At 35.3% G+C, this 57,671-nt stretch carries 54 protein-coding genes and 1 pseudogene (1 of these 55 running past the window's edge); 20 read left to right on the forward strand and 35 right to left on the reverse strand.

Features of this window, described 5'->3' with window-relative positions; translation table 11 throughout:
* Window positions 1-190 precede the first annotated feature (190 nt).
* On the reverse strand, window positions 191-1,015 hold the full coding sequence (murI, locus tag H3T96_RS11740; RefSeq protein ID WP_144092844.1) for a glutamate racemase: 825 nt from the start codon (window positions 1,013-1,015) through the stop codon (window positions 191-193).
* A gap of 213 nt (window positions 1,016-1,228) precedes the next feature.
* Here murI and metK point away from each other — a divergent pair, with 213 nt between their 5' ends.
* From metK to H3T96_RS11760, 4 genes are all read left to right on the forward strand, one after another.
* A complete protein-coding gene (gene metK, locus H3T96_RS11745; protein WP_086327472.1) occupies window positions 1,229-2,380 on the forward strand; it encodes a methionine adenosyltransferase in 1,152 nt (383 codons plus the stop codon).
* Window positions 2,364-2,867: a SprT family zinc-dependent metalloprotease gene (locus tag H3T96_RS11750; RefSeq protein WP_144092846.1), complete on the forward strand. Its 504-nt coding sequence runs from the start codon at window positions 2,364-2,366 to the stop codon at window positions 2,865-2,867. Before metK ends, H3T96_RS11750 begins: the two co-directional genes overlap by 17 nt.
* A 258-nt stretch (window positions 2,868-3,125) precedes the next feature.
* Window positions 3,126-3,500 (forward strand): hypothetical protein, encoded by a 375-nt coding sequence (locus H3T96_RS11755; protein ID WP_086327637.1) that lies wholly within the window; start codon window positions 3,126-3,128, stop codon window positions 3,498-3,500.
* Window positions 3,494-4,336 (forward strand): 23S rRNA (adenine(2030)-N(6))-methyltransferase RlmJ, encoded by an 843-nt coding sequence (locus tag H3T96_RS11760; protein WP_144092848.1) that lies wholly within the window; start codon window positions 3,494-3,496, stop codon window positions 4,334-4,336. Before H3T96_RS11755 ends, H3T96_RS11760 begins: the two co-directional genes overlap by 7 nt.
* Before the next feature lie 111 nt (window positions 4,337-4,447).
* Here H3T96_RS11760 and H3T96_RS11765 read toward each other — a convergent pair whose 3' ends face one another.
* The 23 genes and pseudogenes from H3T96_RS11765 to pgk form a co-directional block, all read right to left on the reverse strand.
* Window positions 4,448-4,816 carry a diacylglycerol kinase gene (locus H3T96_RS11765; RefSeq protein ID WP_086308308.1) on the reverse strand — a complete coding sequence of 123 codons (369 nt, stop codon included), beginning with the start codon at window positions 4,814-4,816 and terminating at the stop codon, window positions 4,448-4,450.
* A 20-nt stretch (window positions 4,817-4,836) separates the two neighbouring features.
* Window positions 4,837-5,796, reverse strand: a complete 960-nt coding sequence (accA, locus tag H3T96_RS11770) for an acetyl-CoA carboxylase carboxyl transferase subunit alpha (protein WP_144092850.1) — start codon at window positions 5,794-5,796, stop codon at window positions 4,837-4,839.
* Between the two features lie 249 nt (window positions 5,797-6,045).
* A complete protein-coding gene (gene dnaE / locus H3T96_RS11775; protein ID WP_144092852.1) occupies window positions 6,046-9,528 on the reverse strand; it encodes a DNA polymerase III subunit alpha in 3,483 nt (1,160 codons plus the stop codon).
* Window positions 9,529-9,736: 208 nt separating this feature from the next.
* Window positions 9,737-9,877 (reverse strand): annotated as a pseudogene (gene gldA / locus H3T96_RS11780) (glycerol dehydrogenase); the annotation flags it as partial.
* Between the two features lie 108 nt (window positions 9,878-9,985).
* Entirely contained in the window at window positions 9,986-11,230 is a 1,245-nt protein-coding gene (fabF, locus tag H3T96_RS11785; RefSeq protein WP_086326663.1) for a beta-ketoacyl-ACP synthase II, read from the reverse strand.
* 146 nt (window positions 11,231-11,376) lie between these two features.
* Window positions 11,377-11,610, reverse strand: a complete 234-nt coding sequence (gene acpP / locus H3T96_RS11790; protein ID WP_034948180.1) for an acyl carrier protein — start codon at window positions 11,608-11,610, stop codon at window positions 11,377-11,379.
* A gap of 150 nt (window positions 11,611-11,760) precedes the next feature.
* Window positions 11,761-12,495 (reverse strand): 3-oxoacyl-ACP reductase FabG, encoded by a 735-nt coding sequence (gene fabG / locus H3T96_RS11795; protein WP_086326664.1) that lies wholly within the window; start codon window positions 12,493-12,495, stop codon window positions 11,761-11,763.
* Window positions 12,496-12,514: 19 nt separating this feature from the next.
* Entirely contained in the window at window positions 12,515-13,450 is a 936-nt protein-coding gene (gene fabD, locus H3T96_RS11800) for an ACP S-malonyltransferase (protein WP_086326665.1), read from the reverse strand.
* A gap of 35 nt (window positions 13,451-13,485) precedes the next feature.
* Entirely contained in the window at window positions 13,486-14,439 is a 954-nt protein-coding gene (locus tag H3T96_RS11805; RefSeq protein WP_086326666.1) for a beta-ketoacyl-ACP synthase III, read from the reverse strand.
* Window positions 14,440-14,443: 4 nt separating this feature from the next.
* Window positions 14,444-15,490, reverse strand: coding sequence for a phosphate acyltransferase PlsX (gene plsX / locus H3T96_RS11810; protein WP_144092856.1), 1,047 nt, complete (start codon window positions 15,488-15,490; stop codon window positions 14,444-14,446).
* A gap of 33 nt (window positions 15,491-15,523) precedes the next feature.
* A complete protein-coding gene (rpmF, locus tag H3T96_RS11815; protein WP_025316508.1) occupies window positions 15,524-15,691 on the reverse strand; it encodes a 50S ribosomal protein L32 in 168 nt (55 codons plus the stop codon).
* A gap of 4 nt (window positions 15,692-15,695) precedes the next feature.
* Window positions 15,696-16,205 (reverse strand): 23S rRNA accumulation protein YceD, encoded by a 510-nt coding sequence (gene yceD / locus H3T96_RS11820; RefSeq protein ID WP_086326668.1) that lies wholly within the window; start codon window positions 16,203-16,205, stop codon window positions 15,696-15,698.
* A gap of 341 nt (window positions 16,206-16,546) precedes the next feature.
* Entirely contained in the window at window positions 16,547-17,470 is a 924-nt protein-coding gene (locus tag H3T96_RS11825) for a YgcG family protein (RefSeq protein ID WP_144092858.1), read from the reverse strand.
* Window positions 17,471-17,478: 8 nt separating this feature from the next.
* Entirely contained in the window at window positions 17,479-18,075 is a 597-nt protein-coding gene (locus H3T96_RS11830) for a LemA family protein (protein WP_086327624.1), read from the reverse strand.
* A gap of 431 nt (window positions 18,076-18,506) precedes the next feature.
* On the reverse strand, window positions 18,507-18,818 hold the full coding sequence (locus H3T96_RS11835) for an antibiotic biosynthesis monooxygenase (RefSeq protein ID WP_144092860.1): 312 nt from the start codon (window positions 18,816-18,818) through the stop codon (window positions 18,507-18,509).
* Window positions 18,819-18,901: 83 nt separating this feature from the next.
* Window positions 18,902-23,122, reverse strand: coding sequence for a DNA-directed RNA polymerase subunit beta' (rpoC, locus tag H3T96_RS11840; RefSeq protein WP_086326415.1), 4,221 nt, complete (start codon window positions 23,120-23,122; stop codon window positions 18,902-18,904).
* Window positions 23,123-23,212: 90 nt separating this feature from the next.
* Window positions 23,213-27,241 carry a DNA-directed RNA polymerase subunit beta gene (gene rpoB, locus H3T96_RS11845; RefSeq protein WP_086308312.1) on the reverse strand — a complete coding sequence of 1,343 codons (4,029 nt, stop codon included), beginning with the start codon at window positions 27,239-27,241 and terminating at the stop codon, window positions 23,213-23,215.
* A 248-nt stretch (window positions 27,242-27,489) separates the two neighbouring features.
* Window positions 27,490-27,858: a 50S ribosomal protein L7/L12 gene (rplL, locus tag H3T96_RS11850; RefSeq protein WP_025316515.1), complete on the reverse strand. Its 369-nt coding sequence runs from the start codon at window positions 27,856-27,858 to the stop codon at window positions 27,490-27,492.
* Window positions 27,859-27,919: 61 nt separating this feature from the next.
* Window positions 27,920-28,417: a 50S ribosomal protein L10 gene (gene rplJ, locus H3T96_RS11855; protein WP_025316516.1), complete on the reverse strand. Its 498-nt coding sequence runs from the start codon at window positions 28,415-28,417 to the stop codon at window positions 27,920-27,922.
* A 230-nt stretch (window positions 28,418-28,647) separates the two neighbouring features.
* Window positions 28,648-29,349, reverse strand: a complete 702-nt coding sequence (rplA, locus tag H3T96_RS11860) for a 50S ribosomal protein L1 (protein WP_039127414.1) — start codon at window positions 29,347-29,349, stop codon at window positions 28,648-28,650.
* Between the two features lie 3 nt (window positions 29,350-29,352).
* Complete coding sequence (rplK, locus tag H3T96_RS11865; protein ID WP_025316518.1) at window positions 29,353-29,781, reverse strand: 50S ribosomal protein L11; 429 nt, start codon at window positions 29,779-29,781, stop codon at window positions 29,353-29,355.
* Window positions 29,782-29,963: 182 nt separating this feature from the next.
* The gene (fbaA, locus tag H3T96_RS11870) at window positions 29,964-31,043 is read right to left on the reverse strand and encodes a class II fructose-bisphosphate aldolase (protein WP_039127407.1); all 1,080 of its coding nucleotides are present in this window, start codon (window positions 31,041-31,043) and stop codon (window positions 29,964-29,966) included.
* A 90-nt stretch (window positions 31,044-31,133) separates the two neighbouring features.
* Complete coding sequence (gene pgk / locus H3T96_RS11875) at window positions 31,134-32,297, reverse strand: phosphoglycerate kinase (RefSeq protein WP_025316520.1); 1,164 nt, start codon at window positions 32,295-32,297, stop codon at window positions 31,134-31,136.
* Window positions 32,298-32,525: 228 nt separating this feature from the next.
* Between pgk and rpsT the strand changes: the two genes are divergently transcribed.
* From rpsT to dtd, 4 genes are all read left to right on the forward strand, one after another.
* Entirely contained in the window at window positions 32,526-32,789 is a 264-nt protein-coding gene (rpsT, locus tag H3T96_RS11880; RefSeq protein WP_025316521.1) for a 30S ribosomal protein S20, read from the forward strand.
* 110 nt (window positions 32,790-32,899) lie between these two features.
* Entirely contained in the window at window positions 32,900-33,514 is a 615-nt protein-coding gene (locus H3T96_RS11885) for an SPOR domain-containing protein (protein WP_144092862.1), read from the forward strand.
* Between the two features lie 10 nt (window positions 33,515-33,524).
* Window positions 33,525-34,364, forward strand: a complete 840-nt coding sequence (locus H3T96_RS11890) for a virulence factor BrkB family protein (RefSeq protein WP_144092864.1) — start codon at window positions 33,525-33,527, stop codon at window positions 34,362-34,364.
* Window positions 34,365-34,371: 7 nt separating this feature from the next.
* A complete protein-coding gene (gene dtd, locus H3T96_RS11895) occupies window positions 34,372-34,806 on the forward strand; it encodes a D-aminoacyl-tRNA deacylase (RefSeq protein ID WP_039127398.1) in 435 nt (144 codons plus the stop codon).
* A 62-nt stretch (window positions 34,807-34,868) separates the two neighbouring features.
* Here the strand turns inward: dtd and H3T96_RS11900 are convergent, their stop codons facing one another.
* Window positions 34,869-36,230, reverse strand: a complete 1,362-nt coding sequence (locus H3T96_RS11900; protein ID WP_144092866.1) for a histidine-type phosphatase — start codon at window positions 36,228-36,230, stop codon at window positions 34,869-34,871.
* A gap of 242 nt (window positions 36,231-36,472) precedes the next feature.
* On the opposite strand from H3T96_RS11900, the gene dauA reads away from it, so the two are divergent.
* Both dauA and H3T96_RS11910 read left to right on the forward strand, forming a co-directional pair.
* A complete protein-coding gene (gene dauA / locus H3T96_RS11905; protein WP_144092868.1) occupies window positions 36,473-38,146 on the forward strand; it encodes a C4-dicarboxylic acid transporter DauA in 1,674 nt (557 codons plus the stop codon).
* Between the two features lie 192 nt (window positions 38,147-38,338).
* Entirely contained in the window at window positions 38,339-38,881 is a 543-nt protein-coding gene (locus tag H3T96_RS11910) for an HdeD family acid-resistance protein (protein ID WP_039127391.1), read from the forward strand.
* Window positions 38,882-39,005: 124 nt separating this feature from the next.
* Here H3T96_RS11910 and rsgA read toward each other — a convergent pair whose 3' ends face one another.
* Window positions 39,006-40,034 carry a small ribosomal subunit biogenesis GTPase RsgA gene (rsgA, locus tag H3T96_RS11915; RefSeq protein WP_144092870.1) on the reverse strand — a complete coding sequence of 343 codons (1,029 nt, stop codon included), beginning with the start codon at window positions 40,032-40,034 and terminating at the stop codon, window positions 39,006-39,008.
* A gap of 79 nt (window positions 40,035-40,113) precedes the next feature.
* On the opposite strand from rsgA, the gene orn reads away from it, so the two are divergent.
* The 5 genes from orn (at window position 40,114) to H3T96_RS11940 (ending at window position 46,016) form a co-directional block, all read left to right on the forward strand.
* Window positions 40,114-40,677, forward strand: coding sequence for an oligoribonuclease (gene orn / locus H3T96_RS11920; protein ID WP_039127389.1), 564 nt, complete (start codon window positions 40,114-40,116; stop codon window positions 40,675-40,677).
* A 5-nt stretch (window positions 40,678-40,682) separates the two neighbouring features.
* Complete coding sequence (waaA, locus tag H3T96_RS11925) at window positions 40,683-41,954, forward strand: lipid IV(A) 3-deoxy-D-manno-octulosonic acid transferase (RefSeq protein WP_144092872.1); 1,272 nt, start codon at window positions 40,683-40,685, stop codon at window positions 41,952-41,954.
* 9 nt (window positions 41,955-41,963) lie between these two features.
* Window positions 41,964-42,935: a ferrochelatase gene (hemH, locus tag H3T96_RS11930; protein ID WP_144092874.1), complete on the forward strand. Its 972-nt coding sequence runs from the start codon at window positions 41,964-41,966 to the stop codon at window positions 42,933-42,935.
* 185 nt (window positions 42,936-43,120) lie between these two features.
* Window positions 43,121-44,452 (forward strand): CoA-disulfide reductase, encoded by a 1,332-nt coding sequence (locus H3T96_RS11935; RefSeq protein WP_144092876.1) that lies wholly within the window; start codon window positions 43,121-43,123, stop codon window positions 44,450-44,452.
* Window positions 44,453-44,594: 142 nt separating this feature from the next.
* The gene (locus H3T96_RS11940) at window positions 44,595-46,016 is read left to right on the forward strand and encodes a cation:dicarboxylate symporter family transporter (RefSeq protein WP_144092878.1); all 1,422 of its coding nucleotides are present in this window, start codon (window positions 44,595-44,597) and stop codon (window positions 46,014-46,016) included.
* A gap of 67 nt (window positions 46,017-46,083) precedes the next feature.
* Here the strand turns inward: H3T96_RS11940 and galU are convergent, their stop codons facing one another.
* The 5 genes from galU to H3T96_RS11965 form a co-directional block, all read right to left on the reverse strand.
* On the reverse strand, window positions 46,084-46,998 hold the full coding sequence (gene galU / locus H3T96_RS11945; protein WP_039127377.1) for a UTP--glucose-1-phosphate uridylyltransferase GalU: 915 nt from the start codon (window positions 46,996-46,998) through the stop codon (window positions 46,084-46,086).
* A gap of 381 nt (window positions 46,999-47,379) precedes the next feature.
* Window positions 47,380-47,880, reverse strand: a complete 501-nt coding sequence (locus tag H3T96_RS11950; RefSeq protein WP_144092880.1) for a hypothetical protein — start codon at window positions 47,878-47,880, stop codon at window positions 47,380-47,382.
* 48 nt (window positions 47,881-47,928) lie between these two features.
* A complete protein-coding gene (locus H3T96_RS11955) occupies window positions 47,929-48,078 on the reverse strand; it encodes an entericidin A/B family lipoprotein (protein ID WP_081301693.1) in 150 nt (49 codons plus the stop codon).
* Window positions 48,079-48,103: 25 nt separating this feature from the next.
* Window positions 48,104-49,297 carry an amino acid aminotransferase gene (locus H3T96_RS11960; protein ID WP_144092882.1) on the reverse strand — a complete coding sequence of 398 codons (1,194 nt, stop codon included), beginning with the start codon at window positions 49,295-49,297 and terminating at the stop codon, window positions 48,104-48,106.
* A 266-nt stretch (window positions 49,298-49,563) separates the two neighbouring features.
* Window positions 49,564-49,947, reverse strand: a complete 384-nt coding sequence (locus tag H3T96_RS11965; RefSeq protein WP_039127369.1) for a RidA family protein — start codon at window positions 49,945-49,947, stop codon at window positions 49,564-49,566.
* A 190-nt stretch (window positions 49,948-50,137) separates the two neighbouring features.
* Between H3T96_RS11965 and ffh the strand changes: the two genes are divergently transcribed.
* Window positions 50,138-51,505: a signal recognition particle protein gene (gene ffh / locus H3T96_RS11970; RefSeq protein WP_086308323.1), complete on the forward strand. Its 1,368-nt coding sequence runs from the start codon at window positions 50,138-50,140 to the stop codon at window positions 51,503-51,505.
* Window positions 51,506-51,594: 89 nt separating this feature from the next.
* Here ffh and H3T96_RS11975 read toward each other — a convergent pair whose 3' ends face one another.
* Window positions 51,595-52,467: an EamA family transporter gene (locus H3T96_RS11975; protein WP_086326320.1), complete on the reverse strand. Its 873-nt coding sequence runs from the start codon at window positions 52,465-52,467 to the stop codon at window positions 51,595-51,597.
* A 126-nt stretch (window positions 52,468-52,593) separates the two neighbouring features.
* Entirely contained in the window at window positions 52,594-53,580 is a 987-nt protein-coding gene (gene ispB, locus H3T96_RS11980) for an octaprenyl diphosphate synthase (RefSeq protein WP_039127359.1), read from the reverse strand.
* A 154-nt stretch (window positions 53,581-53,734) separates the two neighbouring features.
* Between ispB and H3T96_RS11985 the strand changes: the two genes are divergently transcribed.
* On the forward strand, window positions 53,735-54,526 hold the full coding sequence (locus H3T96_RS11985; protein WP_172398444.1) for a TonB family protein: 792 nt from the start codon (window positions 53,735-53,737) through the stop codon (window positions 54,524-54,526).
* Window positions 54,527-54,608: 82 nt separating this feature from the next.
* Here the strand turns inward: H3T96_RS11985 and pepP are convergent, their stop codons facing one another.
* Window positions 54,609-55,919, reverse strand: a complete 1,311-nt coding sequence (gene pepP, locus H3T96_RS11990; RefSeq protein ID WP_144092918.1) for a Xaa-Pro aminopeptidase — start codon at window positions 55,917-55,919, stop codon at window positions 54,609-54,611.
* 40 nt (window positions 55,920-55,959) lie between these two features.
* On the reverse strand, window positions 55,960-56,502 hold the full coding sequence (locus H3T96_RS11995; RefSeq protein WP_086326318.1) for a UPF0149 family protein: 543 nt from the start codon (window positions 56,500-56,502) through the stop codon (window positions 55,960-55,962).
* A 123-nt stretch (window positions 56,503-56,625) separates the two neighbouring features.
* Here H3T96_RS11995 and H3T96_RS12000 point away from each other — a divergent pair, with 123 nt between their 5' ends.
* The 3 genes from H3T96_RS12000 to ptsI form a co-directional block, all read left to right on the forward strand.
* Entirely contained in the window at window positions 56,626-56,979 is a 354-nt protein-coding gene (locus H3T96_RS12000) for a hypothetical protein (RefSeq protein WP_144092884.1), read from the forward strand.
* Between the two features lie 139 nt (window positions 56,980-57,118).
* Complete coding sequence (gene ptsH, locus H3T96_RS12005) at window positions 57,119-57,376, forward strand: phosphocarrier protein Hpr (RefSeq protein WP_025316545.1); 258 nt, start codon at window positions 57,119-57,121, stop codon at window positions 57,374-57,376.
* A 51-nt stretch (window positions 57,377-57,427) separates the two neighbouring features.
* Window positions 57,428-57,671 carry the start of a phosphoenolpyruvate-protein phosphotransferase PtsI gene (gene ptsI, locus H3T96_RS12010; protein WP_086326316.1) on the forward strand. It continues 1,484 nt past the right edge of the window, so only the first 244 of its 1,728 coding nucleotides appear in the window; it begins with the start codon at window positions 57,428-57,430; the stop codon falls past the right edge of the window.

Below are 57,671 nucleotides of genomic sequence, written 5' to 3' on the forward strand. Positions count from 1 at the left end.
TCTCAAGGGATGCGTATACTACGCTACACCTTTTTATTCGTCAAGATCTTTTTTCAAAATTTTTGACCTTGCTCACTCACACTATTTTCGTCTGCTTGTCGCTGACGCCGTGTCAGTGGATGCGCATTATAGGCATTTCATTTTTTTTGGCAAGTGAAAAAGCTTAAATATTTAATCGTTCGAATAACCTTTAAACATCCAAAACATTAATGCATTGATATTTATAGAGATTATATTTAGATAATTTTTTAATCAATTCTTCAACAGACTGATTGTAGGCCGTACTTAATATGATATTTTTTTTCTCACATGAAAGTATTCTGTTTGCGTCATATTTATCTTTTAATAAATTATATACTCTTGTTGCAATTGCATAACCTGAATCAATAAAGTTTACTTGAGGAAAAATCATCTGCAATTCTTCTTTAATAAAAGGATAATGAGTACATCCAAGAACAATTGTGTCAGGAATAGTTTGTAAACTGAGCCATGGATGCATCAACTCTTTTAAATGTTGCATATCAACAGTAATACCTTGTAATTTATTTTCTGCTATAAGTGCTAATTCAGATAGACCTAATAATTTAACTGAACAATGATTAGCAAATTGTTTAATTAAATTTGTTGTATAAGCCCTTTCAATAGTTGCTTTTGTTGCTAATAATCCTATGCACTTATTTTTTGTTAGTAAACTTGCAGGTTTAATAGCAGGTACTACACCCACTATAGGAAAAAGAAATTTGGCACGCAAGCTAGGTAGGCAAATTGTACTAGCAGTATTGCATGCAATAACCGCTAAATCAATTTGTTGAAACTTAGTAATGGTTTTTATAACAGAATTAACTCTATTAACTAAAAACTCTGGAGATTTATCTCCATAAGGAAACATTTCATTATCAAACGCATAAATATACTGCGCATTAGGCATTTTATTGTAAATTTCATTATAAACAGATAATCCACCAATGCCAGAATCAAATACTAACACCACAGGAGATTGTTTTATAATATTCATATTAAATTAAACTTTATTAGATAAGAAACAGAAAACGCACAATATCGTAAATTGAATAGAAATTAATGCAAGTAATTTTATCTGTATCAAAATTTCTTCAATATTTTATAGTTATTAAGATAGACGTCTAGATGGTAAAACTGCTAAAATAGATTCCCAGAAATTAGGTATTATATTTCGATTACTAAACACAATTAAGTTAAAAGGTATTCTATGTCAGAATTTTTATTTACATCTGAATCTGTTTCAGAAGGTCATCCAGATAAAATTGCCGATCAAATATCTGATGCCGTACTTGATGCAATCTTAAAGCAAGATCCAAAGGCTCGCGTTGCTTGCGAGACGTATGTAAAAACAGGTATGGCATTAGTTGGCGGTGAAATTACGACTTCTGCTTGGGTAGATATAGAAGAATTAACAAGAAAAACAATTAATGATATTGGTTATACCAGTTCAGAAATGGGATTTGATGCGAATTCTTGTGCTGTATTAAATGCAATTGGTAAACAATCTCCCGATATTAATCAAGGTGTAGATAGAGAAGATCCATTGGAACAAGGTGCCGGTGACCAAGGTATTATGTTTGGTTATGCAACTAATGAAATGCCTAATCTAATGCCTGCTGCAATCAGCTATGCTCATGATTTGATGCGCCGCCAAGCTGAAGTAAGAAAAAATGGTACGCTTCCATGGTTAAGACCTGATGCAAAAAGCCAAGTCACATTAATTTATCAAAATGGACAAATAAAAGGGGTCGATACAATCGTTTTATCAACTCAACATTCAGATGGCATTGAACAAAAAGTTATACAAGAGGCTGTAATGGAGGAAATCATTAAACCGACATTGCCTGCCGAATGGTTAACCTCAAGAACTAAATATTTTATTAATCCAACTGGGCGTTTTGTTATTGGGGGTCCAATGGGAGATTGTGGATTAACTGGTCGAAAAATCATTGTAGATACTTATGGTGGTGCAGCCCGTCACGGTGGTGGAGCTTTTTCAGGAAAAGATCCTTCAAAGGTTGATCGCTCAGCGGCTTATGCAGCAAGATATGTTGCTAAAAATCTTGTGGCAGCAGGGCTTGCTGATAAATGTGAATTGCAAATTTCTTATGCAATTGGTATTGCTAACCCTACTTCTGTTTATGTTAATACTTTTGGTACTGAGAAAGTTGGACACGATAAAATTGTCTCGTTAATCAAAGAATTTTTTGATCTAAGACCTTATGGGCTAATTCAAATGCTTGATCTGATTCAACCAATTTATCAAAAAACTGCAACCTACGGTCATTTTGGTCGAGATATATTTCCTTGGGAAAAAACCGATAAAGCAGCACTACTTCGCGATGCAGCAGGATTATAAACGCATACCAATTTATTTACATAATCAGGTAATGGCTTGTTTAAGGAGATACTTACTTCAAGCCAATCGCCTGCTACACACTGAATATAAAGAACCCAAAATTAGTTATAAATCAAAAGGCAGTATAGCAGGCAGTGCAGTATTAAATTATTGGGAAATTCAACTTAACATCACAATGCTTTGTGAAAATGGGGAAAATTTTATTGAGGAGGTTGTTCCTCATGAATTAGCTCATCTTATTACCTTTCAAATCTATGGAAAAGTAAAACCTCATGGTAAAGAATGGCAATATATCATGTCAGAAATAATGAAGAAGCCCCCTAAAGTTACCCATAATTTTAATTTTAAACGTTACGAGTATGTATATATATGTGATTGCCAAGAACATTATTTATCACCAATAAGACATAATAAAATTAAAAAGAATAAAACTAGTTATCAATGTCGTAAATGCGGTACTATACTTAAACTTAAAAATATTATTTAATTATTAAAATAAATTATGCCTAAATTTGATACACACTTTTACAAAAGCTCTATGTTTATTGTGATTCTGAGCATTTTTCTATATATTACAGGTAACTTTTGGCTTCCGTTATACAATAAATTAACTGTTAGCTTAGTTGAACATTTACAGTCATTATTCTTATTATTTATGTGTTGTTACACATATCATTATGCTAAAAGCGTTAAGAATCATACAAACCTTTTTAAATTCTGGATTTGGACAATATTTTGGTGGTTTATGCTTTTTGGTCGAGGCATTAGCTGGGGACGTGATTTTTTCCCTGATGTTCCTCGTTTTTATTATAAAATTATTGCCAGTATTATCATTGCAATCCCATTATTAACTATATTTTTGCCAACTATTCGTCAAGAAATAGTTCGTCGATATAAATATGAGACAATTCCCGTTTGGCATTTATTTTTTGCATTTCTTTTTTTAGGTATTGCTGACGTTGCTGAACATAGACGTTTAGGATATGAATTTTTAGTTTTAGAACGTACTCGAAAAGATCTAATTGAAGAGTTGATGGAAATACCATGTCTTTTAAGTTTAGCATTAACAACTTTCTATATGCAGAAAAATGAACAAAAAAGGTTAAATAAGTCATGTTAAGCTATCGGCATAGCTATCACGCAGGAAATCATGCAGATGTATTAAAACATATTGTATTAACATTATGCATCAACGCATTAAAAGAAAAAGAAAAACCTTTTTTATATTTAGACACACATTCTGGTGCTGGTAGATATTTGTTGAAAAGTGAGCATTCGGAAAAAACTGGAGAATATTTATCAGGGATTAATCTGCTATGGCAACAACCTAATATACCGGAATTGCTTAACACTTATCTATCTGTAATAAAAAGATATAATCCTTTTAGTGAATTAAAATATTATCCAGGATCACCTTTAATTGCTAAACAATTATTACGACAACAAGACAAGCTTAATTTAACAGAATTACATCCTACAGATTATCCATTATTACGTCAGGAATTTAGTAAAGATAAAAGAGCAAAAGTGTTACGTGAAGATGGTTTTGCACAATTAAAATCTAAGCTACCACATCAGTTTCGTCGTGGGATTATTTTAATTGATCCATCTTATGAAATTAAAGACGATTATCAAATAATACCTAAAGCATTATTTGAAGCTTATAAACGTTTTGCAACGGGTGTTTATCTAATTTGGTATCCAGTTGTATCACGAACACAAACTCAAAAAATGATCGATAGTATTATTAAATTAGGAATTAGACGAATTTCACAATTTGAATTAGCAATAAAACCAGATAATAATCAAAAAGGTATGACTGCTTCAGGAATGTTAGTGATTAATCCACCATGGAAATTACATGCACAAATGCAAACAATATTACCATGGCTAAAAAATACCTTAGATGTTGAGAAAACTGGTAGTTTTATTGCACAAGAGCTGGTTTCGGAATAATATCAATTTTATTAAAAATGCGAGTAACGATCTCGCATTTTTAATATGAATGTCTATAGTAAATTTACTTTTTGTCTAGATGTTTTAGGAAAACATCACATTTAAGTAATATTAAGAGAAAAAATGGCAAGAAAATAGATAAATCCATAAAATAATAGTCAATAACAGTGACATGAATACTGCTGCAGAACCGTAGTCCTTTGCTCTTCCAGATAATTCGTGTCTCTCACTACCGATTCGATCGACAACGCATTCAATAGCACTGTTAAGCAATTCTACAATCATAACAAAACCTATTGAGCCAAGTAATAGAATTCGCTCATAGATGGTAAAATCTATTAACATAACTATAACATAAGCTACCAACAACAAAATCAGCTCTTGTCGAAATGCCGTTTCATAGATAATTGCAGATTTAAAACCTTTTAAAGAATACTTTGTGGCATTAACAATGCGCTGTAATCCTGTCGATTTTTCCATTATAAATTCCAAATTAAAAATTATCTCACATAACCATAGTTCATTAATCGTTGAAACCTTCTTTCAAGTAAAGCCGATAAATCCATACTTTCAAGTTCATCAAGATCACTAATCAATTGTTTTTTTAATGATGCAGCTACTTTAGCATAATCACGATGAGCTCCACCTAGTGGCTCTGGTACAATTGCATCAATAAGATTTAGTTTAAGTAATTTATCAGCGGTCATGTTCATTGCTTCAGCCGCTACAGATGCTTTATCAGCACTTTTCCATAAAATAGATGCACAACCTTCAGGCGAAATAACCGAATAAGTACTATATTGCATCATATTAACTTTATCTGATACGCCAATAGCAAGTGCACCTCCAGACCCACCTTCACCAATAACGGTACAAATTGTAGGTACTTTAAGACGTGACATTTCTCGCAAATTTCTGGCAATAGCCTCAGCTTGGCCGCGTTCTTCTGCTCCAATACCAGGATATGCACCAGGAGTATCAATAAAAGTAATAATAGGTAATTTAAAACGCTCCGCTAATTGCATTAGCCTTAATGCTTTACGATAACCTTCTGGAGCAGGCATACCAAAGTTACGATATATTTTCTGTTTGGTTTCTCGTCCCTTTTGATGTCCGATAACCATAACTGCACGTTCCTCAATACGAGCAATACCACCAACTATTGCTTTATCATCGGCATATGCACGATCACCGGCCAATTCATCAAAATCAGTGAAAATTTCTTTTATGTAATCTAATGTATAGGGTCTATTGGGGTGTCTAGCTAATTGTGCTACATCCCAAGGCGATAGGTTTGCAAATATTTTTTTTGTTAACTCGCGGCTTTTTCGATTTAATTGTTTAATCTCTTTATCTAAATTTAGATCTAATTCAACTTGTTGCGAATCAATATTCTTTAAGGAATTAATTTTTGCTTCTAATTCCGCTATCGGCTTTTCAAATTCCAAAAAATTGTTCATAACGCTTATGATTGCCTCTTATTTTATTTGTATTTCCTAAAAAATACATCATTAACTAAAGTATACTGACTATTTCTTAAGATAAAATTAAGTCAATTCTACTATGTAATACTTATTGAAGTCACCAACATTTATATCAATTTACTTCAATTATCCAAAAATAAAGTCACTAGTTTTTAATAATAGTGACTTTAATTGATCTGATCTTTTAAATCAATAACTCTTAATTGATAGGTAATTATTTAGTTATTATTTGTCAAACTCAAATTCAATACGATCGTTACCAAGTAATGTTTTTAATTCAACAATTAAGGCATCTTCTGGTATTATTCTCCATGTAGTACCAAATTGAATACGCACTACAGAATCATCGCGATGATAATATAAATTAACAGGTACACTTCCATGACGATAAGGTTCAAAAATTTGTTGTAATCGTTGTAGTATTGAACGATTAGCTTCAATTTCAGTTAATGTAACAGCAAGACCTTTTACATATTTTGCTCGAGCATCTTTTAAATCTACAATATCTCGTACTGACATTTTGAGTCCACCGTTAAAATCATCGTGACTAACTTGTCCTGACACAATGAGAATTTTATCTTTTACGAGTAGATGCCCGAATTTTTCCAAAGAATCGGCAAACAGCATTCCATCAATACGACCTGAACGATCATCTAGAGTAAACAAACCAATCTTATTACCTTTTTTAGTTATCCTAACTCTAGCATCAGCAACTATACCTGCAAAAGTTGCAAGTTTTCCCCAACCAGTAGGAGAAGCCTCGCTTATTCGTAACCCTCCGGAATAACGATTCAATTCCTTTAAATACTGAGTTACTGGATGGCCTGTTAAATATAGTCCTAATGCTTCTCGCTCACCATCTAATAACACTTGAGCAGGTAATTCGGGAACTGCAGCATAAGCATGTTCAACTTGCTCTGGCTCCTCGGCTAAAACACCGAACATATCTTCTTGTCCGATATCTTGGGCTTTGGCATATTGATCTGCGGCTTGCATCGCATCATTAATACTATGTAAAATCGCTGCTCGGTGTGGTCCTAATTTGTCAAAAGCTCCAGCCATAGTGAGCTTTTCAAGTATCCGGCGATTGATTTTCTTCATGTCTGTTCTGGCACAAAGTTCAAAGATATTTTTAAAATATCCACCACTGTTACGAGCTTCAACAATAGCTTCAATTGGCCCTTCACCAACCCCTTTTATAGCACCTATACCGTAAACAATCTCACCCTTATCATTCACATGAAAATGGTAAAGACCACTATTAATATCAGGAGGATTAACTTTTAATCCCATTCTTAAACATTCATCAACTAAACCAACGATTTTGTCAGTATTATCCATATCAGCAGTCATCACTGCTGCCATAAATTCAGCCGGATAGTGTGTTTTTAACCACAATGTTTGATAAGAAACAAGTGCATAAGCAGCAGAGTGAGATTTATTAAATCCATAACCAGCAAACTTTTCAACTAAATCGAATATACGCATCGCAAGTTCGCCATCAACACCTTGTTTTTCTGCTCCTTCTTTGAACACTGAGCGCTGTTTTGCCATTTCTTCAGGTTTTTTCTTACCCATAGCTCGACGCAATAAATCGGCTCCACCTAACGTGTAACCAGATAAGGTTTGAGCGATCTGCATAACTTGTTCTTGATATAAAATAATACCATAGGTTGGATCTAATATTGGTTTTAATGACTCATGTTGGTATTTTATATCGGGATAAGAAACATCTTCTCGACCGTGTTTACGATCGATAAAATTATCTACCATGCCAGATTGTAGTGGACCAGGACGAAACAGTGCTACTAACGCTATCATATCCTCAAAGCAGTCTGGTTTTAAACGCCGAATCAAATCTTTCATTCCTCTAGATTCCAGCTGGAATACAGCTGTTGTTTCGGCTTTTAACAACAGTTCAAAAGAATCTTTATCATCAAGTTCTATGCGATTGATATCAACTGGCGGCTGACCATTTCTCAACTGACGTTCATTAATCATTTTAATTGCCCAATTAATAATGGTTAATGTACGTAGTCCTAAAAAGTCAAACTTTACCAGTCCAGCATATTCAACATCATTTTTATCAAACTGAGTTACTGGATGATTTCCTTCTGGATCACAATAAATTGGTGCGAAATCTGTAATCTTAGTCGGTGAAATTACCACCCCACCAGCATGTTTACCCGCATTTCGTGTGACCCCTTCTAATTGACGCGCAATGTCAATTAATGATTTAATCTCTTCATTATTATCGTATAAATCTTGGAGTTGAGGTTCAACTTCAAAAGCTTTTGCCAGAGTCATTCCGGGATCAAGTGGAATTAATTTAGAAATACGATCAACAAATCCATAAGGATGTCCTAGTACTCGACCGACATCACGTATTACCGCTTTAGCTGCCATCGTACCAAAAGTGATAATTTGTGAAACAGCATCCCGACCATACATATCAGCAACATGGTCGATAACCAGATCGCGTTTTTCCATACAAAAGTCGACATCAAAGTCAGGCATTGAAACACGTTCGGGATTCAAGAAACGTTCAAACAGCAAATCAAAAGCTAACGGATCTAAATCAGTAATTTTTAAAGCATAAGCAACGAGAGAGCCCGCACCAGATCCACGTCCAGGTCCGACAGGAATATCATTATCTTTTGACCATTGTATAAACTCCATAACTATCAAGAAATAGCCAGGAAAACCCATCTGATTAATGACATTTAATTCTGTTTCCAAGCGTTCATCATATTCCGATCTTCTTTGTTTTCTTGTTTCAGGATCGGGAAATAAAAATTCAAGTCTTTCTTCTAAACCGATTTTTGATTTATAGACTAAAAAATCTTCGGTTGACATATCTCCAGTTGGAAATTTAGGTAAAAAGTATTCACCAAGTCGAATTGTAACATTACATCGTTTTGCTATTTCAACGCTATTTGCCAAAGCTTCAGGAATATCCGAAAATAGGTCACACATCTCTTGTTCACTACGAAGATACTGTTGAGAAGAGTAGTTTTTAGGGCGATTAGGATCTTCAAGTGTATTGCCATCATGAATGGCCACACGAATTTCATGAGCTTCAAAATCTGAGGATTTTAAAAATCTAACATCATTGGTAGCAACAACAGGTAATTGATGTTGTTCGGCAAGTTTTACGGCAGTATGAATGAATAATTCTTCATTAGTACGGCCCGTTCGTACCAGTTCAAAATAAAAATGATTAGGAAAATTTTCAAAATAAAAATTAATTCCATTATCAACTATTGCCTGATTATTACGAGTAATGCCAATACCAATATCACTTTCTCTTCCAGCTAAAACAATTAATCCTGCTCTATGCTCAACCAGCCATTGTTGATCCACTACAGGCATATCACCAATATAGCCTCGCTGATAAGCTTTAGAAATTAATAAAGTAAGATTTTGATATCCCTCATTTGTTGCAGCTAATAATGTTAACTGATAGATATCATCTGATAGTTGAGGATTTTTAATAACTAAATCGGCACCAATAATAGGTTTAATTCCTTTGGACATTGCAGAACCATAAAATTTAACCAGTCCGCAAAGATTTGTAAAATCAGTGATCGCAAAAGCTGGCATCTGCAATTTGCTCACTTCACTAACTAATGTACCGACTTTAGCAATTCCATCAATCATGGAAAAATCGCTATGTAAATGAAGATGAATAAATTTGGGTTCTGCCATAATTACCGGAAATAAAAATGATATAAAAAATGGTTAGCATTATAACACAAGCAAGATGAATATTCTTATTCTGTTTACCAGCACAAATTTATATAAGGTCGCAACAATAGAAACTATTGTACATAATATCAACGAGAGCTTTTTAACTTTAGATAACATAATCTGAATAGAATTTTTAATGTTTTTTACGACGAAATCTTTCTGCATTTGCTGCTTTTATCAAGTCATCATCATTAACATCAATTAAACCTATTTCTGCTAGGGTTGTTGGTAATCCAACCGATTCACAAAATGTATAAACAGTGTCAATCATATCTGGATCACTGTCTATCAACATTAACATAGCTAAGGCTACCTATCGTTTCTTCTAATGCAGTAAAACCATTATTAAGCAGTAATATAGAAAGGAATTTCTCACTCCCATCACTTTTTATAGTGATGGGAAAGCAAAATAGAATTAGATTTTTTTAAATAACACTGAACCATTGGTTCCACCGAAACCAAACGAATTACAAAGTGCATATTCTAAATTCTTAACTTGACGAGCGGTATGAGGTACATAATCAAGATCACAACCTTCATCTGGGTTATCCAAATTAATAGTTGGTGGAATAGCTTGATCATGTAATGCCTGCACAGTAAAAATTGACTCAACAGCACCCGCTGCACCAAGTAAATGACCAATCATTGACTTAGTTGAGCTAACCATTACTTTATTAGCATTTTCTTTAAAAATACTTTTAACCGCTTGCGTTTCAGCTTTATCACCAGCTGGTGTAGATGTACCATGAGCATTAATATATCCCACTTGTTCAGGAGTTATTCCTGCATCACGAAGTGCGCATTTCATAGCTAATGCTGCACCATTGCCATCTGGTGGTGGTGAGGTCATGTGATATGCATCACTACTCATACCAAATCCAACTAATTCAGCGTAGATTTTAGCGCCACGTTTTTTAGCATGTTCATATTCTTCTAAGAACATAATACCCGCACCATCACCAAGCACAAAACCATCTCGATCTTTGTCCCATGGTCGACTTGCACCTTTAGGATTATCATTATTTGTAGATAATGCACGAGCTGCGCCAAACCCGCCAATACCAAGAGGAGTACTTCCTTTTTCTGCGCCACCAGCTAACATTGCATCAGCATCACCATAAGCAATCATACGCGCAGCATTCCCTATATTATGAACACCTGAAGAACAAGCTGTAGCAATAGCAATACTTGGTCCTTTTAATCCATAAATAATAGATAGATGTCCTGCAATCATATTAACAATTGTAGATGGTACAAAAAACGGACTAATTTTCCTAGGTCCACCATTGACTAATGCGCTATGATTTTCTTCAATTAATCCAAGTCCACCAATACCCGAACCAATAGCACAACCAATACGTTCTGCATTTTCTTCCGTTATTTCAATACCAGCATCTTGCATTGCTTGTATACCTGCGGCAATACCATATTGGATAAAATAATCCATTTTACGCGCATCTTTACGTGAAATATTATAATCTTCGCCATCAAAGTTCTTAACCATAGCGGCGAAGTGCGTTGCGAAAGGGGCAGTATCAAAGTGTTCTATGAGTTCAACACCGCTTTGGCCTGCTAAAAGTGCTTGCCAAGTGGATTCAACTGTATTACCGACTGGAGATATCATGCCCATTCCTGTGACAACAACTCTGCGTTTAGACACATTGTCCTCCAGAAAAGGATTGAAATGAAATTTGAATCATTGAAAATTTATTTTAAGTTTTAGTTCAATATTCTCACATTAAAAAATTAAAGATAAGAATACGAACTAGGCGATCACTTGACCGCCTATTAAAAAAACCTGCAACCTTACTGATTTGCAGTAATATAATCAATTGCTGATTGTACAGTTGTAATTTTTTCAGCTTCTTCATCTGGAATTTCAGTATCAAATTCTTCTTCCAAAGCCATAACTAGCTCAACTGTATCAAGAGAGTCAGCACCAAGATCTTCAACGAAAGAAGACTCATTTTTAACTTCTTCCTCTTTCACACCAAGTTGCTCAACAATAATTTTCTTAACTCGCTCTTCAATAGTACTCATACTCTTTTTTTTCCTATAAAAATCGCCAAAAGTGGCGGTGAATGTAAGTTTATAAAATGTTGAAAAAGATGCAAATCATTTTTCAACCCAATTGCTTATTTCTTAAGCTAAATGTTAAAATATTGGCTTATTTTACACTATTCTAATCAATTACACCATATACATGCCACCATTGACATGCAAAGTTTCACCAGTAATATAAGATGCTTCATCTGATGCTAAAAATGCTACAGCACTTGCAATTTCAGCTGGTTCACCTAAACGCCCTACAGGAACTTGTGCCACTGTTAACGCTTTTTGTTCATCAGTTAAAGCTGCTGTCATATCTGTTGCAATAAAACCCGGAGCAACAACATTAACAGTAATACCTCGTGAAGCTACCTCACGGGCAAGTGATTTACTAAAACCAATTAGTCCTGCTTTAGCTGCGGCATAATTAGACTGACCAGCATTACCCATAGCACCAACTACTGAACCAATAGTTATAATTCTGCCATAACGCTTTTTCATCATTGTACGCATTAATGCTTTAGATAGACGAAAAACAGAAGTTAAGTTTGTATCTAAAATATCCTGCCATTCATCATCTTTCATTCGCATTAACAAATTATCACGAGTAATGCCGGCATTATTAACCAAAATATCAATATCACCAAATTCAGCTTTGATTGTACTAATTACCGATTCAATTGATGCTTCATCAGTAACATTTAAGGCTAATCCTTTACCATTTTGACCTAAGTATTGGCTAATAGCCTCAGCACCATTTTCTGTTGTCGCTGTTCCAATGACTGTTGCGCCACAAGCAACAAGTTTTTCTGCAATTGCTTTACCTATGCCACGGCTAGCGCCAGTGACTAAAGCAATTTTTCCTGATAGGTTCATATTTACCTCTTTTTATCTTTTATTTAGTAATTTCCAATGCGGCATCTAATGAAGCTTTATCATTGACAGCACAACCAGACAGCGTGTCGACAATACGTTTAGTTAGACCTGTTAATACTTTCCCAGGCCCCATTTCCACTAACAATGTTACACCTTGATTAGCCATTTCTTCAACTGTTTCAGTCCAGCGTACTGGGCTATAAAGCTGAGCAATTAAAGCTCTTTTAATATTATCAGCGGCAGATTCAACTTTGACATCAACGTTGTTAATTACGGCAAATTTTGGTGCATTAAACGTGATGCTATTTAGGGTTGATGCTAATTTATCCGCCGCAGGCTTCATTAAAGCACAGTGTGAAGGTACGCTCACTGCAAGAGGTAATGCCCGTTTAGCTCCCGCCTCTTTACATAAAACACCTGCTCGCTCAACCGCTTCTTTATTACCTGCAATAACAACTTGACCAGGAGAATTAAAATTCACCGGTGCAACAACTTGACCTTGCGCCGCTTGTTCGCATGCAAGACGAATCGAGTCATTATCTAATCCAATAATTGCATACATAGCTCCAGTACCATTTGGTACGGCTTCTTGCATTAATTTTCCCCGCAACTCAACAAGTTTAATCGCATCTTTAAAATCGATCACACCCGCACAAACTAAAGCTGAATACTCACCTAAACTGTGTCCTGCCATAAAATCAGGTTCAGAACCATTTTCGCTTTGCCATACTCTATATATAGCTACAGATGAGGCAAGTAAAGCTGGTTGCGTTTGCCATGTTTTATTTAATTCTTCTGCTGGGCCAGTTTGTATTAAGGCCCATAAATCATAACCGAGTACTTCAGAAGCTTCAGCAAAAGTTGATTTCACAATTGGATAATTATCAGCAAGATCTTTTAACATGCCGACAGTTTGTGAACCTTGCCCTGGAAATACCATTGCAAATTTGGTCATTATTAAATCCTTGATCATTAAAAATAGAGCATAAATTAAAATCTAATTAGTGCAGAACCCCAAACAAAGCCACCACCAAAAGCTTCTAACAGAATTAGTTGACCTCGTTGAATTCGCCCATCTCGCACACCTGTATCTAAAGCACAAGGAACAGAAGCAGCGGAAGTATTACCCTGTTTATCTAATGTGACAATAACTTTACTCATATCCATATCTAAACGTTTAGCTGTTGCTGAAATAATTCTTAAATTAGCTTGATGTGGCACCAACCAATCTAGATCTGCTTTATTAAATGAGTTTTCCATTAAAAGCTCATCAACTAAATTTGAAAGTTCCTTAACAGCAACTTTAAACACGTCGTTACCATGCATAGTCATATAAACGGGATCATTCATATTTCGACGATCAACATATGGATATTTCAACAAGTCACCATAACGCCCATCAGCATGAAGATGTGAAGCAATAATACCAGGTTCATCTGATGCCCCAACAACAACCGCGCCTGCACCATCACCAAAAATTATAATAGTACCACGGTCATTTGGATCAACACCTCGCGTTAACATATCTGAACCAACGACTAATGCATATTTAACAGCGCCACTTTTAATGTATTTATCTGCGATATCAAGCGCATAAACAAATCCTGAGCAAGCTGCCGACACATCAAACGCAACGACATCATCAATATCTAGTTTAGCTTGTAATTCTGTTGCAGAACTTGGAAAAGCATTGGCTGAAGTTGCTGTTGCAACAATAATCATGCCAATATCATTTTTGTTGATATTTGCCATATCTATTGCATTTATAGCTGCTTCATAAGCCATACTTGTAACGGTTTCGTTTGGTTCAGCAATGCGTCTTTCCTTGATACCTGTCCGCGTTGTAATCCATTCATCGCTAGTATCGACCATTTTTTCAAGATCAGTATTAGTTCTTATCTGTTTTGGAAGATAACTCCCTGTTCCTAAAATCTTTGTATACATCTAATTATTCGCTCTTGGGTAATGCGGAAGAAAGGCTCATTGCAATCTTCTCTGGTATATTTGTTTGTATTGCCAAAATAGCTTGTTCAATTGCTGCAAAAAATGATTTTTGATTGGCACTACCGTGACTTTTAATCACAATACTTCGGAGTCCAAGCAAACAAGCTCCATTATAACGCCCAGGATCTAAATAACCAAAATTTTTTGTAATCATCCTTTGTAGCCATTTGCTTAATAATTTTATGAAAAATGAATGGCGACCTAAAGATAATTTAAATGAAGACATAAAAATTTTAATTAATCCTTCAACAGTTTTCAGTGTCACATTACCGACAAAACCATCACATACTAATACATCTGTTTTACCAGTTAAAAGTTCATTACCTTCCAAATAACCAATATAATTAATTTGATCATTAGATTTTAAGATCTCTGCTGCTGCTCGGATTTTATCTAGACCTTTAATATCTTCTTCACCAATATTAAGTAATGCAACACGTGGATGTTCTATCTTAAGTACGGTTTTTGCTAAGATTTCGCCCATTATTGCAAATTGTACCAACATATCACTATCACACTGCGCATTGGCACCAAGATCTAATACTACGGTATTTTGATTATTTAAAGCGGGAATTGTAGCCACTAAAGCAGGACGATCAATTCCTGTTAATGAGTGTAATAACAGCTTTGATAGTCCCATTAATGCTCCTGTATTACCTGCGCTCACACATGCTTGAGCTTTGTTATCTTTAACAAATTCAAGTGCTATTCGCATTGATGAGCCTTGGCTATGACGAATTGCATAAGAAGGTTTTATGTCATTAGCAATTACTGAACTTGATTCGATCAAATTTAATCTACCATTTGATTGATATTGAGTGACAAGTTCGGAATTTTCTTTAGACAAAGAGAAACTGATTTCTGTTGGATCGCCGACCAGAAACAAAGAAAGGTTTGGATAACAATTTAGTGCTTGTATTGCTGCAGGTACAACAATACGAGGACCGAAGTCCCCGCTCATAGCATCTAACGCAATGGTTAGATTATCCAAAATGTCACCTGAGGATTTCTAATTAAATAGTTATTATTTAGAAATCACTTTACGACCGCGATAATAACCATCAGCGGTTACGTGATGACGTAAATGAGTTTTACCTGATTCATCAACTGAGATATTAGCAACAGTTAATGCATCATGAGAACGACGCATACCACGTTTTGCACGAGTTTTACGATTCTGTTGAACAGCCATGGATTTACCCCTTATTCTTTAAACTAACTAAAATTGCAAATGGATTTGGTTTTTCATTCTCAGCAGGAATTTCACCAAATACCATATCTGCCTCAGACACTTCGCAGTGTTTACTATCATGTACCGGCGCAATTGGCAACGAAAGAATAATTTCGTCCTCAAGTAACGCTAATATATCTACTTCGCCGAACTCGTTCATCAGAACAGGCTCATAATGTTCCGGTAGAGTCTCTGCTTGAGCATCGCTCTTAACAGGACTGAATTTATTCATCACATGAACTTCAGTGATAAAAGGTTTAAAACAACGTTGACAAATCAACTCTAACGTCATTTTTGCATCAATTGTGATAACACAAAGTCTTTGCTCATCAAAATCAAAAGATAAGCTGCATGTGATATCACTTTTTGGACAATCAACCCTAGTTATAGCTTGAATAGGATAATATCCAACATAATCAAGCCGTTTTTGCGCTGCTTTAATTGGGTCAATTGTTAATGGCAATTTATTTAGCATAAGATGTGTGTATCTGCCTTAAAATTTTATTCAGTATAGTTAAAAACTACACAATGCCGTAAGGCGCGCATATTACCTTTAAATCATGATTTCGTCAATGGGCGTAAACAAGATAATTTGTTTTAGTTATTGATTATTACCTTAATATTTATTCCGATTATATAATTTCGTTCATGTCAAAAACATAATCGCTAAATTTGATTTTTATATTAAATATCAAATTTACATTAACTATTATTTATCAGAAAAATAGAATATAGGAAAGAAAAACTTGATTACTTTTAACGATAAATAATAAGAATTAATTAAAAAATAGAGCAAATAAAATATCTCATTTATTATTACCAACTTCCAGAAGCACCACCACCGCCACTGCGTCCACCGCCTCCACCACCAAAACCGCCGAATGAACCTCCACCAAAACCACCACCTTTACCACCACCTTTACCACCACCGAAACCACCTCCTCGACCTCGACCACTACTACTCATAGTTAAAATTCCACTTAAAATTGTACTAGCCACAAACGCTAAAAATATTAATGGCAAGACAATATGTAATGAATAACCATTGAACAAAGTAAAACCGCCAACGGATATCCCATTTAACAAACCAGTGCCTAAACTTCTGGCGGCTCTACGTTTAGTGGAACTAATCAAAAATAAGCTCACAACACCGAAACATATCAAAAAGGAGGCTAACCCATAGTTAAATAAATTAGCACCAAATTCACTAGCAAGTACCGTTTTGAGATCAGTATCATTATTAGTTTCTGGTACTTGTTGAGGTTCATTCAATTTACTAATTAAAACTGAAAGCGCATCATGTATACCTTGATAATAGTCATTTTTCTTAAATTGTGGCGCTAATTGTTCACGAATAATATGGCTGGCAATTAAGTCAGTAATAGTTCCTTCAAACCCATAACCCACTTCAATTCGCATCAACTTATCATCTTTAACAATTAATAATAAAATGCCATTATCTTTCTCTTTTTTACCTATTTTCCACTGAATAAACACCCGATCGGCATACTGCTCAATCGTTTCATTATCAAGTTTATTAATCATCAATACAGCAATCTGCGCACCATCAGTTCGCGTCTTTTCAAAACCAATCAAGGTTGATTCCAAATCATCTATTTGCGAAGATTCTAAAGTATCTGATGTATCAATAACACGATGATCAAATGTTGGAATTTCAGTTAATGCATAGCTTACAATACTAAAAAACAGTAAACAAAAGAGCAGATAATATTTTTTCATTATGCTTATTACCCAAAATTGACAGATGGAGCATTAGATATCTGTTGTTCATTTTCAACAGTAAATTGTTGTTTTGGTTGTTGCCCTATTATGTCAGCAACCCATTTAGTCGGTAATTTGCGAATATAACTATTAAAACTCTGGACGGTTTGGATGTATCTTCCCCTCGCCACAGTAATACGATTTTCCGTACCTTCAAGTTGGCTCATTAAATCTTGATAAAGGGTATTAGCTTTAAGATCAGGATAGTTTTCACTCACTGCTATTAATCGACTTAACGCAGAACTTAATTCAGATTGTGCTTGTTGGAATTTAGAAAATAAAGCAGGATCACTAAGTTGATCTGCATTAATTTGAACTGAACCGACTTTAGCTCTAGCATCGGTGACTTGAGTTAATACGTCTTTTTCATGAGAAGCATAACCTTTTACGGTATTGACTAAATTAGGAACCAAATCAGCTCGACGTTTATATTGATTAACAACTTCAGACCATGAAGCGGCTACAGCTTCATCTTGGTTTTGAATATTGTTATAGTCTTTAAAAAAGATAAAAGCCCCAATAATAAGTAATATAATAATAATTAATAAAGATTTTGATTTCATTGTAAGTCCTTATAAATAATTGAATTAATCGATAACTCAACAAATTATAAACAGTAAATAAAATAACCTATTTGAAAACTATATATCCTGCCGTTTTACTTAGTATTAAAACTTGCTTTTAAAACCACAAACAAATACAGCCTAATATGGAAAAATAATAAGGGTAGCGAAAAATTGTAAAGAAAAGACTTCAAGAAAAAGTAATTTTGCGTTAACTATTTAAGTAAATCATATAATGATATTTACTAACTAAATCTATATTACTTAGCATAGCTTATAAATATTATATCTTTTTTTATCAAATTTGCGAAGTATAATCCTAATTACTTATAAAATATACATCGCAATATCATTTATTATTACTTACAAAATTTATTAACAAAAATTCAGATAAATTGGTTAACTTATTTTATCTTTTATAATTATTTTGATTATAGAATTATTTCAAAACACTCTAATTGTGCTGGTTCAAAATAAATATCTTTATTATTTGATCGATTGTTAGTGTTACGATGGGTATGTTGAAAATATTCGGAATTAACCCAAGCGTCAAAATCTGCTTTAGATTCCCACTCAGTATACGATGAGAATAGCGTATATTCTTCCTCACTTTTTCCACGTAATAAGTAAAAACGATTAAATCCTTTCATGTCTTTTAAATGACTATCTCGGTTACGCCATATTTCAATAAATGTATCTTCACTCCCACATTTAATCTTAAAACGATTCATTACTATATACATCCAAATCTCCTTTTGTATTTCAAGTAGTTGACAAAAAAATAGCACGCATATGCGTGCTATTTATATTCTAGCCTTTTTACAGGCTATTGTTGTTGTTCTTCTGCTGAGTTAAGTAATTCAGCTAAGTTAGCTGTTGCTTCTTCAGCCGAAATTGTTGTTTGAATATCATCCGTCGATGGCATTGCTCGTTTACGCATACGCTCTTTATGGTAAGCATAACCTGTACCTGCTGGAATTAATCGACCAACAATTACGTTTTCTTTTAAGCCACGTAATTCGTCATTTTTACCAGCAACTGCTGCTTCGGTTAATACGCGTGTTGTTTCTTGGAACGACGCCGCAGATATAAACGATTCAGTAGTTAGTGATGCTTTAGTAATACCAAGCAGATCATGTAAGTAAACAATAGGTTCTTTACCTTGCGCTTCAAGTTCACGGTTAATAATCTTCAAGCGTGAAACCTCAAGTTGTTCTCCATCAAGTAGACGAGAACTACCTGGATGAATAACCGTTGCTTTACGTAACATTTGACGAACGATGACTTCAATGTGTTTATCGTTGATTTTTACACCTTGTAAACGATAAACTTCTTGAACTTCGTTAACAATGTAACGTGTTACTGCATTTACACCACGTAGACGTAAAATATCGTGCGCCGATTCAGGACCATCAGAAATCACATCACCGCGACCAACTTGTTCCCCTTCAAATACGTTAAGTTGACGCCATTTAGGGATCATCTCTTCGTATGGTTCACTACCATCTAATGGTGTGATAATTAAGCGACGTTTACCTTTAGTTTCTTTACCGAATGAGATAATACCATCAATTTCAGCAAGTATAGCTGGTTCTTTCGGTTTACGAGCTTCAAACAAGTCAGCAACACGTGGTAAACCACCTGTGATATCTTTGGTACCAACAGATGCCTGTGGAATACGAGCAAGTGTGTCACCAATATTGATTTCAGCACCATCTTCTAATTGAACTAAAGCTTTACCTGGTAAGAAGTATTGCGCAAGCATTTCTGTACCAGCGACATAAATATCATCGCCTTTAGCATCCACAATTTTGATTGCTGGACGCAAATCTTTACCTACACCAGTACGCTCAGCTACATCTAATATCGCGATAGATGATAAACCGGTTAACTCATCCGTTTGACGAGTAATGGTTTGACCATCAACCATATCAACAAAACGTACAAAACCTTTTGCTTCAGAGATAACTGGCATAGTATGCGGATCCCAGTTAGCAATCGTTTCACCAGCTTCAACCGCAGAACCATTACCTTTAGCTAGAATCGAACCGTAAGGAACTTTGTAGGTTTCTTTCATTCGACCTAATTCATCAATAATTGTTAATTCAGCATTACGTGAAGTAATTACTAATTTCTTATCTGGGTTAGTTACAAACTTCGCATTTGTTAATTTAATGCTACCCTTGTTTTTAACTTGAACGCTTGATTCTGCTGCTGCTCGCGAAGCAGCACCACCGATGTGGAATGTACGCATGGTTAACTGTGTACCCGGTTCACCGATTGACTGAGCCGCGATAACACCAATTGCTTCACCCTTGTTAACTAAGTGACCACGAGCTAGGTCACGACCATAACATTTTGCACACACACCGAAATCAGTATCACATGAAACCACAGAACGTACTTTCACGCTATCAACAGATTCAGCTTCTAACAAATCACAGTAGCTTTCATCAAGTAGTGTATTACGAGGAATTAAAATATCCGCGCTACCTGGTTTTAATACATCTTCAGCTGTTACACGACCTAGTACACGTTCACGTAGTGGCTCTTTAACATCACCACCCTCAATTACTGGTGTCATTACTACACCTTCTAACGTGCCACAATCATCTTCAATAACAACTAGGTCTTGAGCTACGTCAACTAAACGACGAGTTAAGTAACCTGAGTTCGCAGTTTTCAAGGCAGTATCAGCAAGACCTTTACGCGCACCATGGGTAGAAATAAAGTACTGAAGTACGTTTAATCCTTCACGGAAGTTTGCAGTAATTGGTGTTTCAATAATTGAACCATCTGGTTTTGCCATCAAACCACGCATACCCGCTAACTGACGAATCTGTGCTGCGGAACCACGAGCACCAGAGTCAGCCATCATATAGATACTATTGAAAGAAGATTGAACCTCTTCTTCACCATCACGGTTGATGACTTTTTCAGTTGATAAGTTATCCATCATTGCTTTAGCAACACGCTCATTAGCTGCGGCCCAGATATCGATAACTTTGTTATAACGTTCACCAGCAGTAACTAAACCTGATTGGAACTGTTCTTGAATTTCAGCAACTTCAATTTCAGCTTCGTTGATGATTTGTAATTTCTTCGCAGGAATTTCCATATCATCAATACCAACTGAAACACCAGAACGAGCTGCATAAGCAAAACCGGTATACATCACTTGGTCAGCTAAAATAACAGTTTCTTTCATACCTAATTGGCGATAACAGATATTTAAAATTCGCGAAATCGCTTTTTTACCAAGTGGTTGATTAATTACTGAGAAGCTCATACCTTTAGGCATAATTAACCACAAAATAGCACGACCAACAGTTGTATCTACAACTGATGTACTATCTTCCCACTCTCCAACACTATTACGCTGACTTTCAGTGATACGTACTTTCACTTTTGCATGTAATTCTACCAGCCCTAAGCGATACAGTTTTTCTGCCTCTTTAGGACCAGTTAATATCATGCCTTCGCCCTTAGCATTCACTTTATCACGAGTCATGTAATAAAGACCTAACACCACGTCCTGAGAAGGAACGATGATAGGTTCACCACTTGCCGGTGAAAGGATGTTGTTGGTTGACATCATCAACGCACGAGCTTCTAACTGTGCTTCTAGTGTTAAAGGAACATGAACAGCCATTTGGTCACCATCGAAGTCAGCATTGAATGCCGCACAAACTAATGGATGTAACTGAATCGCTTTACCTTCAATTAAGATAGGTTCAAATGCTTGAATACCTAATCTATGCAATGTCGGTGCACGGTTTAGTAATACTGGGTGTTCACGAATAACTTCATCTAAGATATCCCAAACAATTGCATCTTCACGCTCAACCATTTTCTTGGCAGCTTTAATGGTAGTGGCATAACCACGGCGTTCTAGTTTTCCGTAAATAAATGGTTTAAATAATTCAAGTGCCATTTTTTTCGGTAAACCACATTGATGTAAACGTAAGTATGGACCTACAGTAATTACTGAACGGCCTGAATAGTCAACACGTTTACCTAATAGGTTTTGACGGAAACGACCTTGCTTACCTTTAATCATATCAGCAAGTGATTTTAAAGGACGTTTGTTTGAACCTGTAATTGCACGACCGCGACGACCATTATCTAATAATGCATCAACCGATTCTTGTAGCATACGTTTTTCGTTTCGTACGATAATATCTGGCGCAGCTAAATCTAATAAACGTTTTAAACGGTTATTACGGTTAATGACACGACGATAAAGATCATTTAAATCTGATGTTGCAAAACGTCCGCCATCAAGTGGTACTAGTGGGCGTAAATCAGGTGGCAATACTGGTAATACATTTAAAATCATCCATTCAGGTTTATTTTCTGATTGGATAAATGCTTCAATAATCTTAATACGTTTAGTTAATTTTTTACGTTTAGTTTCAGAATTTGTTGTTGCTAGTTCGTCACGTAGTGCTTCGCATTCAGCTTGCACATCAATATTACGTAACAATTCTTGGATAGCTTCTGCACCCATACGTGCATCGAATTCATCACCAAATTCTTCTAACGCATCTAAATATTGTTCTTCAGTTAAAATCTGACCACGTTCTAAGTTCGTCATGCCTCCATCAAGAACCATGAATGATTCAAAATAAAGCACACGTTCAATATCGCGCAGTGGCATATCAAGCAATAAACCAATACGAGATGGTAATGATTTTAAAAACCAGATATGAGCAGTTGGAGAAGCAAGCTCAATGTGCCCCATACGTTCACGACGCACTTTAGCTTGAGTGACTTCTACACCACATTTTTCACAGATCACACCACGGTGTTTTAAACGTTTATATTTTCCACATAAACATTCATAATCTTTCACAGGTCCAAAAATACGCGCACAAAACAATCCATCACGTTCAGGCTTGAACGTACGATAATTAATTGTTTCAGGTTTTTTGACTTCACCAAAAGACCATGAACGGATCATATCAGGAGAGGCAAGACCTATCTTGATAGCGTCAAAATCTTCAGTTTTAGTTTGTGCTTTTAGAAACTTTAGTAAGTCTTTCACAATTGACTCCTATGGAGTTAAATCAATTAGATAACTTATTATTACTAATAAGTTATCCCTATAAATAGAAATCATTTGAACTAGCGAAGATTACTCTTCGTCTAACTCTATATTAATACCTAACGAACGAATCTCTTTTAACAATACATTAAATGATTCTGGTATCGCAGGTTCCATACGATGATCACCATCTACAATATTTTTGTACATCTTAGTACGACCGTTCACGTCATCTGACTTAACAGTTAACATTTCTTGTAAGGTATAAGCTGCACCATATGCCTCAAGTGCCCATACTTCCATCTCACCGAAACGCTGACCACCGAATTGAGCTTTACCACCCAATGGTTGCTGAGTAACCAGACTGTATGAACCTGTAGAACGAGCATGCATTTTGTCATCAACCAAGTGGTTCAATTTGAGCATATACATGTAACCAACCGTTACAGGACGTTCAAATTGTTCACCTGTACGACCATCATACAACGTAATTTGTCCAGAAGTTGGTAGATCACCAAGTTCAAGTAATGCCTTAATTTCTTGCTCTTTAGCACCATCAAATACAGGCGTAGCAAGTGGCATACCATTACGTAAATTCTGTGCCAGTGTCATGACTTCTTGATCAGTAAATTCAGCAACATTAACTTTTTGTGCTGCACCTAAACCAAGGTCATACGCTTTTTGAATAAATTCGCGTAATTTAGCTAATTCTTGCTGTTCTTTCAGCATAGTATCAATCTTCTGACCAATACCTTTAGCCGCCATACCTAAGTGAGTTTCTAGAATCTGCCCGATATTCATACGTGATGGAACCCCCAGTGGGTTTAATACGATATCAACCGGACGGCCTTTGTCATCATATGGCATATCTTCAATTGGGTTAATTTTAGAGATAACCCCTTTGTTACCATGACGACCAGCCATTTTATCCCCAGGCTGGATTTGACGTTTAACAGCTAAATAAACTTTAACAATTTTTAACACACCAGGTTGTAAATCATCGCCTTGGGTGATCTTCATGCGTTTAGCTTCAAGTTTTTTGTTAAATTCAGCTTTGATTTCTTCGTGCTGTTCTGCAAGTTGCTCTAATTGAGCTTGTTTATCTTCGTTCGCAATACCGATTGTTAACCATTTTTCACGTGGTAAAGCATCTAATTTGTCAGCTTTAATTCCACCAGCAATTAACACATCACGAATACGAGCAAACAAAGCTGCTTCTAAAATGTTAAGTTCTTCAGTTAAATCTTTACGTGCTTGTTTTAATTGCATGTCTTCAATTTCAAGTGCACGTTTATCTTTTTGTACACCATCACGCGTAAAGACTTGAACATCAATTACTGTACCAGAGACACCATTTGGCACACGTAAAGAAGTATCTTTAACATCAGACGCTTTCTCACCAAAAATCGCACGCAGTAGTTTTTCTTCCGGGGTTAATTGAGTTTCACCTTTTGGTGTCACTTTACCAACCAGAATATCACCGCCTTTAACTTCAGCTCCGATATAAACAATACCTGATTCATCAAGTTTAGAAAGTGCAGCTTCACCTACATTTGGAATGTCGGCAGTGATTTCTTCAGCACCTAATTTAGTATCTCGTGAGATACAAGATAGTTCTTGAATATGAATTGAAGTAAAACGGTCATCTTGTACAACTTTTTCAGAAACTAAAATTGAATCCTCAAAGTTATAACCATTCCATGGCATGAAAGCCACGCGCATGTTTTGACCTAATGCTAATTCACCTAAATCAGTTGATGGACCGTCAGCAAGAACATCGCCTCGTTCAACTTTTTCACCTAATTTCACACATGGAATTTGATTGATACAAGTATTTTGGTTAGAACGGGTATATTTAGTTAAGTTATAAATATCAATACCTGTTTCACCAGCGTACATTTCATCATCATTAACGTTAATTACAATGCGTGATGCATCAACATATTGAACAGTACCACCACGACGAGCTACTGCAGTTACACCTGAGTCAACTGCTACAGCCCTTTCCATACCAGTTCCAACAAATGGTTTTTCCGCTTTTAATGTCGGTACTGCTTGACGTTGCATGTTCGCACCCATTAGGGCACGGTTCGCATCATCATGCTCTAAGAATGGAATTAATGAAGCACCAACCGATACGATTTGCTGAGTTGATACGTCCATATAGTGAACTTGTTCAGGACTATATAAACCTGACTCACCATTTAAACGGCAAGTAACTAAGTCTTCTTTAAAGCGTCCGTCTTCATCAAGGTTTGAGTTAGCCTGAGCAATAACAAATTCGCTTTCATCAATCGCTGATAAATAATTAATTTCATCAGTTACAATACCATCGATAACTCGACGATATGGCGTTTCTAAGAAACCATACTCATTAGTACGAGAATAAACTGCTAATGAGTTAATCAAACCAATGTTCGGACCTTCAGGTGTCTCAATCGGACATACACGACCATAATGAGTAGGATGTACGTCACGCACTTCAAATCCTGCTCGTTCACGAGTTAAACCACCAGGGCCTAATGCTGAAATACGACGTTTGTGAGTAATTTCAGATAATGGATTGTTTTGATCCATAAACTGAGATAATTGGCTAGAACCAAAGAACTCACGGATTGCAGCTGAAATCGGTTTAGCATTGATCATATCTTGTGGCATCAGTGAATCTAAATCACCTAAAGATAAACGTTCTTTAACCGCTCGCTCTACACGAACTAAACCAATACGGAATTGGTTTTCTGCCATTTCACCAACGCTACGAATACGACGATTACCTAAATGGTCAATATCATCAACTTCACCATGACCATTACGAATGCCGATTAATTTCTTCATTACGTCAACGATATCATCTTTTGTTAAGACGCTTTCGCCTTCGATATCTTCACGACCTAAAGAACGATTAAATTTCATTCGACCAACAGCGGACAAATCATAACGCTCGTCAGAGAAGAATAAATTATCAAATAACGCTTCAGCAGCCTCTTTTGTTGGTGGTTCACCAGGGCGCATCATACGATAAATTTCAACTAATGCACCTAATCGATCACGTGTTGAATCAACATTTAGGGTTTCAGAAATAAATGGACCATGATCAAGATCATTAGTAAATAATGTTTCGATTTTTCTATGGCCTGCATTAGTTAATTCAAGCAATAGCTCTAATGAAATTGGTGTATTTGCAAAAGCAATAACTTCGCCTGTCGCTTCATTGACATAATTTTTAGCTAACACTTTATTAACTATATATTCAACAGGTACATCAATTTTAGTAACGTTATCTTTATCTAATTCACGGATGTGGCGAGCGGTAATACGACGACCTTTTTCAGCATAAACTTTGCCTTTTGATTCGATATCAAAAAGAGCTGTTTCTCCACGTAAACGTTCTGGAACAAGATCCATTTTCAGTTTGGATTTGCCCACTTCAAAAATAGTTTTCTCAAAGAAAATATCTAAAATTTCTTCTGTTTCATAACCTAAAGCACGTAAAATTATTGTTGCTGGAAGTTTACGACGACGGTCAATACGGGCAAAAAGATTATCTTTTGGATCAAATTCAAAATCAAGCCAAGAGCCACGATAAGGAATAATCCGAGCATTATATAAAACTTTACCAGAAGAGTGTGTTTTACCTTTATCACTATCAAAGAACACACCTGGACTACGATGTAATTGTGATACGATTACACGTTCAGTACCGTTGATCACAAACGTACCATTGTCCGTCATTAAAGGGATTTCGCCCATGTAGACGTCTTGCTCTTTAATATCTTTTACTGTTCCTTCTGGCGCATCTTTATCATAAATAACTAAACGTAATTTTACGCGCAACGGTGCTGAGTAAGTGATCCCCCTAATTTGACATTCTTTAACATCAAACACAGGTTCGCCCATTTTAAAGCTCACGTATTGTAACTCAGCGTTACCACTATAACTTTTTATCGGAAATATTGAACGAAATGCGGCTTCTAAGCCATATTGACCTTCTGGATCTTGTTCAATAAATTTCTGGAACGAATCAAGTTGAATAGAAAGAAGATACGGTATATCCAAGACTTGTGGACGCTTACCAAAATTCTTACGAATTCGTTTTTTCTCGGTATAAGAGTAAACCATTAGTTCCTCAACTTGCTTATCTGCTATTTTAGCATGATTAAATATTCATCAGGGGGTACTACCTTCAAATAATAACGCCTGACACCTCATCGAAAATATCTTTAAATATCAATTGATTAGGCTTAGTAAATATACTATTTCTTTATTACTTTTTATTGATAATCTTCAAATAAAATTCTTTGACTTTTTACAGCGCAAAAAGGCTGGAGGTAAAAAACCCCCAGCCATTTAGGTTGCTATCGATAAACTTATTTAAGTTCGACAACTGCACCAGATTCTTCAAGTGCCTTTTTAAGTTCATCTGCATCAGCTTTGCTAACGCCTTCTTTAACTGTTGCTGGAGCTGATTCAACAAGATCTTTAGCTTCTTTCAAGCCTAAACCTGTTGCACCACGAACTGCTTTGATAACAGCTACTTTGTTCGCACCAACTTCTTTTAAGATTACATCAAATTCAGTTTTTTCTTCTGCTGCTTCAGCTGGACCAGCTGCTGCAACTGCTACAGCTGCTGCTGCAGAAACGCCAAATTTTTCTTCCATCATTGATACAAGTTCAACAACGTCCATTACAGACATTTCGGCAACTGCATCTAAAATTTGTTCTTTAGTGATAGACATAATATAGTTTCCCAAATTTACAATTTTTATTAATTAATAACGTTCACAATCATACTGCCAATTAAGCAGCTTCTTTTTGATCGCGAACTGCTGCAAGAGTACGAACCAATTTGCCAGCTGCGGCTTCTTTCATGGTTGACATCAAGCGTGCTAATGCTTCTTCATAAGTAGGTAATGTTGCTAAGCGATCAATATTCGCTGCAGTAATCAACTCACCTTCAAAGGCTGCGGCTTTAATCTCAAATTTATCATTTTCTTTAGCAAACGCTTTAAAAATACGCGCTGCAGCACCTGGGTGCTCATTTGAAAATGCAATTAGAGTTGGACCAACAAACGTATCTTTTAAACACTCGTATTGAGTTCCCTCAACAACACGGCGTAATAGCGTATTACGAACAACACGCATATAAACACCAGCTTCACGAGCAGATTTACGTAATGCAGTCATTTTTTCTACAGTTACGCCACGAGAATCAGCAACAACTGCAGAAAGCGCACCTTTGGCGATTTCGTTAACTTCAGCAACAATTTCTTGTTTATTTTGAAGATTTAGTGCCATTGGTATTGCTCCTGGATTAAACTAGGCAAAGCCTAGACTGATTTTAACTAGCTACACATGTAGCTAGCATAACCACGATGAGCAGAATCCCTCTATTATATCTATCAGGTTCTGTCACCGTCTACGTAGGAAAATTAAGTAGTTAAACTTCAACTACACCTACGGTCTTGGACGGGGTCTGGTTAAGGCCAGACACCAACCGATTCTTATTGTTTAATCAACAAAAGTAATTAAACAGTTGCATTTAATGTTGCTTGATCAATAGCAACACCAGCACCCATTGTGGTAGAAAGACTAACTTTCTTCACAAATACACCTTTAGAAGAGGCTGGTTTTGCACGTTTTAACGCAACAAGTAATGCTTCTAAATTCTCTTTAAGTTTCGCTGCATCAAAATCAGCTTTACCGATAGTAGTATGGATAATACCATTTTTATCATTACGGTAACGGATCTGACCAGCTTTAGCATTTTTAACTGCTTCTGCAACATTAGGCGTTACAGTACCAACTTTAGGATTTGGCATTAAACCACGTGGTCCTAAAATTTGACCTAATTGACCTACAACACGCATAGCGTCTGGTGATGCAATAACAACATCAAAATCCATTTCGCCTTTTTTGATTTGGTCAGCTAGATCATCCATACCGACTAGTTCTGCGCCAGCTTCTTTAGCTGCTTCTGCATTTGCACCTTGGGTAAATACAGCAACGCGAACACTACGACCAGTACCATGTGGAAGTACAATTGCACCACGCACATTTTGATCTGATTTACGTGAATCAATACCTAAATTAACAGCAACATCAACACTTTCTGTAAATTTAGCAGTTGCGAATTCTTTTAATAAAGCAATAGCTTCATTAATTTCATATTGTTTAGTCGCATTTACTTTTTCGCGGATAAGTTTAGCTTTCTTAGATAATTTAGCCATTGATTAACCCTCCACTTCCAAGCCCATTGAACGAGCCGTTCCTTCAATAGAACGCATCATTGTTTCAATGGTAGCACCATTCATATCTGCAGCTTTTAATTCAGCGATTTCGCGAATCTGAGCACTTGTAATTTTACCTACTTTTTTCTTGTTAGGTTCGCCAGAACCAGACTTGATTTTAGCAGCTTTCTTTAATAAAACCGCAGCAGGGGGAGTTTTAGTTACAAATGTAAATGAACGGTCAGAATATACTGTAATAACAACAGGAATAGGTAAGCCTTTTTCCATGCTTTCTGTTTTTGCATTAAATGCTTTACAGAATTCCATGATGTTAACACCATGTTGACCTAGTGCAGGACCAACTGGCGGACTAGGATTCGCTGCACCAGCTGCAACTTGCAACTTGATGTAAGCTTGTACTTTTTTTGCCATTTTTGATTTTCCTTTTCTCGGGTGCAAACGCCTCTATTAATAACAGCTATTAATAAATAGACAGCTCCCCTAAGTTAAATGAGGGCAGAATTATCCTACAACTTTATACAAAAAGCAAGATTTATTTAAAACAGGATAAAAATGAAAAGCAGAACCACAGATTCTGCTTTTTTGCCATCAAATTATAGAACGTTAATTGCGTTAAGTTCTTTAAATGCGAGTTCTAAACGTGCAACTAAAGAATCTTGACCTTTACGTAACCATACACGAGGATCGTAATATTTTTTATTTGGTGCATCAGGTCCTTCAGGATTACCTAATTGTCCTTGTAAATAAGCTTCATTCGCTTTGTAATAATCTAAAACACCAGCCCAGTTAGCCCACTGTGTATCAGTATCAATATTCATTTTGATAACACCATAGCTTACTGCTTCTGCAATTTCTTCTGGTGTAGAGCCAGAACCACCATGGAACACGAAGTTCAATGATTTTTCAGGTAAATTAAATTTTTCTGATACATATTTTTGTGAGTTATCTAGAATTTTTGGCGTCAACTTAACGTTACCTGGTTTATAAACACCATGCACATTACCAAATGATGCAGCAATAGTGAAACGAGGGCTAATCGCGCTCAAACGTTCATAAGCATAAGCAACATCTTCTGGTTGTGTATAAAGTGCTGAACTATCCATATGGCTATTATCAACACCATCTTCTTCACCACCAGTACAACCTAATTCTAATTCTAATGTCATTTTCATTGCCGACATACGAGCAAGATATTGACAACAAATATCAATGTTATCTTTTAATGTTTCTTCTGAAAGATCGATCATATGAGAAGAAAACAATGGTTTACCTGTTTTAGCAAAATGAGTTTCGCCAGCATCAAGTAATCCATCAACCCAAGGCAATAATTTTTTTGCACAATGGTCGGTATGTACAATAACTGGTACGCCATATTTTTCTGCCATAAGATGAACATGTTTAGCGCCAGATACCGCACCTAACACAGCACACTCTTGCCCTTCAAGTTTTAAACCTTTACCTGCTATAAATTGTGCACCACCATTAGAAAATTGAACAATAACAGGAGAACCTACTTTAGCTGCCGTTTCAATAACTGCATTAATTGTATTTGTATCAACACAGTTTACTGCTGGTAGGGCAAAATTATTTTCACGTGCAATTTGGAACACCTTTTGAACATCATCACCAGTTACCACACCAGGTTTAACGACATCAGAAATTTTTGTAACCATTTTATTACCTATAAATTTATTAATATAAAAAGTAGTATAAAAAGTAGTAAGGATGAGTAATTAGCTCATCCTTACTTTTAAACTAAAATGTTATGCTTTTGCTCTTTCTTCTAACATTGCAACAGCTGGAAGTTTTTTACCTTCAACAAATTCAAGGAAAGCACCACCACCGGTTGAAATATAAGAGATTTTATCTTCAATACCAAATAAATCAATTGCAGCTAATGTATCTCCACCACCGGCAATTGAGAAACCTTGGCTATCAGCAATTGCTTTAGCAACTATTTCAGTACCGCGACGGAAATTAGGGAATTCAAATACACCGACAGGACCATTCCACAGTATAGTTTTTGCATTTTTAATAATATTTGCTAATACTTCTGCTGATTTATCGCCTAAATCAAGAATTTGCTCATTTTCTTTAACATCTTTTACTGATTTTTCAGTTGCCGTAGCTGTTTCACTAAATTCAGTGGCAACGCGTACATCTGTAGGCACAGGAATTTCACAGTTAGCCATTAGTTTTTTAGCTTCTGGAATTAAATCGGCTTCATAAAGTGATTTACCAACATTATAACCTTCTGCTGCAATGAAAGTATTAGCAATACCACCACCAACAATAATTTGGTCAGCAATTTTTGAAAGTGAATCAAGAACAGTTAACTTAGTTGATACTTTAGAACCAGCAACAATAGCAACCATTGGTCTTGCTGGATTATCAAGCGCTTTACCTAATGCATCTAATTCAGCCGCTAATAATGGACCTGCACAAGCAACAGGAGCAAATTTACCAGCACCATGAGTTGAAGCTTGTGCACGGTGAGCAGTACCAAAAGCATCCATTACATAAATGTCGCAAAGTGCAGCGTATTTTTTAGATAAAGTTTCATCATCTTTACCTTCACCGACATTGAAACGCACATTTTCAAGAACAACTAATTCACCCTCTTTAACATCCACACCATCAAGGTAATCTTTTACTAAACGAACAGGGAAAGATACATGTTCTTTCAAGTAATCAACAACAGGTTGTAATGAAAATTCAGGATTATACTCCCCTTCCGTTGGGCGACCAATATGAGAAGTAACCATTACTTTAGCACCTTTCTTGATCGCTTCTTCAATAGTCGGTAGTGATGCTTTAATTCGCGCATCAGAGGTTACTTTACCATTTTTAACTGGCACATTAAGATCTGAACGAATAAATAAACGTTTTCCTTTTAGATCAAGATCTTGCATTCTAATAATAGACATGTGACTTCCTCTTATAAATATCAATATAATAAAATTATGACTATTCTAACATAAAATTTTCTTTTAGGTTACAACCATTATTGTTCACATACTGAACATCTGATAGAAATAAAAAATTTGTTATCAAGGTAAAAAATTTTATATAACAGCATTGACAATAGAGAGAAAATCAGGCATATTTTGCCGCCTTATTAATATGTAATTTTTATCTAAACTTGGGAGTTGACTTTGGCTAATATCAAATCAGCTAAGAAACGTGCGGTTCAATCCGAAAAACGCCGTAAACATAATGCTAGTAACCGTTCAATGATGCGTACTTATATTAAAAAAGTTTACGCAGCTGTTGCAGCTGGTGATAAACAAACAGCTGAAGTGGCATTCAAAGACATGCAGGCAGTTGTTGATCGTCAAGCGGCTCGTGGCTTAATCCACAAAAACAAAGCTGCACGTCATAAAGCGAATTTAATTAAGCAGATTAAAGCATTGGCTTAATGCTGTTATCTATTAACTATTATAGTTAGAAAGAATAATAAAAAGTGGTGTAAGCCACTTTTTTTATTTGTATACTGATCCGTTATTCGATATTAATAAGAGAGTATATTGTGGTTCAGCGTGATTATGTAAGAAAAAAGAGCCGATCAAAAAAAAATAATTCACGAAATAAGCCTAATTTAATGATATTTTTGGCCATTATTATCATTATTCTATTTTCTACTATTCTCTATTACGTTGCGAATAACAAACCAACTCAACCAGTTAAACCCCCAAAAGTAAAAACCCAACCTCCGGCAATAACATTACCAGAACGACCGCAAGAACGTTGGACTTATCTTAAAGAACTTGAAACTCCAAATGCTAGTTATGATTCAAGAGCAAGTGAACGGCAACAAATTTTAGATAGCTTTGTCAATAATTCACGTCCTGTCACGCCGCCGACTAAAAATAATAGTGTGACCAAGCAAGAAACCACTTCATCTATAACTACGCAAAATATTGGTACTGCAAATAAATGGATATTGAAATGCGGAGCATTCAAAGATAAAGCTAACGCCGAAACCCTTAAAGCAAGAATTGCAATGATTGGCATCAGTGGTAGTATATCTTCGGGTCAATTATATCGAGTCACTGCAGGACAATATACTAATAAAAATGAGGCAGATAAGGCATTAAACTCATTAAAAAATAATGGGATTAATGATTGTATTATTTCTAACTAAAAAGAAAAATATGAAATCATTCAAAAATATACATCTGTTTACTAAAATGTTATGGTTGCGTATAAATCAAGACCGTTTAACAACATCCGCTGCTGGGTTAGCTTATACAACAATCCTTGCTTTAGTGCCACTTATTACTGTTATATTTTCTCTACTCTCTGCTTTTCCTATGTTTGACGAGGTCAGTCTTTCATTAAAAAAAATAATTTATAACAACTTGGTTCCGACGGCTAGTGACACTATCGAGAATTATTTAGAACAATTTATTGGCAATACTAAAAAAATGACCTTTATGGGGGTAATCGGTTTAATTGTTACATCGCTTCTATTAATTAATTCAATTAATACTGCGCTAAATCACATATGGAAAACCAAGCGTAAGCGATCATTCATGTACAATCTAACGATGTATTGGACCATATTAACTTTAGGTCCTATTTTAGCTGGTTCAAGTGTTGCAATAAGTTCTTATGTGTTTTCACTAAAATGGCTTTCTACTGCAACAACAGGTAACTTTCTATTCAGTTCTTTACCATTTTTTATATCTGTAGCTGGTTTCTGGTTGCTTTATAGTATTATTCCTACTGAATCAGTACCTTTTAAAGAGTCCATAGTTGGAGCCATTGTCGCAGCAATATTATTTGAATTAGGAAAACGAGCATTTGCGCTGTATATAACTTCTTTCCCAACTTATCAACTTATTTATGGAGTTGTATCATCAATTCCCATTATGTTAGTTTGGATCTATTTTTCTTGGTGCATTGTTTTGTTTGGCGCTGAGTTTGCAGCAACCTTAACGGACTTTAATCGCAAAAAGCACGCAGTTGAAAATCAATCATTACCAGAGTAATTATTTTATGATCGCCTTAATCCAACGTGTTAAACAAGCTAGTGTTACTGTTGATAATCAAGTTATTGGACAGATTAATCATGGATTACTAGTATTATTAGGTGTAGAACAAGAAGATAATGAGCAAAAAGCAATACGCTTATGTGAAAAAGTTCTAGGGTACCGAATATTTAGTGATAATGAAGGCAAAATGAATTTAAATGTTAGCCAAACTAATGGTGAACTATTAGTTGTTTCTCAATTTACACTAGCAGCCGATACACAAAAGGGTATGCGCCCTAGTTTTACTAAAGGTGCAAAACCGGATGAAGCCAATAAACTATATCAATTTTTTGTTGAACAATGTAAAAAGAAAATTAATACACAAACAGGACAATTTGCAGCTGACATGCAGGTTTCTTTGATAAATGATGGACCAGTAACATTCTGGCTACAAGTCTAATCATAATCGCAATTATAAATATTATGCCCTGATATAAGGACATAATATTTATAATTGTTAATTTATTTTAGATTTTTTAACATCTCTATTGCTGACTGGTTCTCATCTAAACCTAATTTATTCAGTTTATTAACATAAAATTGTTTTACATCATTCCATCGATAATAAGGGTAACTATCTGTTTTAATAGGTAAATGCACTTCTCGCTCATTTAGTAATACTTTAATTAAAATCGGCTGATGAGTTTGCTTGCTTTTATAAAAAATCCATTGAATGTTCGCCCCCATAGGGATAATTTTATCTGCTCGCCATATAGTAGGATAATTAAACAGTGTTTTAGTAACATTAGCAGAGCCTTCAATTTCGAGTAAAGTGGCTAATGGCGAAACTGTTTCAGCATGCGCAAAGCGCAAATTAGCATCCACATTATTACCAACGATTGCCTTATCAGCAGAGTGAATCATATCCCATAATAACGGTGCAGCAATTTTAATTTGAATACCTGTAGCATCAAAGGCTGGACCTATCTGCAAATAATTTTTTGCAGTAACAACTGTATTAAGCCATATCTTTTGTTCTGTTGAAAAATAACGACCTAAATCAAGATGATTGTCCGTTAAAACTTGTGGCGAAAAAGCCTGCAATTCTTGATACAATTGGTATACTGCAATAATAAAATCCGATGTTTTTACTGATGTATCCTCAGATTCATCCAATCCTTTTTTTAACTTAATTAAAAAAGATTTTTTAAAAATGCCTTTGGCAACTTGTTTACTCATCTGTTTAGTTTGAGAAGCATACTCAATAGATTTCACGGCATCTTTCACTACTTTACTTTTTTTATATTCACTATAGGCAGGAGAATACTCAAAAAAGCGCAATAATGTTTGTTCATTGTCTGGTTGTTGAACCACATGAATATTAGGGTATTTAGCTTTAAAAGAATCAATAAAAATTTCTGCTGTTTCTTTTGCTCTTGGAGAACTGCTTGAAATAACTTCAATTTTTTTTCCTTTAAATACTGTTGGATTATTTTCCAGCATTCGGTTACTTATCAAACTAATATCTTTGCGACCCAGATTGGTAAGCTGACCATAGTGGTTCTGATTTAATTGCTTAAGGATAGTGACTTGCCTAAGAAGATCTTTTCCTGAATCAGTCAATTGTTGTTGACTGTCAGCCAATGATAGAATGTGATAAGCAAGATCTTCATGCTTTGATTTACTTATATACCGCGAACCATGGCGCCCAATATGATCAATATAAAAAGCTTGATAGTCTGTTGGAGCAGAAGTAAGAGTTTGGTTAGAATTGTATTGGTAAGCTGTTTTGGAACCAGCAATCACATTGGTTTGAGCAAAACTTAATGAAGTAAAAGTAAATAGAAAAACAGTCAATAAGTTACGCGAACCGAGCATAATCATATTTTTATCTCCATTTAAATACTAATATAAACGCAATTAGGATTAAGATGAAAAAGTAGTCAATAGATGCCACAAAAATCAATATTCTTTTCGTATATTAACACAGCAGCTTCTCTAAACTTGATTTATAGTAAAATTTTACAAAAAGAAGATGATTATTTTCATAATGCTCTTTTATTTTTTGTAAAAAAGATTATCTTATTAATCATTCAAGATAACTTGCATTTAATTAATCAAAAATAATGAAATTATATGGCCTTTCTGGCACCAAAATTAGCTGTGCATTTATTTCAGCATGTATAACTACCCCTTATAACACAACGCGCTTTATCAAAGATTTAATAGCGGGGATAACCGTTGGTATTATCGCTATACCACTAGCAATGGCTCTTGCAATTGCCAGTGGCGTTCCACCACAACATGGGCTTTATACCGCAATTATAGCCGGTTTTGTTATTGCTCTAACGGGAGGATCTCGTTTTAGTGTTTCTGGACCTACCGCCGCATTTGTCGTTATCTTATATCCAGTATCATTACAATATGGTTTATCTGGATTATTAATTGCAACATTATTATCGGGCGTTTTTCTAATATTGATGGGCATGATTCGATTAGGAAGATTAATTGAATATATTCCATTACCTGTAGTATTAGGTTTTACCTCAGGCATTGCTATTACCATCGCTACTATGCAAATCAAAGATTTTTTTGGTTTGACTCTTGAACATATGCCTGAAAGTTATATAAGCAAAGTTATAGAATTAGCTAAGACTTTACCATCCATTAATATTGCAGACACAATTGTCGGAATGGTAACGCTAATTGTATTAATTGTATGGCCAAAATTTCGAGTGAAGATATCTGGTCACTTACCAGCATTAGTTGCAGGTATTATTGTCATGTTTATATTTAATCAATTCGGCTATCAGATTGAAACCATAGGCTCACGATTTACCTATACACTTGCTGATAATACTATTGGTCATGGTATTCCTTCGGTACTACCTGAATTTGTATTACCATGGGAAAATGCTGAATTTAATTGGGATTGGACAACACTTTCTGCTTTACTTCCGATTTCATTGACTATGGCAATGTTATGCGCTATTGAATCACTGCTTTGTGCTGTAGTGTTAGATGAGATGACCCACACAAAACATCACTCAAACAGTGAACTTATTGGTCAAGGTTTAGGCAATATTATTGCACCGTTTTTTGGTGGCATTTCGGCTACCGCCGCTATCGCACGATCAGCTGCGAATGTTAAGGCTGGTGCTACATCACCTATTGCAGCCGTATTACATTCATTAGTAGTATTACTTGCTCTTATTTGCTTTGCACCACTTTTATCTTATATTCCACTATCAGCAATGGCCGCTCTGCTATTAATAGTGGCTTGGAATATGAGTGCCGTGCAACGAGTGATGTATATCATCAAATGCGCACCTAAAGATGATATTTTAATTATGTTAATCTGTATGTCACTTACCGTATTATTTGATATGGTTATAGCAATTACACTTGGCATAGTATTGGCTTCCATATTATTTATGCGCCGTATTGCTCGAATGACCCGCTTAGTTGAGTTAAATCGAAGTGATGATAAAACCTTAGTTTTACGTGTTAATGGCCCACTGTTTTTTGCTGCGGCAGAAAAAACTTTTGTTGAGCTTTATAAAAAAATTAACGGATATGAGCATATTATATTACAATGGGATGCCGTACCAATTCTGGACGCTGGTGGACTTAATGCCTTAATACATTTTATTGATGAATTGCCAGAACATGTTGATTTATCAATTTGTGAATTGCAATTTCAGCCATTAAAAACATTAGCTCGCGCCAAAATTGTACCTATCCCCAATAAACTAATGTTCTTCTCAACATTAGATGAAGCATTGAAAGATAAAGAGTAGTTTCATCGTAGTTTTTAAGTTATTCAATAAGTAAGTAGTAAGATCTGTGGTACACCTAAAGAATACCACAGATCAGTAGTAATCATTACCTCCGCGATCTTTCTTTTCTGCTGCTAACTATGATTAGCAACTCTATGATCAGAAAGATATTTTATTTAAATGTAAACTTAAATATAAAAGCAGGAAAATAATATGATATCTGATGAAAACAACGTTCAATATATAAAACAAAAATCAAATTGGTTAATCGTAATTGGCTTTATTTTAATTGTATTAGGATGTTTAGCCTTAGGCTATCAGTTCATGGCTACTGTTTTTTCTGTCTATTTTATTGGTACATTAATTTTAATTGCAGGAATCGCACAAACAATAAATTCATTTAACCTTAAAGGCTTTGGTCAAACGGCATTATGGGCAATAATGGGCATTTTATACATTATTGTTGGCTTAATTTCTTTTTTCCGGCCGATTGCGGTTTCATCAGCTTTAACTTTAGTGATAGCAATATTGCTAATTATGAGTGGCTTTACGCAAATTTTTGCCTCTTTTAGTAATCGAAATTTACCGCGTTGGGGATGGGTACTCACTTCTGGTATTATAACCCTAATTTTAGGTTTGATGATAATTACTGGCTGGCCATATGATAGTCTTTGGGTACTAGGAATGTTTTTAGGTATTGACCTTATATTCCAAGGTTTTGCATATGTAGCAATTGGTTTTGCTGTAAAAAACTGATGCTTTAATATTAAAGGGTTGCCCATAATTGCTATTTAAATAATGTAAGCAACCCTTACTTGTTGTAATAACAAAAACGTTTGATTCAATTAAAATTAACGATATTTAAATTCACCAAAAACGATTATTTATAACTTTTATTCGTTCTAGCTTTTACTTCTTTCATGGTCTGTAAAATTCGATGATAATTATCTAATCTTGAATGTGCGATTTTGCCATCTCTTACAGCTTGTTGTAATAAGCAACCTGGCGTATCAAGATGATTACAATCACGGAATTGACATCCACCTAAATAGTCATCGAACTCTTTAAAACCACTAATTACCTGTTCTGGCTCTAGATGCCATAAACCAAATTCACGAATACCTGGTGAATCAATAATATCACCTCCGTTTGGCAAATGATAAAGTCTGGTTGAAGTAGTAGTATGTTGTCCAAGACCGGATAATTCAGAAATATTTCCAGTTACAGCCGATTGCAATTGATGTGGTAATAATAAATTAATAATACTTGATTTACCGACACCTGACTGCCCAACTAAAATGGATATTTTATCCTGCAAGACAGCCTGCAATGCAGCAATTCCTTGGTGATTCTGACAAGAAACATATAAAACTTGATAGCCAATATTTGTGTAAATAGCTAATTGCTTTTCAACTTCTACTCGTTGTTCATCACTTAATAAATCAATTTTGTTTAAGACAATGATTGGCTCAATATCGGTTACTGCGCAAGCCACTAAATAACGATCAATAATATTAAGTGATAATTCAGGCAAAACCGCTGAAATAATCACTATTTGATCAACATTGGCGGCCACTGGTTTCACCCCATCATAAAAATCAGGACGAACCAATTCAGAATGCCTTGCATGTACCGCCTCAATAATGCCATTGGTATTGGGCTCCAAACTTTCGCGCCACACGACTTTGTCGCCAGTCACTAACGATGGTAAAGTACGCCGAATACTACAGCGATAAATGTTTTGCGCGTTATCTTCAACATCAGCCGACTTACCAAAACGACTTATCACCACACCATCACGAGGTGATGAAAAATTTGACAGATTTTCATCTTGTTTGGTTTCTAATCGTTGTTGATGTTTAGCCGCCACGCGTCTTTTTTGATTTTTGGATAGTTGATTTTTTGCCACAGTCACTAATTTTTGCTAAAACAGTTTGACAGTTATGCTACACTACTCGGCATCAAAAAGAAAACTTCTATAACAAATTATGACCACACAATCACAAATTAACAGCAACAATCTTATTTGGATCGATCTTGAAATGACTGGGCTTAATCCAGCAACTGATCGTATTATTGAAATTGCAACTATTGTAACTGATTCTAATTTAAACATTTTAGCTGAAGGCCCTGTTATTGCCATTCATCAATCCGACGATCAATTAGCCTTAATGGATGATTGGAACAAAAATACCCACGGCAAGTCTGGTTTAATTGAACGAGTACGTCAAAGTACCGTTAATGAACAACAAGCCGAACAACAAACTATCGAATTTTTAAAACAGTGGGTACCGGCAAACAGCTCACCAATTTGCGGTAACACTATTGGTCAAGATCGTCGTTTTCTATTTAACTATATGCCTAATTTAGAAAGTTATTTTCATTACCGCTATTTAGACGTCAGTACTATAAAAGAATTAGCTAAACGATGGAAACCTGAAATTTTAAAAGGAATTACAAAGCAAAGTACCCATCAAGCGCTTGATGATATTCGTGATTCAATTGCAGAGCTTATTTATTATCGCCAACATTTTTTTAAGCTTAAGAACTAATTGATATGCAATTACTTTATACCATTTTACTCTATCTTATTCAGCCATTGGTATGGATAAGATTACTTTGGCGCAGCCACAAAGCGCCAGCATATCGTAAACGTTGGTTTGAACGGTATGGTTTTTGCAAAAATAAAGTGAAAGCAAATGGTATTTTAGTCCATGCGGTATCCGTGGGTGAAACCATTGCCGCTGTTCCACTTATTAGAGCATTGCAGCGACGATATCCCTCTTTGCCCATTACCGTCACAACCATGACACCAACAGGCTCTGAGCGTGTTAAATCATTATTAAAAGACAGTGTGAGTCATGTCTATTTACCATATGACCTGCCGTGCGCTATCAAACGTTTTTTAAAAATAACCCAACCCAAATTAGTCATTATTATGGAAACCGAACTTTGGCCTAATTTTATTAGCCAATGCCATAATAACGCTATTCCTTTGATTATTGCTAATGCTCGCTTGTCGGAACGCTCAGCAAATCGTTACAGTAAATTAGGCACAACCATTAACCGATTATTAGCTAAAATCAGTATGGTTGCCGCACAAAATAAGCAAGATGGTGAACGCTTTACAGCATTAGGTTTACCCAGCGATCATCTAACAGTAACAGGCAGTATTAAGTTCGACATCAATTTAACAACTGAGCAACAACAAAAAATTGCTAACTTAAAACAACAATGGCAATTGAACCGTCCCGTTTTTATTGCAGCTAGTACTCATGATGGTGAAGATGAAATCATCTTAAAGGCATTTAAACAATTATTGTTACAGCATCCTGATTTATTATTAATCCTAGTGCCCCGTCATCCTGAACGTTTTAAAACAGTCGAAAAACTGATTAAAAATAATGAGTTTAATTATATAACTCGTAGTTCGAACCAAATTCCAACCGATCAAACACAAGTGGTCTTGGGTGATACCATGGGTGAACTGTTAGAACTTTATAGCATGGCAGATATTGCCTTTGTTGGTGGTAGCTTAGTCGAGCATGGTGGACATAATCCTCTAGAACCAGCCTTACATCATATTCCAATTATTAGCGGTCAATATTTTTTCAATTTCAAAATCATCTGCGAACAGTTAATTGCTGCAAACGGAATGATAATTTGTGACAGCACAGCAGAAGCTTTATATTTAGTAGTAAACAACCTATTAAATAATAAAACAGAAAGCCAACAAATTGGTGAAAATGCCTACCAAGTATTAAAGCAAAATCAAGGTGCATTAGATAGGCTTCTTGGTATTATAAGTCGTTATCTTTGTTCAAAATAAGGATTAGCTATGGATAAAAAACAAGGGTTATTACTGGTTAATCTCGGAACACCAAGCGCTGTCACGCCTGATGCAATAAAACACTACTTAACCGAATTTTTACTTGATAGGCATGTGGTGGATTTACCTGCTTTTTTTTGGTATCCAATTTTAAAGTATCGAGTGTTACCAAAACGGGTACCTTATATTATTAACCACTATAAAAAAATTTGGATAGATAATTCATCACCATTGATGCATTATAGCCAACAACTGTGTGACAAGTTACAACAGGAATTACCTAATATTCATTGTCAATTAGCCATGACCTATGGCGAGCCGAATCTTCAATTTGCCTTAAATAATCTGCAATCGTATAAGAAAATAACGGTATTACCATTATTTCCCCAATATTCGACCACAACAACATTAGCAGTGCTTGATAAACTAAAGACAATTAAATCCTCTCAATCAATAACCAATAATATTCATTACATCCGCGATTATGCTGATCATCCAAGTTATATTAATGCTCTATATTTGCAGATTAAACAGGCTTTTGAAGAGCAAGGAGAGCCTGAGGTATTAGTACTATCTTATCACGGAATTCCTGAACGTTATATTCATAAACGTAAAGATGATTACATAGAGCGTTGCCAACTAACCACATTATTATTAATTGAGAAATGTGAAGCTAATGGCATTAATATTCCCATTGAAATGGCTTATCAATCTAAATTTGGTAAAGGAAAATGGGTTACGCCAAATACCAGTGATGCTTTGGAAAAGCTAGCGCATGATGGCGTTAAATATGTACATGTTATTTGTCCTGGATTTTCTGTGGATTGTATTGAAACCATTTACGAAATTAACGAAGAAAATCGAGAACTATTTTTACAGGCTGGCGGCAAAAAGTTTCATTATATTCATGCATTAAATGATTCTAATTTACAAATTGATTTAATTAAAGATCTAATAAATTATACTCAAACGTATAGTTAACCTGAAACTTTTTGACAAAAATAGGGCTAAAAAGGAATTAATTATCGCTTTAGACCTTTAATATTTTGTTTTCAAATGTACGACTGATTAATATTCATAATAAGTCATTATCTGTCGCACACATATGTTATAACCTATGATAGGATTGTCATTATTGAGAATCTGAGCCCTAAGGAGAAAATTAGATGAAAATAATCATCATTGGCGCTCAAGCTGCAGGAGCGAGTGCTGCTGCTAAAGCCAAAAGAATGAACCCTAATGCTACCATTCGTATTTATGAAAAAACTGACATTGTATCGTTTGGAGCTTGTGGTTTACCTTATTTTATCGGTGATCATTTCACTGATGCTAATGAAATGATATCCCGTACACCACAACAATTCCAACAAGATGGTATTGAAATAAAAACAAGTCACCAAGTTGTCGCTATTGATAGCATACAAAAAAAATTAACGATTAAAAATATTAATACAGATGAATGTTTTAATGATAATTATGACAAATTATTAATTGCCGTTGGTGCAAGCCCTATCATTCCAAATTTTACAAATTATAAATTGAAAAATATTTTTACTTTACGCGATCTCAATGATGGTTTAGCCATTAAACAAGCATTATCCGATCCAGCAGTAAAAAACGTCATTGTAGTTGGTGCAGGCTTTATAGGACTTGAAATTGCCGAGTCATTTGTTGCTTTAAATAAGCAAGTCAAATTAATTCAGTTAGATGATAGAGTGCTGGTCGATGCATTCGATGCACAAATTACCGACGTAATTGCAAAGAACATTAAACAACATTGTGATTTACATCTACAAGAACAAGTACAAGGTTTTATAGGGGAACAGCATGTCACTCACGTAATTACCAATAAAGATACTTATCTTGCTGACATGGTTATTATCGCAACTGGAGTGAAACCTAACAGTGAAATTTATCAAAATATTGGTCTTAATATGCTACCAAATGGCGCTATTATTACCGATAGCTATGGACGGACGAATCTTCCGGATATTTATGCAGCAGGTGACTGCGCTGCATTGCAGCATAAAGTCAGCAAAGCGATGGTTTACATTCCTCTTGCCACAGGTGCGAACAAACTGGGCAAGATAGTTGGTGAAAATCTAGGAGGAGGACAGAGTGAATTCCCTGGAACCATCGGTACCTCAGCATTTAAAGCGTTTGATATTGAGGCTGGACGAACAGGCTTAACCGAAAAAGAAGCTCAAAAAGCGGGTATTGCTTATAAAACAGTTATTGTTAAAGATAAAAATCACAGTAACTATGTTGCAGGGCAAACTGAGGTAACAGCAAAAGTAATTTATCACGCCGAGACCCGCACCATTTTAGGTGGACAAATTGCGGGTGGCAGTGGCGCTGTTTTACGAGTAAATACATTAGCAACTGCCATATGGGCAGAAATGAAGATTGATGAATTAGCAATGATGGACTTTCTTTATGCGCCGCCATTTTCAAGACCATGGGACATTTTAAATATTGTAGGTTCAATAGCTAAATAATAGATAAATCATTATTGTTAGCAATAACAACTAAATAATACAAACTATCTTACTTAATACAAAAATCAGTGCATCATAAATTAAGTAAGATTACTAATATGATTTTATTCGATGATTAAATTATCACAATAAAGGGGCAATTATGTCAGATCCCATTTTTCAAGGAACTTTTTTTGAAAAGTTCCTATCTATCACACACTATCAAACTTTAATTGGTATTGGACTACTGCTAGTTTGTTTTTTTGGAGTGATGAAACCATTACAAGATAAAAAAATTAATTTTTCTCTTCGTATGTTAGTTGGGTTAATACTTGGTGCTGTGCTTGGTTTAGGTATACAAGCTGCAGCAGGGTTCCCTGATACATCAAATGTTTGGATGCAAGAGACAGCTACATGGTATGGTCTTTTTGGACGTGCTTTTATTGCCTTTATTCGCATGCTAGTCATTCCTTTGATATTTGTCTCTATTGTTAAAGTCATTATCGATTTTTCTGGTAAAGAAAACCTACCAAAAATCGCATTTAGAGGGATATTCTGGTTACTGTTTACCACGGCAATTGCTTGTATCGTTGGTATTGCTTTGGCTAATTTGTTTGCATTAGGAGAAATCAGCTCTACAACTGATCATCATGCTCAAGCTAAACAATACACTAATATAATTGATACTTTTGTAAACCTTATTCCAAGTAATATCATTGCATCAATGGTTAAAGAAAATATTGTTGGATTAGTTATTTTTTCTGCTCTTATGGGGATTGCTGCCAATCGAATGGAAAAGAAAAATCCACAACCTATTGCTCTGTTTAAAACCTTTATTGAAGCACTTTATAAAATTGTGATGTCAATTGCCATGACCATCATTAAGTATATGCCATATGCAGTCATCGCCCTTCTAGCTAGAACCATTATTTCTAATGGTATACCTGCAATTGTTGAAGTATCAGGTTTTGTTGCAGCCATCTACATTGCCACATTGATCATGTTAATTGTGCATGTTTTAATTGTTATGATTCACGGTATATCACCTGTCATGTTTATTAAAAAAGCCATGGGAACGTGGTTATTAGCCTTTACCAGCCGCTCATCAGTTGGTACATTACCCATGACTATCTCAACTTTAACGGTACGTATGGGAGTCAATACAGGCACAGCAAATTTGGTCGGTTCACTTGGTAGTACTATGGGTATGAATGGTTGTGCAGGTTTCTTTCCTGCGCTACTTGCCGTTATGGTTGCGCATATGGTGGGTATTGATACTAATTTCCAATTTTATATTATGCTGGTCATTGTGGTCGTGATTGGTTCAATTGGTATTGCCGGTATTCCTGGTACAGCAACAGTTGCTGCAACAGTGGTTTTATCTGGTATGGGCATGGCTGAATACTTCCCATTAATAGGTATGGTTCTGGCTGTCGATCCAATCATTGATATGGCACGCACACTAGCCAACGTATCAGGGGCAATGACTGCGGCAGTCGCTACCGATCGCGAAGTGGGACTTATGGATATGAATATTTTCTATGATCCAAATATTTCTCTTGAAAATGAACAGTCGGATGTTTAATTTAAGTAAAGAATACGCAGAATAAAAAAGGACGCTTGAAGCGTCCTTTTTTATTCAAAATTAATGTTTAAATTGTTTTTAACCATGCAGTAACATCATTACCTAAGCTTTTATGGCGCATTGCGTATTGTATAAAGGTTTGTATATAGCCTAATTTATTACCACAATCATGACTTCTGCCTTTAATACAATAGGCATCGACAGGATCGCTCTCAAGTAACATTGCAATTGCATCCGTGAGTTGAATTTCACCGCCAGTGCCTAAAGGTGTTTTAGCTAGTAAAGGCCAAATTTTTTCAGATAAAACATAGCGTCCAACGACGGATTGATTGGATGGTGCTTCTTCAACTGATGGTTTTTCAACGACACTATACATTTGTGTAACAGCACCAGCAGACAATTCTTGACCATGGCAATCGGCAATTCCATAAGAAGAAACTAACTCCTTCGGTACTGGTTCAACCATAATTTGACTATGCTTGGTCTCATGATAATTATTAATCATTGCCGCTAAATTATCTTTTGTCAGATCACTTTCATACTCATCAATAATCACATCTGGTAGCACGACGGCAAAAGGTTCATTACCAACTAAAGGATAAGCACACAATACAGCATGACCAAGCCCTTTGGCTAAACCTTGACGAACACTCGTTATTGTTACATTCTTAGGTAAAATACTTTGTACTTCTTGTAAAAGTTGACGTTTAACACGCGCTTCTAACATTGCTTCTAATTCAAAACTAGTATCGAAGTGGTTTTCAATTGAATTTTTTGATGAATGGGTAACAAAAATGATCTCAGTAATGCCTGCTGCAATACACTCTTTTACTACATATTGAATAAGTGGTTTATCAACCACAGGTAACATTTCCTTTGGAATAGCTTTAGTCGCAGGTAACATTCGAGTGCCAAGACCAGCAACGGGGATAACGGCTTTTTTGACTTTTCCATTCAGAGTTGATTCAAAACTTGATGACATTTTATTTCCTTAAAAAAATTAGCAGATAACACAACTATTACAATAGTGTCTATTATCTCTATGCCATATTAACAATATGTATTTTCAACCCATAATGACATTAACATATAGGGAATCAAAATACATGCATGAATAATTGCCCATGTAAAATTTCATATATTACGTTGATTCGGTATCAAATTGTAATAAACGATGAAAAAAGCTAAATCTAACATATTAAACGCAGAATTGATAATCTTTACAAGATAATAACAATTATAAGGGTTAAATTATCAAAAATTAAATAAGAAAGTGAAATAAATTTTGTTAAAAAACTTGATATTATAACCATCAACTTAATCAATAATACTATTAATTATTTGTTTTTATATAATATCTTATCTATTTATATATTGATAAATCGTTAGATTCAATTAATGCAGGATTATCCCTATCTTTTGCCAAAGAATCAATAGCAATATAAATAAGCTGGCAGTTTTGCAAAATCGCTTGTCTTACTACAAATTTCGCTTTACGGTCACGAGCTTCTTTTTGCGTGGGGCTTATATAGAGATCATCATAGCCATCATCATATAATGTAGCCCTATCAAATAAGGATTGCGCTCGCCAAAATGTTTGTTTAGGATAATCACGAACCTCAATATTACCCGTCAGTTTTCCTTTCATGCCGGCATAACTTGCTGGTAAATGTTTACTTTGTCGACTTTGAGCAATATAAATATGTGGATAACTTAATACATATGACGGCAAAGGATTCAATACAAATTCCGTATTAATCATACTTGAATAATGACAGTTTTCAATAGTTAAAGGTGCAGTTCGAAAATTTAACGAACCGCACCCAGTAAGTAAAAAAAATATAACTACTATAATATGTCGCATTTTACTTTTTATAATCTATAAATGATTAATATATATTAATCATCCTTATTATAATTTATCACTAACATTTTCAGCCGTTTTCGAAATGGCTTTACCACCAGATTGAACATCTTTGCCTACACCATTAACTGTATTACATCCAACAATTAGAGTTGTCATTGCAATACCGAATACTAGAATTAACATCTTGCGTAACATAGATATTCTCCTTTTTGTGACTTGATTATTTTAATGTAGCAAATGCTTCCGCCACACGATGAATATTATGGTGATTTAAGCCTGCCACACACATTCTTCCACTGCCCACCAAATAAACAGCAAAATTATCTTTTAGTTGTGTGACTTGTTGTTTACTAAAACCAGTATAACTAAACATACCACGCTGCTTAACTAAATAATCAAAATTATGATCTGGCGCCTGTGTTTTTAACAAACTAACTAAAGTAGAACGCATCGATACAATACGATTTCGCATTGATTCAACTTCTTTAAACCAACTGGCTTTCAATTCAGGATTATTTAAAACATAACTGACTAATTGGGCACCATAAGCTGCTGGGCTAGAATAGTTTTTACGAACCGTTGCCTGAAGTTGGCCGAATACACGATGAGCAGCTTCATCATTTTCACACAACACAGATAACCCCCCAACACGTTCCCCATAAAGTGAAAATGTTTTCGAAAACGAGTTACTTATAAAACCACAAAGCCCCACTTCAGCTGCTTTTTTAATTGCGTAACTGTCACTTTCAATACTTTCACCAAATCCTTGATAAGCAATATCCATAAATGGAATGAGATTACGTGTTTGTAATACAGCAATTACTTTATCCCACTGTGATGGTGTTAAATCTGCGCCCGTTGGGTTATGACAACAAGGATGCAGTAATACAATGCTTTTGGCAGGCAATTGTTCCAATGTTTCAAGCATTGCATCAAATTTGACTCCACATGTTTGTGAATCAAAATAGGGATAGGTATTAACTTTAAAACCTGCGCCACCAAAAATAGCAATATGATTTTCCCATGTTGGATCACTGACCCAGACTTGTGAATTAGGAAAATAACGATATAAAAAATCAGCACCAATTTTTAGCGCACCTGATCCGCCTAATGTTTGTATAGTTGCAATGCGTTTATCTTTATAGGCTGAATGTTCTTCACCAAATAGCAATGACTGAATTGCTTGGCAATAAGAGGGTAAACCGCTCATTGGTAAATAAAGTTGTGCATCTAGTTGATTATGATAAATATAATCACGAGCAATTTTAATACAGTCCAATTGAGGGACAACACTATTTTCATCATAATAATAACCAATACTTAAATTAGTTTTACTTTCACGATGATCATTATTAAATTCAGCAACTAAAGATAAAATTGGATCCCCTGCATAGGACTCTACTTTTTCAAACATATTACAACCTAATTGACACAATAACTTATAACTGTAGATTATTGCATCAACTCAATTGGCAATCAATCACTAAATACAAGTTCAACTGTAAATAATTCAATTGAATTTTCACTAGGAATTTCAATCATTTTTGATAAGAATAATCAACGATATATTAAATGAAAAAATTATTCAATTTAAGTTCAATTTTATACTAAAACGTAGGGTTTACCTGAAACTTTTTGTCAAAGATTAGCACTTTTTAGCGCTAATCAAACTAGTTAAAATTATTTAGCTGCAATGACTTCAATTTCAACTTTTGCATCTTTAGGTATACGAGCAACTTGTACACAAGAACGTGCAGGGAATCCGGCATTATTTTCGATAAAAAATGCTTCATAAACCGCATTAACAGCAGCAAAATCATTCATATCAGCTAAAAAAATAGTTGTTTTAACGATATTACTGACTTGATAACCTGCCGATGTGATTATTGCTTTAACATTGGCTAAACTTTGTTTTGCTTGTTCTTTAACACAATCTGGCATTTCACCCGTTTCAGGGACTAAAGGAATCTGCCCTGATGCAAATAGCATATTGCCTAAATCGACTGCCTGAACATATGGTCCGATTGCTGCTGGGGCTTTTTCGGTTTGAATCACTTTTGCCATATTCAATTTTTCTCCTTTTGTATTTATTCTATCTCTTCATTACCTTTTATAAGTAATACACCTTTGTTTATCTATCTTCATTTGAACAGGAAGATAATTTGGTGTCAAGTCAATACACAATTATGATCATGGGACTTCTTAAAATTTTCTGATATGATAATCAAAATTTTTTTATTTATTGAGAGTTAACATGTTTGAGAATTTAACCGACCGTTTATCACAGACATTTCGCAATATCAGTGGTCGTGGGCGACTGTCTGAAGATAATATTAAAGAAGCACTGCGCGATGTCCGAATGGCTCTACTTGAAGCCGATGTTGCGCTACCTGTTGTTCGTGAATTTATTAATCAAGTTAAAGAAAAAGCTGTAGGTTTAGATGTCAATAAAAGCCTAACACCAGGCCAAGAGTTTATTAAAATAGTTCAAGCCGAACTGACGGCTGCAATGGGAGAAGTTAACAGTTCACTCAATTTAGCAACCCAGCCACCCGCAGTAATCTTAATGGCGGGTTTACAAGGTGCAGGTAAAACCACCAGTGTTGCAAAACTAGCCAAATTCTTAAAAGAAAAACAGAAGAAAAAAGTACTGGTTGTATCTGCCGATGTTTATCGACCAGCGGCAATTAAGCAGTTAGAAACACTAGCTAAAGCCATTGATGTCGAATTTTTTCCATCTGATATTAATGAAAAACCAGTTAATATTGTAAATAAAGCCATTTCACACGCTAAACTACAATTTTTTGACGTACTTATTGTCGATACCGCAGGTCGTTTACATGTCGATAATGACATGATGGACGAAATCAAGGCTCTTCATCAAGCAATAAACCCAATTGAAACCCTGTTTGTTGTGGATGCCATGACCGGACAAGATGCAGCCAATACCGCGAAAGCTTTCAATGATGCATTACCACTCACTGGTGTGATTTTAACTAAAGTTGATGGAGATGCTCGTGGTGGTGCAGCGCTTTCTATTCGCAATATTACTGGCAAACCAATTAAATTTTTGGGAATGGGTGAAAAGACCGATGCTTTAGAACCATTCTATCCTGATCGTATTGCCTCTCGTATTTTGGGTATGGGTGATGTTATTTCGTTAATTGAAGAATTACAAAGTAATGTCGATCGCGAGAAAGCAGAAAAAATCGCCAAAAAATTGAAAAAAGGCGATAAATTTGATTTTAATGATTTTCAAGATCAACTTAAACAGATGCGCAATATGGGCGGTATGGGTGCAATGCTGGCAAAATTACCTGGTGTAGGTCAACTGCCGGATCATATCAAAGCACAAATGGATGATAAAATCACTATCAAAATGGAAGCAATTATTGGCTCAATGACGCTCAAAGAGCGTGCAAATCCTGAAATCATTAAAGGCTCACGTAAGCGTCGAATTGCAATGGGTTCAGGAACCCAAGTACAAGATGTAAATAAACTCTTAAAACAGTTTGACGATATGCAAAAAATGATGAAGAAAATGAAAGGTGGTGGCATGATGAAGATGATGCGCCAGATGAAAGGTTTAATGGGCGGCGGAATGGGATTCCCTCCACGTTAAATCTACGCTTAATTTTTTCCTTTTAAAAGGATCATAATTGAACATTAGACTATCAAAAAAATCGCGCTTTCAACAGCGCGATAATTTTGTTAATTACCTGATTTAACTGATTCAATCTTTGTTGGGCGATTCATGGTGAGCACGGTACCTATTGATGAAACAATAATAAACACAATTGCTAACCACTGATAACTCGATAATTGTTCGTGCAACACAATTAAACCAGAAAGCGCAGCAAAAACAGGTGATAAGCTCATTAAAGTACTAAATGTTTGCGCAGGCAATTTTGGTAGAGCAATCATATCTAATCCATAAGGAATAGCTGAGGCCAATAAAGAGACAACAAACACCAAAGGGAGCAGATCTAACGAGAACATAGCACTACCACTTTGCCATACACCAATGGGAAATAAAAAGCACGAAGCAATTACCGACCCAATAGCGACGCTTGAAGATCCATAAATAGCACCCGCTTTACGCCCAAATAAAATGTAACATGCCCAACAACTACCTGCTAATAGAGCAAATAAAATACCGACAGGATCTAAATTCCCTGACGCTTGATGAATAGGCAGTAACATAGTTAATCCGATCACGGCAATACCTAACCAAATAAAATCAAACAATTGACGTGATGAACACATGGCTACCATTATTGGTCCTGTCAATTCGATAGCTACAGCAATGCCTAAAGGAATTCTAGCGATAGCACTATAAAAAGCTAAATTCATACAACCAATTGAAATACCGTATAAAAATATAAATTTTAATGCCGGTTTAGGTATTGGTTTTCGCCAAGGTTTAAAAATGATAATTAAAATTATAGCCGAAAAACACAATCGCCAAGCGGTCATACCTTCAGGTCCTAACACTGGAAAAAGATATTTGGCGATTGAAGCACTACCTTGAATGGAGATCATCGAAACAAAAATCAAAAAAACCGGCCAAGATCTTTTAAACATAAAAATACCTTACTTTAATATATTGAACTTATTGTCTATTTAATTAATGCCAAAAAGTTTGAGATAAACGATACATTTGAGTATAAAATAGACGCTTAAATAACTTACTTAACATTTACCGATTAATTAATTTTCTCTTTTTACTGACAATAAGGCTAGATCTTGTAATGCTTGTTTATAAGGTGAGTCAGGTAAAATAGCAATAACATCCGATGCTTTACGGGCTTCCGCCTGAGCAGCTTGCAAGGTAAACTCAAGTGAACCACATTCATCCATAATATGTAAAATGCGATTTAATAAATGTCGACCATTGCCTTGTTCTATAGCCCGACGAATTAATGCAGCATCCTCAGCATTTTTAGTGTGATGCATGGCGTGTAGGAGCGGTAAGGTTGGCTTGCCTTCATTAAGATCATCTCCTAAATTTTTTCCTAATTTTTGATTATTATCGGCACTGTAATCCAATAGGTCATCAATAATTTGAAAGGCAGTACCTAAATATTTACCGTACTCTTGTAAGGCAAACTCTTGCTGTTCATTTGCACCAGCTAACACCGCAGCAGAATGTGAAGTTGCCTCAAATAAACGGGCTGTTTTGCGATAAATAACTTCTAAATATTGTTCTTTGGTAATATCAGGATCATTACAATTAATTAATTGCTGTACTTCCCCTTCAGCAATAACATTAGTTGCTGCCGACATGATAGTCAAAACCTTAAACGATTCTGTACGCACCATCATTTGAAAAGAACGTGTATAAATATAATCACCGACTAATACACTAGCAGCATTACCAAATAAAGCATTCGCGGTCGATTTACCACGCCTTAAATCAGACTCGTCTACTACATCATCATGCAATAAGGTGGCGGTATGAATAAATTCAATAAAAGCGGCCGTAATAATATGTTTGTCACCTTGATAATTAAGTGCTTTAGCAATTAATAAAGCAATAACAGGACGAATACGCTTTCCTCCACTGCTAATAATATAATTGCCCAACTGATTAATCAAAGCCACATCTGAACTTAGTTCAGCTTGTATAGCTTGGTTCACTTTAACTAAATCATCTTTTACCAGATCGAGTATTTGATTCATTGATGGATTATTCATCAGTTTAACCGCTAGAAATAATAGATATTAATCTTGCTATTATCTGATAAATATTTTTATGCAACAAGAGTTGCGGATCATATTTTAAAAAAAACTACAAATGATAAGCATTTTCATTTAAAATACCCACCTTAAGTTAGAAATGTTTATTAGTATGAAGATTAACTTTGATATAGATATCAGTGATGAAAAGATCCCTCAATCCATTGCTAAGAAAGAGGAAAGAGGTGTTTATTTATATGCATTTATTGCTGTAATGTCACATTTGTGTATACTTACTTTATTGTTTTGTTCTACGCTATTTGTAAAAGACATCGTTGCAGATGAGGGCGATAATTCAATTAAAGCCATAATGATTGATTTTTCTCTTGCTGCTCCAGAACAATCATTAGTTGAAAATACACCTGATATTCAAGGTGCTCAAGACAGTGAAATTATTGATAACAAACCAATTGAAGAGACACCAATTGTTGAACCTGAACCTATTGAAGAAACAATACCTGACAAACCTGCAGTAACAACTGAAAAAGATATTGTTGTAAAACAAAAAGATAAGCCTAAGAAAAAACACCGTCCTGTGCAAAAAGCATCACGTCAACAAGTAAGGCAAGAAGTCATTGCTGAAAATATCTCTAATACTTCAGTTGCCCCACAAATATCTGATAGTCGTCGATACTCAGGTAATCCCTCACCGATTAGTCGCAATCAACCCGAGTATCCTCGCCGAGCACTTGATATGCGTTTAGAAGGTTATGTGATAGCACTGTTTGATATAAACAGTAATGGACGTATTGAAAATATTCGGATTATAGAAGCAAAACCCAATAATATCTTTAATCGATCAGTAATTAGTGCAATGAAAATGTGGAAGTATCAACCTATTGCAGCGAAAGATCAGAAAATAAAAATTATCTTTAATCGAGATAAATCCATTAGTTTGGACTAATTATTCACATAATCGTTTTAAGTGACAACAACAAAGCCATAACCTATATCTCGAAAGTGTTATGGCAATAGATATCTATACTCTACAAGTGATTGACCATCAATTGTTCAATTTGTTCAGGCTCTTTAGGAACATCCGCGGTCAAAACTTCATTACCAGATTCGGTAATTAAAATATTATCCTCAATACGAATGCCAATACCTTTATAGCGATCTGGTACATCAGCATCTTTATTAATATACAATCCTGGCTCTACAGTTAACACCATTCCTGGTTCTAAAATTCGATCTCGTCCACTACCAACATCATGCACATCAATGCCAAGCCAATGCCCTAAACCATGCATATAAAACGCCAAATAGGCTTTATTAGCAATTAGACTGTCTACATCACCTTGCATAATGCCTAACTTAACTAAACCTATCACCATCGTTCGTACGACTTGGTCATTAACGTCTTTAATGGATGTGCCAGGTTTGAGAAGATGAATTGCCTGATATTGAGAAGCCAAAACGATATCATAAATCTCACGTTGTGCTTGGTTAAATTTGCCATTAATTGGAAATGTTCGAGTAATATCTCCTGCGTAGTATTGATACTCACACCCCGCATCAATCAAAACCAAATCCCCATCTTTCAACTGCTCACTATTATTTTCATAATGCAAAATACAACCATTATTGCCACCACCAACAATGGTGTTATAAGATGGAAAGCGTGCACCGTGCCAAGCAAATTCGTGTAAAATTTCGGCTTCTAATTGATATTCATACATTGAAGGCGCACATTTTTGCATTGCTCTAACATGTGCCACTGCACTAATTTTACATGCCTTACGTAATAGTTGCATCTCAAAATCGGACTTAAACATCCGCATCTCATGCACTATTGGTCGCCAATCAATGATAGAGCTTGGTGCCACTAAATTTAATCTACCCCCTTGTCTTAAAGTCGCCTGTACTTGGTTAATAATTTTATCGGCATATTGATAAAGCTGATCAGCATGATAAATTGCAGTTTTACCATTTAAGAAATCGGGCAGTATGGTATCAATTTCATCAAAAAGATAAGCTTCATCAACGAAAATTGATGCCAATGCAGCTTGCTGACCTAAACGATATCCCGTCCATGTCTCTGCCAAAGGATCCTTTTTTCGATTGAATAATACATACCGCGCACTATTATCTTGTTGTTTAATCACAGCCAACACTGACTCTGGCTCAGCAAAAAGGGTAAAATACCAAAAATCACTATTTTGTCGATATGGATAATGAGTATCGTTACTTCGTGTTACTTCAGGAGCAGCGAAAAAAAGAGCAACACTATTGGGCACCATCTGCGCAAGCAACTTTTCACGACGCAAAATAATTTCTGTTTTAATATCTGTTTTCATCATTATGACGACCTTAATTAAGATTAGTTACTAGTTAATCTTAATGAATTGTTGGTGTTATTTCAGTTTCATTGAATTCGTCAAAACATAACATTGATGTTATGCGTACATACTCTTTAATTTCTTCAAACGCAAACTCAAGTTCTTGTTGATCTTCTTGCTCATCATAGCCCAAATTAACAATTTGACGTAAATCATAAATAGCTTCTCCCACATCACCTTTAATTCGATTAATTTTGGGTTGTACCAGCCCTATACCAAGTAAAAAATGATTTACCCAACCAACTAAATCATCAATTTGTGCATACAAATCTTTGTCACTAAGAAACAATTGAAATTCAAAATCCTCATCTAAGAGTTGTTGCTTAGTTAACTGATAAAGTTTAGTAATTTGCTCATTCAGAGGTGCAACAACAGTTTGACCATTATTTAACATATCTTCAACTAAAGGACGCCAACTCTCATCATGGTTACCTCCAGCTAAAATACCGACGATAAAACCATGCAACTCAGCTGCTGTAATCCCTACTTTATATTGGACTAATTGACGATTAAGTTCGTCATAATTAATAGTTTCCGCCATTACGCCACCTTGATGTTGTCATATCACAAAAAATGCATTTCTGCACTTTCCACAATTTTAGTATATAATTCTAAACTTGCTATAAATAATAAACAGGTTACTGAGCTTTATAAAGGAATTATTTTGAAGTTATTAAGATTAATGGTTAAATTGCCTCTACTACTATCTTTTTATGCAGTTTTAGCTATATCATTAACCGCTTGTGGTACATTAGTTTCAAATAATGGCGTGATTATCCTTAATGTGCAAGATAAGATACACACTTATGTAACCGGTCAAAATTTACCTAAAACTTATAAATTAGGTAATGGCGAGCAAGAACTGCAACGATTTGAAACATTCTGTCGTAAAGAAATTAGAGCTTCACAACTTGATGGCAGTGAAGAAGTCGTTTTTGAGAATATCAAACATGGTATTCATGGGCAGGTAGAATTTAGAAAATGTAGTGATAAAATCACTCGAATTTACCGATACTGATAAAATCTAGCTATCTCTATAAATTATGGCTAATAATATTCAATGAATGTCAAAGATCTATGAAATCTTACTAGCCTTTCATGCAGTTTTTATTTATATTGGTTGCTGAAAAGAAAATATTTTTAGGAGCAAAAATAATATGTATAAACAAGATGTAACAATTACGGCATCAAATGGTCTTCATACCCGTCCAGCGGCGCAATTTGTCAAAGAAGCCAAAAATTTTAATGCTGAAATTACCGTTACTTCAAATGGTAAAAGTGCAAGTGCCAAAAGCTTATTTAAATTACAAACTTTAGGTTTAACACAAGGAACAACAATTACTATTTCAGCCGAAGGCGAAGATGAAAAAGAAGCAGTACAACATCTTGTAAAACTAATTCCAGAATTAGAATAATAACTCCAAATTAGCTATGAACAGTTTTAAAATTGAATAAGGATTAAATTTATGGTATCAGGTATACTTGTTTCCCCCGGTATCGCTTTTGCAAAAGCGCTATTATTAAAAGAAGAGCCTATTGTTATTAGTAATAGACAAATTCTTGATAACAAAATTGACGCTGAAATTGAACGCTTCAAAGAAGCTCGAGAAAAATCAAGTGAGCAATTACATGCAATCATGGAGCGAGCAAAATCTACATTAGGCGAAGATAAAGCAGCAATATTTGAAGGTCATATCATGCTTCTTGAAG

This window comes from Gilliamella sp. W8136, from assembly GCF_016101285.1.
GTDB classification, from domain to species: Bacteria; Pseudomonadota; Gammaproteobacteria; order Enterobacterales; family Orbaceae; genus Gilliamella; species Gilliamella apicola_N.

What these genes read in the sequence shown, in the direction of transcription:
- murI (WP_144092844.1), bottom strand. Translation starts at nt 1,015, where the DNA reads ATGAATATTATAAAACAATCTCCTGTGGTGTTAGTATTTGATTCTGGC.
- metK (WP_086327472.1), top strand. Translation starts at nt 1,229, where the DNA reads ATGTCAGAATTTTTATTTACATCTGAATCTGTTTCAGAAGGTCATCCA.
- H3T96_RS11750 (WP_144092846.1), top strand. Translation starts at nt 2,364, where the DNA reads ATGCAGCAGGATTATAAACGCATACCAATTTATTTACATAATCAGGTA.
- H3T96_RS11755 (WP_086327637.1), top strand. Translation starts at nt 3,126, where the DNA reads ATGCTTTTTGGTCGAGGCATTAGCTGGGGACGTGATTTTTTCCCTGAT.
- H3T96_RS11760 (WP_144092848.1), top strand. Translation starts at nt 3,494, where the DNA reads ATGTTAAGCTATCGGCATAGCTATCACGCAGGAAATCATGCAGATGTA.
- H3T96_RS11765 (WP_086308308.1), bottom strand. Translation starts at nt 4,816, where the DNA reads ATGGAAAAATCGACAGGATTACAGCGCATTGTTAATGCCACAAAGTAT.
- accA (WP_144092850.1), bottom strand. Translation starts at nt 5,796, where the DNA reads ATGAACAATTTTTTGGAATTTGAAAAGCCGATAGCGGAATTAGAAGCA.
- dnaE (WP_144092852.1), bottom strand. Translation starts at nt 9,528, where the DNA reads ATGGCAGAACCCAAATTTATTCATCTTCATTTACATAGCGATTTTTCC.
- acpP (WP_034948180.1), bottom strand. Translation starts at nt 11,610, where the DNA reads ATGAGTACTATTGAAGAGCGAGTTAAGAAAATTATTGTTGAGCAACTT.
- fabG (WP_086326664.1), bottom strand. Translation starts at nt 12,495, where the DNA reads ATGAACCTATCAGGAAAAATTGCTTTAGTCACTGGCGCTAGCCGTGGC.
- fabD (WP_086326665.1), bottom strand. Translation starts at nt 13,450, where the DNA reads ATGACCAAATTTGCAATGGTATTTCCAGGGCAAGGTTCACAAACTGTC.
- H3T96_RS11805 (WP_086326666.1), bottom strand. Translation starts at nt 14,439, where the DNA reads ATGTATACAAAGATTTTAGGAACAGGGAGTTATCTTCCAAAACAGATA.
- rpmF (WP_025316508.1), bottom strand. Translation starts at nt 15,691, where the DNA reads ATGGCTGTTCAACAGAATCGTAAAACTCGTGCAAAACGTGGTATGCGT.
- yceD (WP_086326668.1), bottom strand. Translation starts at nt 16,205, where the DNA reads ATGCTAAATAAATTGCCATTAACAATTGACCCAATTAAAGCAGCGCAA.
- H3T96_RS11825 (WP_144092858.1), bottom strand. Translation starts at nt 17,470, where the DNA reads ATGAAAAAATATTATCTGCTCTTTTGTTTACTGTTTTTTAGTATTGTA.
- H3T96_RS11830 (WP_086327624.1), bottom strand. Translation starts at nt 18,075, where the DNA reads ATGAAATCAAAATCTTTATTAATTATTATTATATTACTTATTATTGGG.
- H3T96_RS11835 (WP_144092860.1), bottom strand. Translation starts at nt 18,818, where the DNA reads ATGTATATAGTAATGAATCGTTTTAAGATTAAATGTGGGAGTGAAGAT.
- rpoB (WP_086308312.1), bottom strand. Translation starts at nt 27,241, where the DNA reads ATGGTTTACTCTTATACCGAGAAAAAACGAATTCGTAAGAATTTTGGT.
- rplL (WP_025316515.1), bottom strand. Translation starts at nt 27,858, where the DNA reads ATGTCTATCACTAAAGAACAAATTTTAGATGCAGTTGCCGAAATGTCT.
- rplJ (WP_025316516.1), bottom strand. Translation starts at nt 28,417, where the DNA reads ATGGCACTAAATCTTCAAAATAAACAAGAAATTGTTGCTGAAGTTAAC.
- rplA (WP_039127414.1), bottom strand. Translation starts at nt 29,349, where the DNA reads ATGGCTAAATTATCTAAGAAAGCTAAACTTATCCGCGAAAAAGTAAAT.
- rplK (WP_025316518.1), bottom strand. Translation starts at nt 29,781, where the DNA reads ATGGCAAAAAAAGTACAAGCTTACATCAAGTTGCAAGTTGCAGCTGGT.
- fbaA (WP_039127407.1), bottom strand. Translation starts at nt 31,043, where the DNA reads ATGGTTACAAAAATTTCTGATGTCGTTAAACCTGGTGTGGTAACTGGT.
- pgk (WP_025316520.1), bottom strand. Translation starts at nt 32,297, where the DNA reads ATGTCTATTATTAGAATGCAAGATCTTGATCTAAAAGGAAAACGTTTA.
- H3T96_RS11890 (WP_144092864.1), top strand. Translation starts at nt 33,525, where the DNA reads ATGAAATCATTCAAAAATATACATCTGTTTACTAAAATGTTATGGTTG.
- dtd (WP_039127398.1), top strand. Translation starts at nt 34,372, where the DNA reads ATGATCGCCTTAATCCAACGTGTTAAACAAGCTAGTGTTACTGTTGAT.
- H3T96_RS11900 (WP_144092866.1), bottom strand. Translation starts at nt 36,230, where the DNA reads ATGATTATGCTCGGTTCGCGTAACTTATTGACTGTTTTTCTATTTACT.
- dauA (WP_144092868.1), top strand. Translation starts at nt 36,473, where the DNA reads ATGAAATTATATGGCCTTTCTGGCACCAAAATTAGCTGTGCATTTATT.
- H3T96_RS11910 (WP_039127391.1), top strand. Translation starts at nt 38,339, where the DNA reads ATGATATCTGATGAAAACAACGTTCAATATATAAAACAAAAATCAAAT.
- orn (WP_039127389.1), top strand. Translation starts at nt 40,114, where the DNA reads ATGACCACACAATCACAAATTAACAGCAACAATCTTATTTGGATCGAT.
- waaA (WP_144092872.1), top strand. Translation starts at nt 40,683, where the DNA reads ATGCAATTACTTTATACCATTTTACTCTATCTTATTCAGCCATTGGTA.
- hemH (WP_144092874.1), top strand. Translation starts at nt 41,964, where the DNA reads ATGGATAAAAAACAAGGGTTATTACTGGTTAATCTCGGAACACCAAGC.
- H3T96_RS11935 (WP_144092876.1), top strand. Translation starts at nt 43,121, where the DNA reads ATGAAAATAATCATCATTGGCGCTCAAGCTGCAGGAGCGAGTGCTGCT.
- H3T96_RS11940 (WP_144092878.1), top strand. Translation starts at nt 44,595, where the DNA reads ATGTCAGATCCCATTTTTCAAGGAACTTTTTTTGAAAAGTTCCTATCT.
- galU (WP_039127377.1), bottom strand. Translation starts at nt 46,998, where the DNA reads ATGTCATCAAGTTTTGAATCAACTCTGAATGGAAAAGTCAAAAAAGCC.
- H3T96_RS11950 (WP_144092880.1), bottom strand. Translation starts at nt 47,880, where the DNA reads ATGCGACATATTATAGTAGTTATATTTTTTTTACTTACTGGGTGCGGT.
- H3T96_RS11955 (WP_081301693.1), bottom strand. Translation starts at nt 48,078, where the DNA reads ATGTTACGCAAGATGTTAATTCTAGTATTCGGTATTGCAATGACAACT.
- H3T96_RS11960 (WP_144092882.1), bottom strand. Translation starts at nt 49,297, where the DNA reads ATGTTTGAAAAAGTAGAGTCCTATGCAGGGGATCCAATTTTATCTTTA.
- H3T96_RS11965 (WP_039127369.1), bottom strand. Translation starts at nt 49,947, where the DNA reads ATGGCAAAAGTGATTCAAACCGAAAAAGCCCCAGCAGCAATCGGACCA.
- ffh (WP_086308323.1), top strand. Translation starts at nt 50,138, where the DNA reads ATGTTTGAGAATTTAACCGACCGTTTATCACAGACATTTCGCAATATC.
- H3T96_RS11975 (WP_086326320.1), bottom strand. Translation starts at nt 52,467, where the DNA reads ATGTTTAAAAGATCTTGGCCGGTTTTTTTGATTTTTGTTTCGATGATC.
- ispB (WP_039127359.1), bottom strand. Translation starts at nt 53,580, where the DNA reads ATGAATAATCCATCAATGAATCAAATACTCGATCTGGTAAAAGATGAT.
- H3T96_RS11985 (WP_172398444.1), top strand. Translation starts at nt 53,735, where the DNA reads ATGAAGATTAACTTTGATATAGATATCAGTGATGAAAAGATCCCTCAA.
- pepP (WP_144092918.1), bottom strand. Translation starts at nt 55,919, where the DNA reads ATGAAAACAGATATTAAAACAGAAATTATTTTGCGTCGTGAAAAGTTG.
- H3T96_RS11995 (WP_086326318.1), bottom strand. Translation starts at nt 56,502, where the DNA reads ATGGCGGAAACTATTAATTATGACGAACTTAATCGTCAATTAGTCCAA.
- ptsH (WP_025316545.1), top strand. Translation starts at nt 57,119, where the DNA reads ATGTATAAACAAGATGTAACAATTACGGCATCAAATGGTCTTCATACC.